Consider the following 57,671-nt stretch of genomic DNA (forward strand, 5'->3'; position numbering starts at 1 on the left):
GCACTTGCCGGTTGAAGTGATGCCCGCCTTTTCGATCGAGCGCGCGGTCGTGGCCGAGCGCCCACTGCTGTGTCGCTTGCTGCAGCTGTACTTCTTCGAGGCCACACGCTGGAGCGGCGAGGATATCCTCGACGACGGCCTTTACGATTGCGACGAGGATGGTCTGCAGGGCTATTTCGATGAGCAGGGCGGGGACGCGGCTTACATCCTGAGGGTCGATGGCAAACCGGCGGGCTTCGCCCTGGTCGAATGGATCCCGTACGAGGGCGGGCAGATCCGGGAGTTTGCCGATCTGTTCGTGCTGCCGAAATATCGCCGCCTTGGCCTGGCCGAGGCGACGACGCGCCGGGTCGTGCTCGAGACCGAAGGCCCGTGGCTGATCGCGGTATTTCGAAAGGATGAAGCCGCCCTGAGCCACTGGCAGAACGCCTTCGTGCGCCTGCCGTTCCGCTCGGTCCGGCACGGCCCGAAGGACGATGTATTTCATCAGTTCATCGCCAACGACACTTCTGCCGCATAATCCGGCAATCACTTCATACATTTCTATTTCCATGCACATCTGGGTCGACGCCGACGCCTGTCCCGCTGTCATCAAGGACATCCTGTTTCGGGTAGCCGAACGTTTGCAGCTCGATGTCACGCTGGTCGCGAACCAGCTGATCCGGGTGCCGGGCTCGCGCTTCATCCGCGCGCTGCAGGTGCCGGCCGGGCCCGACGTTGCCGATGCCGAGATCGTCGAACGCGTGAATCCGGGCGACATCGTCGTCACCGGCGACATCCCGCTGGCGGCGCTGGTGCTGGACAAGGGCGGCCTGCCGCTCAATCCGCGCGGCGAGTGGTACACCAAGGACACCATCGCCCAGCAACTGACGATGCGCGCCTTCATGGAAGAGTTGCGCGGCAGCGGCGTCGATACCGGCGGGCCGGCCGCGTTCAGCCAGGCCGACCGCCAGCAGTTTGCCAACGCACTGGACCGCGAGCTGGCGCGCCGTCGACGGCCGGCTTAGAGCGCCTGACAAAACGCTCTAGTTGCTCAGCGGGCAACAGCCGAGAACACTCGGCTGTGCCGACCGTCTGCTATCGGCCCAGGCTGTGTAAAAACGCAAGCCGATCAGCATGCCGGCGACACTCGGCCTCTCAGAACCCTCTATAAGGCGGTTTCTCGAGGTCAGGAATGGTAAAGGTACCCCTGAAAACACGCGGATCTCGCGTTTTACACAGCCTGGGCCAGGAGCGGACCTCCGCTGAGTCGTAATATTTTGGCACGAGATGAGCGATCGATACATCTTTTCACGCTTTATGACGAAGCGCGAGACCATAAGAATCACTTTACATTGCTCCCGCCCCCAACGTTTGCTGCACTGAACCGACTCATGGCAAGATTGCAGCATGACTACCAAACCTGATTACGAGTCTCTGTTCAGAGCATCGCCTTATCAGTCATTGGTGCTGGATACGACGCTTACTATCCTTGACGCTAATCATGCCTACCTTAAAGCAGTTGACAGACTCGCTGAAGATTTGCTGGGGAGGTCCCACTTCGATGCCTTTCCTAACAATCCCACTGACCCTTCATCGACGACGAACTCCAAACAGGTGAAATCGTCGATGGAGCGTGCTATCGCGAGCGGTGAGCCGGATATAACACCCGTGCTTCGTTACGCTATTCCGGTCGGTGGCAGCGACAACGCTGAATTTGTAGATAGGTACTGGAACGCCGTTCATACACCTGTATTTGGAGACAATGGCAAGGTCACTATTGTTATTCATAACCCAATTGACGTCACCTCCCTTTACGTCTTCGACCGGGATTCAAAAGGAAATCCCGATAGTGCATATTCTGACGAAGAGTCCAGAGCAAACGCGTTGAGTCGTGCGCAGCTACACGAGGCCATGACGAGGGTATTGAAGGACGAGCGCAGTCACCTGCGTAACCTGTTCAATCAGTCGCCAGGCTTCGTTGCAGTAACTATGGGACCAACTCATGTCTTTGAAATGGTCAACAATGCGTACGAAAAGTTGGTGGGTCGCGGCGACCTGCTCGGCAAGCCTGCGCTCGAGGCGATACCGGAACTTTTCGACCAAAGATTAAAGGCAGGCCTTGATAGCGCGTATGAGACTGGTAAACCCTGGGTCCGGCATGGCATCAAAGTAGATATTCGTTCGAAAGCCGACGGCAATATGATCGAACATTACATTGACCTGATTTATCAGCCGTTTTACAGTCCTGACAATAAGGTTGTCGGGGTATTTGCGCAGGGGCATGATGTTACAGAAGCTTATGAGGCGAGTATTGCTCTACAGGATGCCGACCGGCGCAAGGACGAGTTTCTCGCGATGCTGGCACATGAGCTCAGAAATCCGCTAGCGCCTATCGGCGCGGCTGCTGAACTTCTGCAGCGGGTCAAGCTTGACGAGGATCGGGTTAAAAAAACTAGCGCTGTCATCGGGCGCCAAGTGAAGCACATGACTGGGCTCATTGATGACATGCTTGACGTCTCACGCGTGACGCGTGGCCTAATCAAATTAGAGAACGGAGTAGTAGATATCCACCAAGTGGTCTCCGAGGCGGTTGAGCAGGTCAGTCCTCTGATCCGGTCGAGAAGACACGAGCTGACACTGCGCCTTGCGTCGCAGACGGCTTTGATTCAAGGTGACAAGAAGCGCCTTGTCCAGGTACTGGCCAACATCCTCAACAATGCCGCCAAGTACACTGCCGAGGGCGGCCATCTTGTGCTGTGTACTTCGGTCGAAGACCAGCAAGTCCTGGTTGAAGTGACCGATGATGGGATCGGCATGACGCCGCAGACCGTGACACATGCTTTCGATCTCTTTGCGCAGGCTGAGCGCTCATCTGACCGGTCTTCTGGCGGCCTGGGGCTAGGGTTGGCGTTGGTGAAGAGTCTGGTAGAGCTGCATGGGGGTGATATTTCCTGCAAGAGTAAAGGGCTTGGCCACGGCAGTACCTTCTCTATCCATATACCGCGGCTAGGCGAGCCGGAACAGACTGCATTATCCACTGGTAGCGAAGACGTAACTCCGCCAGTCCCAACTGCGTCGTTAAGAATTCTCGTGGTAGACGACAACATAGATGCGGCGGAGATGCTCAAACTACTGTTGGAGGCGACGGGCCATGAAGTGCTCGTCGAACATGGAGCGCTTCAAGCACTGGAGAAGGCCAAGCGCTATGCACCGCAAGTCTGCCTGATCGACATCGGCCTCCCGGAGATCGACGGCAATGAAGTCGCTCGGCGTTTGAGGAACCAATCAGAAAACGCCACCGCAGTGCTCGTTGCCGTCACCGGCTATGGACAGGAGAGTGATCGCGTTAGCGCCTTCGGTGCTGGGTTCGATCATCACTTGGTCAAGCCGGTTGATACTTCGGCGCTTACCTCAGTTCTCTCTGCAATCGGTAAGCACTAAACGGCCACTTTGGGTCGGTTGCGGTCCTTCGTGACAGTCTGCGATTTTTCGTCCCTTGCAACCTGCTATGCTGAGTTCAATGGCCGCCTTCGACAAGAAGCGGACTTTGGTGGCCGCATCTGGACTTCAACGTTTGCGACAGAAGAATGCTTACCAAAGGAAAACAGGGAATGAACGACCTACGCAATGGACTGTACGGCACGGTATTGGTGTTGGCGGCAGCAGCGCTGGGCGGCTGCGCCTCCTCGGCCGCCATTACGGGTGAGCCAGGGGTACACATGGGCGACAGCTATGAAAAGGTGCTCGCAGTGGTCAGCCGCGACAATACCGTGACCAAAAAGGTTGATGGCAAAGGCTTCCGGGCGGAGGGTTACTCGACAATGTTCAAGGATTGTCGCGCCAAGTACTTTGTGTTCCAAGGTGCCGATGGTTTGCAGGGCGTGAAATATGAGCCAGCGCCGTATCTGTCGGTTAACCAGAACTGCCGCCGGCCTTGACTTCCCCCTGCGATGAATTTCCGCTGTCGGCCAGAAGCGGACATCAGTGAATCATTCTCGCGCGATTTAACCAGGAAGATTCAAGTTGCAAGATGTCCCAAGAAATCAAGCAACTGGCTGGCATCCACGGGCTTGACAAGATGGAGTGCGAAACCAGCCTCGCGCGTCTGTCTACGATCCTGTTCTTGTCCATACCCCGTGATCGCGATCATTACAGATTCTGCAGTGCCGGCCTTGTGGCGAAGGCGCCGGGCAAGTTCGTTCCCATCAATTTCAGGAAGACCAATATCCAGAAGACAGACGTCGAACGCTTCCTTTTCCGCACGTGCAAGCGCGTCTATAGGGTGGTGAACGACTGAAGCTGTATGTCCTGATGCGTCAAGAAACATCGCTAGCGTTAGTGCCCCGTCAAGATTGTCGTCGACTACGAGGACGCGCAAGGAGTGCGCTTTGTCAGGCAGGCCGGGCCGATTGTCGCTTGCGGACTCCAGCTCGTCAGGCGAGTTCAGGCGGGGTAGGCACACGGTAAACGTGCTCCCTTTTCCCGAACCATCGCTTTCACACTTAACAGTGCCCTGGTGAAGTTCGACTAAACTCTTGACTAATGCCAGGCCCAGTCCAAGTCCGCCCGAGGTCCTGTCGGAGGTGACCTCCGCTTGGGAAAACAGGTCGAACACGCGACGCACCAGATCCGGTTCTATACCAATGCCGTTATCGATGATGGACACCAGAACATTGTTGTCGTCAGCCTTTGCGTGCACCTCGATCTCGCCACCTTCCGGAGTGTATTTCGCAGCGTTATTGAGCAGGTTCGTCACAACTTGCACAAGCCGCTTGCGATCGCCATTAACGGTTGTACCCGGTGCAAGGTCGACGCGAAGGTGATGGCGTTTCCCCTCTACGAGCGGAGTCACCTGTTCGACGGCTTCCCCTATAACCTGCCTGATGTCCACGGGCATGCTTTCCAGCTTGACCAAGCCGCGGCTGACCCGCGATACATCCATCAAATCGTCGACCAAACTCGTCATATGCCGAATTTGTCGGCTGATGATTTCACTCGACTGCAATACCCGGTTCCTATCGAAAGCAGCAATTCTCAAAAGTTCGGCCGCAGAGCTGATCGGTGCCAGCGGATTGCGCAGCTCATGCGCCAGCATAGCGAGGAACTCATCCTTTCGCCGCTCGCTATCCTTCAATTGTTCTTCTACCAGCTTGCGTTTCGTGATATCGCTGGCAGCGCCAATCCACTCGACAATCTCTCCGTCGGGGTCGAGCCTGGGAGCGGCCCTAGAGTAGGTCCAACCGTAGCTACCGTCCGCGCGTAGTACGCGATGTTCCAGTTCAAAAACGCTTTTATCATGGATAGCTTTTTCGATGGCAGCCCGACTTCGCTCGAGTTCGTCCGGGTGAACGTATTCTTCCATTCGCCACTCTGCCCAGCTTGTCGTCGTCTTCAAAAAGCCGCGCCCTTCGAGGCTATCCATGTATTTCCAGTCCGGACTCATGCGGTAGACAATGTCGGCCGTGGCCATGATGTAAGCACGCAGGCGTCCTTCGCTCTCGACGAGTGCCTTCTCCGCCAGAACGCGATCCGTGATGTCCGCCGTCGTGTGCTCAATGCAAACCAACCTGTTGTTGTCGTCGAAAATCGGCGTATTCCGAGCGCTCCAGTATCGTTCCTCAAACGCGAGCTCGCCACTCTCCTGCCGTATTTGGATCGGATAGCGCTGCATCGGCATTGATTGAGCTACCCCAGTTTCAAGGACTTTAGCTAAGGAACTCTTTAACGCTTGGCTCCCCGTGTCCGCAGAGTCGGGAAACGGATCTGGAAAAACGTCGAATAGACGTTTTCCAACAAAGTCATGACGGCGGCGTGAAGCGGACCGTATGAATGTGTCGTTCACTGCGAGAATCGTCGGGTCGAGTGAAGTGGTCAACAAGCAGGTTCCCACTGAACTCCTGTTGAAAGCGGACTCGTAAAGGGTTGAAGGAGACATAGTGGACGAAGGAAAGAGATGCCAGCGCGACGTGGGTTTGAAATTTCCCTAGCCCAATGACTAAGATGAATTTGTTGCGCTACTCTACCCTAAAGTTGACATTGAAAGTCGATCAGAGAGCTTCGAGCAATGTCTGCTACGGGTCGGTGCTGCCGTCCGTCCTCACAGGATGAGTACGCCAGAATGAGGTCCGATTCCAAAGGAGGACCTCATGAAACCGAACGCGCAGATGCTGCTACACCGTAGGGCTTGGAACAAGGGCAAACTGGTCGGCCAGAAGACACCGCTGAAGTTGAAGGAGATAGGGGCGATACGGATCCGCCTCCAGCTGACGGAAAAAGTCAGGGATCTTGCCCTGTTCAACTTGGCAATCGATAGTAAGCTCCGCGGCTGCGACCTGCTGAGTTTGAAAGTTAGCGACATCGCACAAGGGCGTAGCATCATGCACCGTGCGATCGTGATGCAACGTAAAACGCATCGCCCAGTACAGTTCGAAGTCACTGACGTAACAAGGCAGGCCGTGCTGGCATGGATTGATCATGCGAAGCTTGCAAGCAATGCGTTTCTCTTTCCGAGCAGGGTTGCGGCCTCGCCACATTTGTCAACGCGACAGTACGCGCGCATCGTCAGACGATGGGTGGCCTCGATCGGTCTTGATGTCGTAGCCTATGGCACACATACGATGCGCCGAACGAAAGCGACGCTGATCTATCGAAGGACCAAGAATCTTCGTGCGGTTCAGCTACTTTTGGGACATACCAAGTTGGAAAGTACAGTACGATATCTGGGCATCGAAGTCGATGATGCACTTGAGATAGCTGAGCAAACCGAGGCATAGGGAGTGCCGTCGTCGGCCTTGGTCGGCGGCCAACTGTCAGTGAAAACCTGCTTGGCAGCGGCCGGCCGATTTCGGCCACAAGCGGTCGTTGGCTCATCGAGCCTGCCAGAGCGACCGATAAACTAATTTTTGAGATGCAGCAGATGGTTCCGTATAGCTTGAATCAAGCGCAATTTCAAGAGATGTATCGGCGCACGCTTGACGGCCTATCCAAGCGTGTCATCGCTCATATCAGCAGTCTTTTATCCGTACCGTTATCACCAGACGTCGAAGCGCAGGTCGAAATCTTCCCCGGCGAGGACGGAGCGTCACCAGACGTTTGGATGTACTGGCGTGGTAAGAACAATAAGGTCGATCACGCGGACCCAAGTCTATTTGCAGGCAGATCAATGCATCTGGATCTCGGACTTGAACTCCTTGCTAAGCTGGACGAGCAATACTTTCTTGATCCAGACCAGTTTCCTGTACTTGACCTCACAGTCCCTATCTTGTCACGGTGGGTGGCCGAATGTTGGTGGAAGGCTGGAGGCTGGAGATACCCTGTGCCGGTCACATTAGCTGTCCACGACTTCGGGACTTGTAGCTCAGTATTGCTTTCCGAAGGCGGTACCTGAATCAGGTGTGCGACGTCCGGATTGGGTCGAATACAGTCGTTCGTGTCAACCTGTAGTGTTCGCGCCAGACAAGCTGCTATGCTGGGTTTTAGCAGCCCGGTTTGACCGACAACATATATTGAGAGGGCAGTCACGGAATGAACATTGCTACGCTGTACGTTCGCGGAGCCGATGAAAATCTTGATCGCCTCATCGAGCTGTTGGGTACTACTGCCACTTCAAGATGGGCGACCGGCGACCCTCGCAATCGGGGTAAAGTGCATGAAAGTGCTGGTATCCAATTCGATCTCGCCGACACGGATACACCGCATCGCCTCATCCACGACGTCCGTGACACCATTTTTAGTTGGCATGCAAAAGGGGTATCCCTCACTTGCCTTGGGCTAGACGGTGAGCTCTCAGTTGGCATCACGGTAGGAGACAGTGCGCAATTCACGGCGCATATTGAATTGTCTTCCGATGATATGGTGAAACTCGGCAGTATTGGCATTGCACTGTGCATTGCTGCTTATCCGACATCGGATGAAGCAGATGAACTAGTAGAATGATGCGGCTTCGATCGAGCAAGGGCTGCTTTGGGTCGGAAGGGGCCTGTCGTGACAGTCCGCGATTTTTTCCGCCCCAGCAACCTGCTATGCTGAACTGAAGGACCGCATTCGGCCACAAACCGGACCTTCGCTTAGCAACATCGTTCGGCTAGGGGGCGGTCCCTGGCACAGGGATTGCTCGTTCCAGGCCTATTTGGCTGTAACTGTTGTTGAGTACTGAGTGCAATGGAAAAACCTACTGACGACGATATCCAATTGATCCAGGCCATCATCCCTTGTGGCATGCTGAGATGGCGTGGGCAAAGGAACTGCTGAAACGAGCGTTCGGATTGAATGATGCGCAGGACATCCTGCGCCCGGAGTTCCGAGGCTGCCGGCAAATTCCTGGAACAACTTGGTCCTTCAGAACGCACGGAATTGGTGTCGACGTTTACCGGACTTCCGATGTAGCAGGAATCGACTTCGATTTCGATAAGCTTGATCCGGACCCGTGGCGACTTGCTATTTTCTTGGAAAAGCAGGTTAACGAAGGATCGCTTTCTTACGAAAAGTACGGCCAACTGATCGATGACGAAGATCGGTTAACAGTAGCGCTCGACGCCGTTTTCAAGAGTTAACCGGAGGGAGTCCTGGTCCGACGAACGGCTGCTTCGGGTCGACACCGGCCTGTCGCGGCCTCACAATGTACCGAAGCTTTTACCGATGTGGCGGCTAGCGTATCAAATTGTTAACGGGCCTTATCGATACTATCCAACACTTATTTGGCGGCTCTGTGGCCATAGCTGAGCACCCGTGTAATCTTCCATGTGCCGTCTGTATTTGTCCAAATCATGACAAACTCTGCGATGCCGTCGCACGTTTTCGTGTCGAACTGGCAGAACCGATGGGATCCTTGCGCGATCGCGCCGTAGTCCTTTATGGGAAAGACTCGTAGCGTACCTGGCATGATTTCGCGCGAAAATTTTCCACAGGCGTTTTTCTTAGTATTGGCGATCATGCTGTCTCGGCTCCAGGTCACACCGCCGTTGTCGTGATAGAACTCGACATCGGGAACAAAATAGCCTATGTGTTTCTGCAACTGAGCAGGGTCGTTACACTTGTTGAATGCGTCGAATACGTCCGCATCGAGGGTGGCAATGGTGTCAAACAAGGGTGTAACAAGCGTCTTGTTTTCCGCTGCAAAAACGCCACTACAAAGCAAAAGGAGGGGTGCCGCAATTATCTTACTGCACCCGGCGGCAAGTCGTTTTTTCATATGTTTTCCTGGTTGTGCTGAACTAATTCGAGTGAGCATGGCTAACGAACCTGCGCGTTTAGATATGCTAGAAAGCGTGGGTTTGCCCCCAGCTTTTCAAGCACCGGAAGTACGACTTTATGTCCGCTATCTCCGTTGGTCAGAATCACCACGCCGTCTTTTGTTGTTTTACTGAGGTAAGCAAAAGTAAATACTCCATCATCCTTGCCCGTGTGCATGAAGATAATATCCCCGGCGAAATCGAGGATTTCCCAGCCAAGGCCAAAACCAATGCGCTCGGGACAGGTCGCCGCTTTGTCTCCCGTACAGCGAAGATTGCGCAAGTCCACTTGTATGCGCCGCCGCTCACGTGCGACTTCTGAACTCAAACCTTTATCGTGTATAACCTCGATCATGAAGCTGGCATAGTCGGCCACAGTCGTATACACCAGATCCGCAGCGTTGGGTCGCTCGGCTATATGCGGTGTCATATATTTCCCCAAGACATCGCTTGGCAAGGCAATCCGCTCTCGTAGCCAGGGCTGGTCCATGAAGGTAGTATGCGACATGCCGCCGGGCTCGAAGAGCTGTGAGCGCGCCAGGACATCGAAACTTTTGCCCGTTTTTTTCTCGGAAAAACGCAATACATATTGGTATCCTTCACCCGAATAACCCCATTGTGTTCCCGGATCGAAAATGAATTTCATCCCTGTCTTGCTGTCGCGCCAGTTAGGAAAACCTGTCTGATGAGAAAGAGCAAAACGTGCCGTCAGGACCCGACTTCGGAGATCGGAACTCACGTCAGGATCAATCCAGTGGTGAAACATCGGCTCATCCAGACCGAGCATTTTTTTCGACGCCAGTCGCAATACTACTTCGGCAGTAAGTGGCTTGGTCAGTGAGGCAATGTTATAAGTCGAGCTTTCAGTGGCGGTAATGCCGGGCGACTGTTCGCCAGTCGTAGACATCTGTACGATGCGTCCACCTTTGATACTGGCAATCGCGACGCTGGGTATTTTCGCGTCAGCCATTACAGTGGCAATGTGCGATTCAAGCGATGTGTCTTGGGAAAATGCAGTTTGGGAGGTGAGCAGCATCGTCGCTAGCGCAAGCCCGGCGCTGTAGCAGGGAACGGAGCGAGAGGTTGATCGCATACAAAACCCTATTAAATATATTCGAGACCTGAGGATATGTGCTGCGAAGGACACGGGCTACTCTATTGCGACCGACGGTCGTTTTTACAGGACGAATGGTAGCGTGACAGCTTGAAAGGTCACTGGTACGGTGGGATTACCCAAAGACCTACCTGCCTTGGCGGATTGCAAGATAGCGAATCCTTTCTGACCTGTCGACCGACCGAAGCGAAACGTCGATTAGTGAGCTTCGTCGCTAGCAAGCCTTCTCGACTGTAGCAATGTCCGCTTTGGGTCGACAGCAGCCTGTCGAGATAGTCGGTGACTTTTCTAGCTCGGCAAGCTGCTAAGCTGACTCAAACGGCCGAGTTAGGTCGAAAGCAGTCCTGTATGGTGCGCTAAGGACCGAGACGACGCTGTTTCACTACGGCCAGGCCTGAACCGTCTTCGCATGGCGCGCGGCGCAGCCAGCATATTGGTGAAGCAGATCGATAGCCCAAGCCTGCCAAGCGTCGAAGCTGTCAGCTGCCGGCGCTTGCTCACGGCACGCAGTGGTGCCGGCGTGGCGGCAATTGATGGCCTGTTGACGGCGTCGGTGCTGCCCCGGCATAGTTTCCGTTTCGCATAGACCAGAGGCGCTAACTCTGTGATACTTGCCGCATGGATCAACGAACTGATCGTCTCATGGCCGTGCAGGTTAATCTGGCCGGTAGCATCGCCGCTGCGTTCGGCATGGCGGGTGGCGTGGTTTCGCTGCACGACTTCGGCCATGACTGGTTCGGCGGCGCATCTGACTAGGGACTTTGGACCAAAATATAATTCAAGGCAACCATGAAGAAGCTGACGTTCGGGCACGTTCTCCTTGGCTCCATGTGCCTCCTTTTGTCGTCCAATGTTGGTTCCGCGCAATTGAGTTCGCCGATGCCATTAGACAGAATTGGCCTAGCAGCGCCGCAACACTCCGATGGAATAGAAGCAGTGCGACATGCAGAGAAGCTCAGGGAATATGCGATGGCCCGGGGTGACGTTGAACTATTGAAAACCTTGTTCTCTGAATATTATTATCACGTCGAAAGCAATGGCCGGGTCCGATCGAAAACTCAACTCATGTTGTCAATGGAGCGAGGTGAGTTCAAATTCTTCAGCTACAAAGTCGACGAGCTGGAAGTCAAGCTTAGCGGTCTTGCTGCGGTAACAACCGGGCGCTTTACCGTCGTACGCGATGACGGGCCTAAGCAGAGACGCTACTCTGGCAGGTTCATACGCCTTTGGGAGAGTGATGGAAACCGATGGCGCAACACCATGCACCAGGCGACTGAAATAAAACCGATAGCGGTCAACACGACCGGGGTAGTGTCGACTCAATAAATTCATATGGCAAGTCTTTGAACTGCAATCGCAGGTGCCTGAGTGGTATCAGGGGAGTCCGCTTGGGGCCGACTGCTCGCCTGCAATGAACGGCCGAGATCGGCCATAAATGGACGTTGAGCCAGGTGGCCCAGTGCGCTTGTCAGAGCGTCACAGCGATTCAAAGCTGCGAGGCAGTTCCAGAGATTTACGTCGTATGAATCGCTCGAACTCTGCTATAACCTGCTCAACAGAGGGGGCAGAATCGGCATTGTCGCCATGCATTCTCGAAGTCGTGCTTAACCAATCTTGGTACGAGGACAGGGTAGCAAACTGGTGAACATGAGCTAGCAGATCTTGCCCGGAAATGCTCCCTCTTATATAACCACAAAGCATGGAGACATCGCCATCATCAATCGCGATTCCTTCAGAACTCAACACATCAAGCATCTTCGCTGCTCGCTGACCACACATGGTTCGAAACATTAATGCTCCTCAGGCAGGTCATGCGGCACATAGAAATACGACGCCAGATAGTGATTATTTGTGAGATTTTACAGTTCATCATAGATCTGGCAGAGAACAAGAACAAGGGACTAAAGTACTTGATGGAAACATCAACTTTTCACATCAAAAGCGTCGGCATTGGCACGGGACTGATCAAAGCGTGTGAATCCGAAATTTTTTTTAAGTCTCACTCCGTCGACTGGCTGGAGACAGCACAGTCAAGTCGGGCCGCAAAGTTGTATCGCCATCTTGGCTGGATGAACGAGACTGAGATTGGCGAGGGGGACATGAGGATGGAGAAACATCGGGAGTGACCGCTTTGGGTCGGTCGATGCTAGTGGTGACGATTCGTGAATTCCATCCCGGCAACCTGCTCAGCTGAAGCGACCGGCCGAATTCGGCCAAAAGCGGACGGTGACAAGAACTCCTCTGCGCCCGCAAGCTGCGTGCAACTATGCGCTTTGGTCAAGAATCTAACCGATAGGGTCTGATGCTCGAGCAGATATGAACGGGAAGTTGAGCGTACAGGTGACACGGCTCTCGAACGCACTCGAACAACAGAAATCTATCCTAGTCGCTTGATGAGATCAGGCAAGCGATATGGTTTTGCGATGACCTCAAAGTCGGTCAACGCCTCACCAAATTTTTCACGAAGAGATCCGCTCATGTAACCCGACGCGAGGACTACCTTCAGGTGCGGCATCAGTTCTTTCGCCGCAGTCGCGAGGGCCACACCATCCATGCCTGGCATGACTACATCGCTGAACAAGACCTTGATGTCCTGATTTTGCTTGAGCAAATTCAATGCCTCAGTCCCGGAATTTGCAGCGAGGGGGTCATAGCCGAGATTGGAGAAGAGGGTCACCGCCATATCCAGGACATCTGGCTGGTCATCTGCGACAAGTACCTTTTCCATTGGCTGCGCGTCCGGATGTGCGGTCACATCCGCAGTTGTTTGCGCCGCAAAGTACATTGAGATCCTCGTTCCTTCGCCGACCTCAGACTGGATATCGAGAAAGCCACCGGTCTGTTGCATGAGTCCATACACCTGGCTCAGTCCTAGTCCGGTACCTTTGCCGACAGGTTTGGTGGTGAAGAAGGGTTCCATCGCTCGCGCCTGTACCTCTGGAGACATGCCGCAACCATCGTCGGCAACAGTCACGACAACGTACTCTCCTGGCGGAATATCCTTAAGCCCAGCCTCGCTAATGACTACTCCTTGGGTCTCGAGCGTAATGAGCCCATGTTCGCCAAGCGCGTCACGCGCGTTAATCACCAGGTTCAATAGAGCAGATTCAAACTGAGAGATGTCGGTCAGCACTCTTCCGACAGGGGCCTTCTTGATCCTGAATTTTGCTGTGCTCGGAATTGCACGGCGCAGCACAGCTTCAAAAGTACCGATTACGCGATTGACGTCGTGACTCTGGACCTCGAGCGGCTGCTGGCGGGCAAAGGCAAGCAACTGGCTCGTTAGGGACGAGCCTCGCTGCGCCGCACGATCCATACTGTCGATGATCTTTCGCTGCTGCGTAGGATTGGGCGTCGTCCTCAGCAGGTCGATGCCGTTAATGATGACGCTTAAAAGGTTGTTGAAGTCGTGGGCGATACCACCAGTGAGTTTGCCTATCGCCTCAAGCTTTTGGGCCTGGTGGAGAGCCTCGCGGGTTCGGTCCAGAGCGAGCGAGGCCTCGCGCCGCTCGGTCACATCGCGTGTGATCTTGGCAAAACCAATCAGCGTGCCACCCGAATTAAATACTGGATCGATCACGACATGGGCCCAGAAGCTTGTGCCATCGCCTCGTATACGCCAACCTTCCCGCTCAAATCTCCCTTCGTCGCGTGCAATGCGAAGCGCTTGCTCCGGCAAGCCGCTGAGACGCTCTTCTTCAGTGTAGAAGCGAGAGAAATGACTACCAACTACATCTTCCAGAGACAAACGTTTGATGCGCTTAGCGCCTTCGTTCCAGTTTGTGATGAGGCCGGCTGGAGAAAGCATGTAAATTGCGTAATCGGTGACGCTCTGGACAAGCAGACGGAACTGCTCTTCGCTGGCGTGCAGCTCTTCTCGTATACGATATTGCTCACTCACGTCCCTCGTGATTTTTGTAAACCCAAGCAGCTCGCCTTCAGTACCAAATATCGGGTCGAGCACAATGTTGGCACGAAACAATGTTCCGTCCTTGCGTACTCGCCAGCCCTCATCTTCGAATCTGCCGGTAGTTAGCGCGGTGTGCAGGGCCCGCTGGGGTGCCCCGGCAACCTGGTCTTCTGAAGTGTAAAAGCGCGAAAAATGTTGACCGATAATCTCGTCAGCAGAATAGCCCTTGAATCGTTCGGCACCTGCATTCCAACTGGCCACTACGCCTTCAGGTGTGAGCATGTAGATGGCGTAGTCCGTCACCTGGGTGACGAACAATCCAAGGCGGTCGGTTTCAAAGTTTTCGTGATTCATTGGCTACCCTAATAGATGCGCTAGTGTAACCCCGTTTGCATACTTAGCAGGTTCAATTGCGGGTCGGTTCGGGCTGAGGTTCTCTATCTCATTGCAGGCAGTTAGAAGGTCGGCTTTGGGTCGATAGCGGATGTACACAGCCACGGTCCGGGCACTAACACGGTATCTGTATTTGTAGACCGACTGATGCCATAGACCAAGCGCTTCCTCCCGAAGACCTGTGGTCGCTTATATCAGCTCATCTTCCGGCCCATCGACGATCGCTGGAAGGTGGACGCCCACGTATCGATGATCGCGCGGCTCTGGCCGCGCTAACTCGGCTGCGGCTGCGGCTGCGGCAGTGGCATGACATGCTGGCGTCACCTTCACGAATGATGTTGGCCGGCGTATGGCAGTGCATTCACGATGCGGTTCTGCGACGGCTCAGAGAGGACGACTACATCATGTGGGATCGAGCTTGAGTTGATGCTGTAAGCGTACCGGCACCTGCTGGACGCGAGCATACCGGCCGAAACCCGATCGCGGCAAACTCGGCTGCAAACACCATTTGCTGGTAGATGAACGCAGGCTTCAACTAGCAGCCCTGATTTTGGGCTTTTTTACTTCTTGGGCAGGCCGCGGATTGCACGATCCTGCGGTGCGCCAGTATCCCGCTACATCGGTGGAGTTCGCTCATCAATTGAGGAGCGGACATGAAGTTCGACAAACCGGCAAGGATCAATCCGATCGACCGCCTGAAGGTAGTCGGCAAACCAACGCAGCGCATCGATGGCGCGCTCAAGGTCAGCGGCGCGGCGCCGTTTGCATACGAGCATCAGCAGACACCGGGCGCGGTCTACGGTTATATCGTCGGCGCCGGCATTGCCAAGGGCCGGATCGTCTCGATCGACCTGGAGCGGGCGCGTGCCGCGCCCGGCGTGCTCGGCATCGTGACGGCAGCCAATGCCGGCCAGCTCGGCAAGGGAGAGTTTTCCGTCGCGCGCGCGCTGGCCGGCCCGCAGGTCGAGCATTACCACCAGGCGGTGGCGATCGTGGTCGCCGAGACCTTCGAACAGGCGCGCGCGGCGGCGGGGCTGGTGGCGGTGCGCTACGAGAGCACGAAGGGCAGCTTCGACCTGGCTGCCGAGCGTGCGCGCGGTGCTGCCAAGCGACCGGCCAAGCCGAATCCAGACCTGGCGACAAGCATCGGCGACTTCGACACCGCCTTTGCCGCGGCGGAGGTAGCGCTGGACGCGACCTACACCACGCCCGACCAATCGCACGCGATGATCGAGCCGCATGCAACCATCGCAGCCTGGCAGGGCGACCGGCTGACGCTGTGGACCGCGATCCAGCTGGTGGCCTGGGGCGTGCGCGATATGGCCATGACGCTCGGAGTACCGAAGGAAAATGTGCGGATCGTGGCGCCGCACATCGGCGGCGGCTTCGGCGGCAAGGGCGGGATCATGAGCGATGCGGTGCTGGCCGCGCTGGCGGCGAAGCAGGTCGGGCGCCCGGTCAAGGTGGCGCTGCAGCGTTCGCTCATTGCCAACAACACGACGCACCGCGCCGCCACCATTCAGCGGATCCGCATCGGCGCCGGCCGGGACGGCCGGATGACGGCGATCGCCCATGACAGCTGGTCGGGCAACCTGGGCGACAAGCCCGAGGGCGCCACCGCGCCGACGCGGCTGCTGTATTGCGCCGCCCACCGCATGACAAAGCTTAGCGTGGCCCACCTGGACCTGCCCGAAGCCCACGATATGCGCGCGCCGGGCGAGGCGCCGGGCATGATGGCGCTGGAGATTGCGATGGACGAGATGGCCGAAAAGCTCGGCCTCGATCCGGTCGAATTCCGTATCCTGAACGATACCCAGGTCGATCCGGAGTCGCCCGACGTGCCGTTCTCGATACGCCGCCTGACCGAGTGCCTGCGCCTCGGGGCCGAGCGCTTCGGCTGGAGCGCGCGCAGCCCGACACCTGGCGCGCGCCGCGACGGCCGCTGGCTGGTCGGCATCGGCATGGCGGCGGGCATCCGCGGCGCGCCGGTGGTCAAGTCGGCGGCGCGCGTGCGGCTCGAGCGCAGCGGCGCCGTCACTGTCGAGACCGACATGACCGATATCGGCACCGGCAGCTACACCATCCTGGCCCAGACCGCGGCCGAAATGCTGGGTGTCGACCTGGACCAGGTGACGGTGCGCCTGGGCGACTCGGACTTCCCGGACGCCGCGGGATCGGCCGGCCAGTGGGGCGCGGCATCGTCGACCGCCGGCGTGTATGCGGCCTGCGTCAAGCTACGCGAAAAGATTGCGCAGCAACTCGGCTTGAACGGAACCAATGCCGAATTCACGGGCGGGCGGGTGCGTGCGGACGGTGCCAGCCGGCTGCTGCGCGACGCCGTCGCCAAGGGGCCGCTGAGCGGCGAGGATACGATGGAGTACGGCGACCTGGACCAGCGCTATGCCCAGCAAACCTTCGCCGCCCACTATGTCGAGGTCGGTGTGGACGCCGTGACCGGCGAGATCTGCGTGCGCCGCATGCTGGCCGTGTGCGCGGCCGGGCGCATCATCAATCCGCTGGCCGCGCGCAGCCAGATCATCGGCGGCATGACGATGGGGGCGGGCGCCGCGCTGATGGAGCATCTCGTGGTGGACAAACGCGCCGGCTTCTTCGTCAACCATGACCTGGCCGGCTACGAAGTGCCGGTGCATGCCGACATCCCGCACCAGGACGTGATCTTCCTCGATGAAGTCGATCCGACGGCCGGGCCGCTGAAAGCCAAGGGCGTTGGCGAACTCGGCATCTGCGGCGTGCCGGCCGCGATTGCGAATGCGGTCTACAACGCGACCGGGATCCGGGTGCGGGACTATCCGGTCACGCTCGACAAACTGCTGGATCGCCTGCCCGGCGTCGAGGCCTGAGCAGGGATATTTCCGCGTCGTTCGCCACCTGGCAAGACATATTGACCTGCGCACGATACTGTTGTGCTGGTGATAATAATGTTGTTCTTGTTATAATTAGTCAAGGGTGCACGCTCCATTAATGGCGTGGCAGGATGCGCGATGGTCGGGCCGCCACGCGTAACAGTTCACGCCCATGTCAACCGTACGCAAGCGTGAACGTTGAGAGCTTGCCATGCACGCCAACGTCCCACGCGATCACCGCACCGAACCACTATCGTCAGCATTCCCGAGGGTGGCCGCATGACGCGCACCCGCTACGGCCTGCGCTCGCCCGACAGCCCCGACGGCCGCAGCGGCGCCAGCCTGCTGATCGAGCGCATGTATTCCTGGCGCGGCTACCAGGGGGCAGGGCTCGAGGCCGACGACCCGCACCGCATCACCCTGACCGCGTCCGACCGGGGCGAGGTGGTGGGCACCCTGACCATCGGGATCGATGCCGGCCGCGGGCTGATGGCGGACCATATGTACAAGGAAGAACTGGATGCCTTCCGGCGCGAGGGCGGGCGCCTGGCCGAGGTCACCAAGCTGGCCTTCGACCATTCGGTCCAGTCCAAGCATGCACTGGCCAGCGTGTTTCACCTGGCCTTCATCTACGCCCGCGAGATGCACGGCTGCACCGACGCCGTCATCGAAGTCAATCCGCGCCATCGCCGCTTCTACGAACGCATGCTCGGTTTTCGCCAGGTAGGGGAGCTGAAGGTGAATGCGCGGGTGAACGCGCCGTCCTTCCTGCTGCACGTCAGCCTGGCCTATGTGGCGCAACAGGTCGAGGCGGTGGGCGGCGCGTTCAAGCGCGGCATCGACACCGGCGAACGTTCGTTCTATCCCTATTTCTTCTCGCCGGAAGAGGAGCGCGGTATTGCGGCCCGGCTGCTGCGCACCGAGGCCGTGGACGCCGATCGCTGAGCCAGGCTGTGGCAAGCGAGGACTAGGGCCGATGATTGATCGGTCGCAAGCGATGGCCCGACGCGGCTGCGGAAATCATTGTGGGCGCGATGAAAAACGCCGGCATGTGCCGGCGTCAGGCGTTCCCGCGGACACGGAAACGAAGAGGAAACCGTCACAGGCCGCCGTAGGCGACATGCGCGGCCCTGCGTGATTAGAACGAGTGACGCAGGCCGACGGTGAACACCGATGGATCGGCGCCCAGCGCGGTGGCTGGCGGGGTCACGTTGTTCGACGAAGCGTTGATGCCGAAGGCGCCGCGGCCGTTGTTGCGCAGCTGGGCGTAGGTCGTGTAGATATTGGTGCGCTTGGACAGCGAGTAGGTGTACGACACCGACACGGTGTTGCCCTTGGCATCGGTGTTGTCCAGCTTCTGCTGCTGGAAGTTCAGGAAGAACTTGTTCGCGCCGACGGCATACGATGCGCCGATGTTGGCGTTGGTGTACTCAGGGTTGACAGCGTTGCCGGCGCCTTCCAGCTCGGCCTTCATCCAGTTACCCTTGATTTCGAACGCGCCGAAGTTGTAGCCGGCGCCGAAAGCCATTTCCTTGTCGTCGCCTTCGGTCAGGCGCTCGATGGTGTGGTAGCCGGCGCCCAGGTACAGGCCGCCGTTCTTGTATTCCAGCGATGCGCCCAGCAGGTCGCCCGACGGGTCGACGGTGGTTTCACCGGTCGAGTAGGCGGCGTTGACGACGAAGCCCGACAGCGAGTTCGATTTGTAGTTGACCGAGTTTGCCAGGCGGCGGGTCAGGCGGCTGGTGCCGAAGGCCGACAGGTTCGAACCGTACAGGCCCTGGCCGTTGATGTCGGTGGCGGCGGCGACAGCGGCGATCGGCGAGTATTCGCGGCCGACGGTCAGGGTGCCGAAGTTGCCTTGCAGGCCGACCACGGCGCGGCGGCCGAACGTCTGCGAGTCGGTGGCGCCGGTGTCGAGCGACACGCCGGCTTCGATGTTGAACAGGGCTTTCAGGCCATTGCCGAGATCTTCGGTACCGCGGAAGCCCAGGCGGCTGCTCGACTGGTTGCCCGAGCTGACGGTGGTACGACGGTCTTGGCCAGGCGCATCGGTGTCTTCCAGGGCGATGGCAGCGTCCATGACGCCGTAGATCTGGACGTTGGTCTGGGCTTGGGCGAACAGTGGCAGGGACGACAGCACAGCGGCAGCCAGGAACTTATACTTCATGAAGATCTCCAGTTTAGTTTCGACAAGATGTTGAGTTAGCAAGTCAACTCAGATCGACAGCGATCTTATCGAGCCAATATGTCGAGTTCATGACATCCTGACTATGTTGTTTTTACGCAATAGCCCGAACAATATTCTTTACTTTCGGCACCCAGAGAAAATTTTAGACGACGTGTCCGCTCAGCGGCAGCACGATGTCGATGCGGGTGCCGGGCGCTTCGTCGCCGGCGATGGTGATGTCGCCATGCATGGCCCAGACCCGTTCGCGCATGCCGACCAGGCCCAGCGACTGGGCCTTTTCCATGTCCTCGGCGCGAATGCCGCGGCCGTCGTCCTGGATTGTTACCAGCAGCTCGCCATTGGTCCGGTCGAGATTGAGCAGGACGTTCCGGGCCCCCGCATGGCGCGCGATGTTGGTCAGCGCCTCTTGCACGATGCGAAACACGGCCGTGCTGGCGGCGTCGTCCAGGCGCAGCTCGGCCTCGTCGGCCAACAGGGTGCAGGCGATGCCATGGCGCTCGACGAACTCGTCGCGCAAGCCCTGCAGCGCGAAGTACAGGCCGCCTTCGTCGAGGGCGCGCGGGCGCAGGTTGGTGGCGATGCGGCGCAGCGAAGTGATGGCGGTGAGCAGATTGGCTTCCATGCCGGCGATCAGGCGCACGCTGTCGTCCGGCAGTTGATCGACCCGGGTCAGCAGGGTCAGGTCCATGCGCAGCGAGGCCAGCAACTGGCCGAGGTCGTCGTGCAGCTCACGCGCGATGTGGGTGCGCTCTTCTTCGCGGATGCTCTGCAGCGCCGAGGACAGCTGGCGCAACTGGTCGTGCGAGCGCGCCAGTTTTTGCTGCACCAGGTGGCGCTCGGAGACGTCGCGCAGGATCACCGTAAAGACAGGGTGGCCCTCGTGTTCGACGCTGGAGATCGATCCTTCGATCGGAAACAGCTGGCCGCCGGCGCGGATGCCGGTGACGGCGTAGTCGGTCGCGCGCCGTCCCGCGCGGCCGCCGCCGGCCGGGAAATAGTCGAATGGGGTGCGCGCGTCTGGCGAGGGCGGCTGGATGAAACGCGACAGGCGGCTGCCCTGCATGGCGCTCACGCTCGAATTGAACATCTGGGCCGCGGCCGGGTTGGCCAGCAGGATGGTGGCGTCTTCGTCGACCGACAGGATGGCGTCGCTGGCGCTGTGGACGATGCGGCGGCTGTCGAAGCCGCGCCCGTTGCGCTGCGGGCCGCGAGCGCGGCGCAAGGCGGCGGCCATATTGCCAGCGCAATAGCCGCTCAGGAAGCCTGCCACCAGCACGGCCGGACCAGTGCGGCGACTGCGTGCCCTGCGCTGAGATCTCATGCGGGATCGTTAGAGAGAGGAAGGCCGCGGACGCGGACCTGGTCCTCTACATTACGCGCATGGACGAGTGCGGGCGTTGAGACGAGACAAGGCGCCGGCGCTCGGAAGCGCCGGCGCTGCCTTTACATCTGTTTGAACAGGTGCAGGAAGCTGCGGCTGACCTCGAGCTTTTCCGGGCGGCCCTTGACCAGCACGAGGTGACGGCCGCGGATGTCACGCGTCACGCCTTCGATCGCATTCACATTGACCAGGGTCGCGCGGTGGATCTGCCAGAACAGCGAGGGATCGAGCTCATCGGCGAGGTCGCGCACCGGCTTGCGGATCAGGGCTTCGAAGCCGGCCGTCTGCACGGCCGTGTATTTCTCATCCGAACGGAAGAACAGGATCTCCTCGACCGGGATCATGCGCAGGTCCTGGCCGATGCTGGCCTGGATCCATTGCAGGTGTTTCTGCTTCGGCGCGGCGATCTTCTCGGCCAGCTGGCTCAGCATGGCCGACACGCTGTCGTTGACGCTGCCGGCGACCTGCGGCTTGTCCAGGCGCTCCTTGAGGCGGTCGACCGTGATCTTCAGGCGGTCTGGCTCGGTCGGCTTGAGCACGTAGTCGATCGCACCGCGTTCGAAGGCTTCCACCGCGTACTGGTCATAGGCGGTGACGAACACGATCTGGCTGCCGTCGCCGATCTCGCGCGCCGCTTCCATGCCCGTCTTGCCCGGCATGCGGATATCGAGGAAGGTGAGGTCGGGATGCAGCTCGGCGACCAGCTGCACGGCTTCTTCGCCATTCTTCGCTTCGCCGACGATCTGCAGTTCGGGCCAGGCTTCCTGCAGGCGCATGCGCAGCTGGTCGCGCATCAGTCTTTCGTCATCGGCAATAATCGCGGTAGGCATGGTGAGTCTCTTCTCAGGTTTATTATGCAATGATTATTCAATGAAACCGGGCGTCAGGCAAGCCGGGCCGCCAGCTAACAGCCTCAGGCCTGTTTCGACAGCTGATAAGGCACTTCGATCGTCGCGATCACGCCGGTCGGGCTGTTGGCGCCGATGTGCAGGCGGGCGCTGTCGCCGTGCAGCAGCTTGAGGCGGTCGCGGATCGTCTGCAAGCCCAGGCCGGTGCCGTCGCTCGGCACCACGCCGAAGCCCACGCCGTCGTCGGTCACGGTCACGCGCAGCTTGCTGTCGGCCACCTCGGCCACGATCCTGAGGGTGCCACCTTCGGGCTTGCATTCCAGGCCGTGCTTGATCGCGTTCTCGACCATCGACTGCAGCATCATCGGCGGGAAGGCCGCGCTGCGCAGCCCGTCCGGGATCTGCAAATCCACCGTCAGGCGTTCTTCCATCCGCATCTTGAGCAGGGCGAGATAGGCGCTGACCATGTCCACCTCGCGCCCGAGACCGGTGAGCACGGCGTTGTCGCGCATCTGCGGCAGCACCGCCCGCAGGTACTGGATCAGGCTGCGCTGCATGGCCGAGGCGCGCGGCGGGTCGACCCGGATCAGGTGCTCGACCGAAGCGAGCGTGTTGAACAGGAAATGCGGTTCGACCTGGGCCTGCATCATCTGCATCTTGGTTTCCGACAGCTGGCGCTGCATGGCTTCGCGCTCGGCGGCGGCGTTGGCGACCTGGGCCTCGGCATCGGCGCGCTTCTTGCCGCCGACCAGGGCCTTGGTGCCGAACAGGGCGAGCAGGAGCAGCAGCACGAAGTTCATGAACCAGGTCGAGGCCTGCTTGTGGTAGCGCGACACCTTCTGCTCGGCGGCGTCCTCGACCGCCGCTTCGATCGCGTTCGACAGTTCTTCGCCGATCTGGGGCGGCAGCTCGATGTGGACCGAGTCGTCGCCCGGGTGGATATTGATGCCGCTGCCGCCGACGGCGGGCGGTTTCGGTGGCAGCGGCGGATGCGGCGCCTCAGGCGCATCCGGATCGGCTGGCGGAACCGGCTCGGCAGGTTCCGCCGGCTCGGCCGCGCCGCTGCGCGCACGGGTGCGTGGATTGAAGCGGATGCCGCTCTCGTCGATCAGGATGCTGGCATCGCTGCGCCGCCCGGCATCGCGCTCGGCGCGGGCGATCTCTTCCTGGGCCGGGCCGTTGAACAGTTCTTCTTGCAGGATGCCGGCGGCGGTCAGGGTCAGGCAGGCGAATAGCAGGAACTTCCACCACGATAGCTGGGTCACCCAGGTCGCGACTGCGTCGAAGGCCCGGTAGAGCCGGGACAGGATGCCGGTCAAATACTGTTGTGTCGAACTGCGTGCTTGCATGGTCGTCAATCTTGTGTGTCCGCCATCACCAAGGGGGAGTCGGCGATGGAGCGTTGGAATGATGCAACTTTAACGCGCCGGACGCGTCAGGACCAGCCCCCTGCGACAGCCTGCAGGATTCGGGGAATGGACGGTGCTCATGCGCTGGAAATGATCGAACTCAACAGCTACTAATTAGAAACATTGCAAGGTATGATGCTCTTCTCCGATGGCCGTGCCATGCCGGGACCAATCACAACCGATGACGAAAGGGTGTGCCGATGTCCGCTATTCCCCACAAATTCCGCCTCGTGACCCGTAGCGATTTCGACGGTCTCGTGTGCGCCGTGCTGCTCAGGCACCTCGAACTGATCGACGACATCCTGTTTGTCCATCCCAAGGACATGCAGGACGGCAAGATCGTGATCACCGCCCGCGACATCACGACCAATCTGCCTTATGTCGCCGGCGCCCACCTGGTGTTCGACCACCACCTGTCGGAAACCATCCGCAACACCGGTCGCCGCGAAAACCACATCATCCACCCCGAAGCGCCTTCTGCGGCGCGCGTGGTGTATGACCACTACGGCGGGGCGCGCACCTTCCCGGCCGCCTGGAACACCATGATGGCGGCGGTCGATAAGGGCGATTCGGCGCGTTTTACACGCGACGAGGTGCTCGACCCACAAGGCTGGGACCTGCTGAACTTCCTGATGGATGCGCGCACCGGCCTCGGACGCTTTCACGATTTCCGCATTTCCAACTACCAGCTCATGATGGACCTGATCGGCTACTCCGCCACCCTGGACATCGCGCACCTGATGGCGCTGCCGGACGTCGTCGAGCGCAGCACGCTGTACCGCGAGCACAGCGAGCGCTGCAAGGAACAGATCCGGCGCTGCTCCAGGGTCGAAGGCAACCTGGTGGTGCTCGACCTGCGGGACGAGCCCGTGATCTATGCCGGCAACCGCTTCATCATCTATGCCCTGTTCCCCGAGACGAATATCTCGATCCACGTGCTGTGGGGCGTGAAGCAGCAAAACACCGTGTTCGCCACCGGCAAGTCGATCCTCAACCGTAGCTCGAAGACGAATATCGGCGCGCTGATGCTGGAATACGGCGGGGGCGGGCACGAAAATGCCGGTACCTGCCAGGTGGACAACGAGCTGGCCGAGGACGTGCTTGGGGCGCTAATCAGGCGGATTACCAGCGAAGGGTAAAAGGAACTGGCAGCGAGCACGTCATTCCCGCCTTCGCGCACTGGTGTCCGGAATATTTATACGCAAAGTATGCATCGTCATCCCCGCGAAGGCGGGGATCCATGCTGAATCAAAGAATGTTCATGCTTTAGCGTAGTCTTGTCGCTTGTCGAAGGCGATTTTTGAGCCGCTGGTCGGTCGAACTTAGGTTCCCGCCTGCGCGGGAACGACGTGGTTTCTCCTATGAGGCGGCCTTTTTCAAGCGCCCGAAATTATTCCGGACACCAGTGCGCCTTCGCGGGAATGCGGCCTACGCAGTATGCTGCCGCTGCGCCAGCAAATGCTGCGCCGCGTCGGCCGACAGCGGTTCGGAGAACCATTGGCCCTGCATCTGGTCGCAGCCGTGGCTGCGCAGGAACTCCACCTGGGCCTCGGTCTCGACCGCTTCGCCGACCACCGTGATGTCGAGGTTGCGGCCGATGTCGATCAGGGCCTTGGCCAGCGAGCCGCCGCGGCCGTGGTCGGCGATATTGTGGACCGCCGCCTTCGACAGCTTGACCTGGCGCACCGACAGCTGCTGCAGGAAGTTCAGGTCGGAGATGCCGCGCCCGAACTGGTCGATCGACAGCATGGCGCCGACGTCGCGTAACTGGGCCGCCAGGTCGCGTCCCAGTCCTGGATTCCTGATCAGGTCGGCCTCTGGGATCTCGATCTCGATGGTGCCGGGCGGCAGGCCGTAGCGCGACATGCGTTCGGCGATGCCGGCGATGAAGGTGGGCCGGCTGTATTCGCGGTGCGAGACGTTGACCGCCACCGGCAGCGCCGTATAGCCGGCATGGCGCAGATCGCGCGCGAAGGCGCAGGCCTGGTCGAGCACCCGGTTGCCGATCTCGACGATCTGTCCACTTTCCTCGGCCTCGCCCAGGAAGGCCGCTGGCAGCATCACCCCGTTGACCGGGTGACGCCAGCGCAGCAGCGCCTCGAAGCCACGCACCTTGCCGCTGCGCGCGTCCATGCGCGGCTGGAACAGCAGGAACAGTTCGTCGCCGTCGAGCGCGCTCTTCATACTGCCGGCCAGGGTCGCGCGCGCCTCGCTGGCCAAACGCATCTCGCTGGAATAGAAATGCACGCCGCCGCCATTGTTCTTGGCCCGGTACATGGCCATGTCGGCCGCGCGCACCAGGTCGGGCGCGGTGCGGCCGTCGTGCGGGAAGGCCGCCACGCCCAGGCTGGCGCCGACCGGGATTTCGCTGCCGCCGAAGGCAACCGGCATGGTCAGCGCGCGGCGCACGCGTTCGACCATGCGCAGCGTGAAGCGCAGGCTGGGCTGGTCGACCAGCACCATCACGAACTCGTCGCCCGACATGCGCGCCACGGTGTCGCTGTCGCGCACGCTCGCCTGCAGGCGCCGCGCCACCACCTTCAGCACCGCATCGCCGGCGTCGTGGCCGAAGGTGTCGTTGATGGCCTTGAAGTTGTCGAGGTCGATCAGCACGGCCGCCACCAGCGTCTGGTGGCGCTGGGCCAGGTGCACCGCGTGGTCGAGCCGGTCCCACATCAGGGTGCGGTTGGCCAGGCCCGTCAGGCTGTCGTGGTTGACCTCGTGCTCGAGGCGGTCGGCGCGCTGCTTGCTGGCAGTGACGTCGACCAGGATGCCGACGAAGTGCGTCACCAGGCCATTGTCATCGTGCACCGGCGTGATGTGCAGGTCGTTCCAGAATACTTCGCCGTTCTTGCGCAGGTTGCGCATCACCACGTGCACCGAGCGCTGCGCGTGCAGCGCCTGGCGCATGCGGCTGCGCTCGTCCGTGTCCATCCCGGGCGCTGCCATGAAGCGCGAGTCGCGGCCGATGACCTCGTCGGCCCCGTAGCCGGTGATGCGTTCGAAGGCCGGGTTGACGTATTCGATCGGATGGTCGGCGCCGCCGTTATGGGCGATGATCACGCCGTTGCTGGCGGCGTTCAGGGCCCGCTTGTACAGGTTCAACTGGCGCTCGTGCGCGCGGCGCTTGGAGATGTCGATCCCCATGCCGAACAGGTACTGGCCGCCGGTGCAGTCGATGCGGGCGCCCCGCAGCAGGACAGGGGTCTCGCGGCCGCTGCGCGCGATGTAGTCGACTTCCATCTCGAGTTCGGTATTGTCCTCGAACATGCGATGGACCCTGTCGGCGAATTCGACCCGGTCGCGCGCGTCGAGCATCTCGAAAGCATTGGCTGACGCGAGTTCCTCGGGCATCATTTCACAAACGCGCTCGAGGTTATCGTTCCACATCAGGATGCGGCCCTCGGGGTTCAGGATGTAGAAGGTGCCGGGCAACAGGTCGACCACGTCCCTGAGCGCGGTGGCGCCGAGGCGTTCACTTTCGGACGGCGCGCCGGCGACCGGGATGACGGTGACGCTGTAGCCGCGCGCAGCGCCGCTCGCATCGAGTTGGGCGGCCAGCGCGACGATGGCCGTGCGTGGCGACGGGGCAGGAAAGTCGACCCGGGCCGTGCCATCCTCGCGCAGGACCGGCCATGGGGGTGAACCCAGCAACTGGGCGGCGTCCCGGCCGAGGGCGTCCGCGGCGGGTAGACCGAACAGTGTGGCGCATTGGGGATTCCAAGTAATGATCGTACCTGCCTCATCGGCCAGGAAGCTGGCCTGCTCGGAGGGGTCGAACGCTGACATGTCGGTCCGCCTTTCTTGCAACGCAGCGCGTGCCGCAGCAGCTCGCGCTTGCGTGAAGCCAGCTTACACCTGTTCCAAATTCGCTTGGCAAGCGTTATGTGACGTGCGCAACAGGTACGCCATCCAGACGCTGTGGATGCGTGTAGGCCACGTGGCGGCCTGCGCGCACGAAACCGGCCAGGGTCAGCCCGGCGCGGTCCGCCAGCCGAACCGCCATCGCTGTCGGGGCGGAGATGGCGGCCAGCAAGCCAATGCCGGCGCGCGCCGCCTTCTGCACCATCTCGAAGCTGGCGCGGCTGGTGACGAGCGCGAAGCCGTCTCCGGCGTCGATGCCGGCGCGCGCCAGCGCCCCGATCAGTTTATCCAGCGCGTTGTGGCGGCCGACGTCTTCGCGCACCAGCAGCAGGCGGCCGTCGCGGTCGGCCCAGCCGGCCGCATGCATGGCGCCGGTGGCCTGGTGCAGGCGCTGCTGGCCGGCCATGGCGGCCATGGCGCGCTGCAGCGCCTGCGGTGTGAATGGGCTGCCGGTCTCGTGAGCGCCGCCGTCGCGCGGGTCGTGCAGTTCGGTTTCGCGCCCGAACCAGGCCAGGCTGTCGATGCCGCACAGGCCGCAGCCGGTCTGGCCCAGTCGCGCGCGCCGCGTCGCCTTCAGGCGCGCCATGGCGCCGGGCGCGATGTCGATGGCGAGCGCGATGCCGTGCGGGCCGGCTTCGACCTCGACTTCGCGCACGTCTTGCGCCGCGCGCACGATGCGTTCGGACAGCGAGAAGCCGATGGCGAAGTCTTCCAGGTCTTGCGGAGACGCCAGCATCACGGCATGGCTGATGCCGTTATAGACCAGGGCCACCGGCACTTCCTCGGCCAGCAGCTCGCTGCCGTGGTCGATCGCGCCGTCGCGCCAGATCGCCGCCGGCACGCTGCTGGCGAGGGCGAACGCGGCATCGCCGGTCCCCGTAAAGGGTGCGCGTGCGTTCATGGCGCGGCCACGGCGGCGCTGCGTTCGAGCAGCACGTCGATCGACTTGGCCGCCGGCACCTTGCTTTCCTTGGCGTGGTGCCATAGCGGAATCAGGGGATTGCACTCCGGGTAGTAACCGGCGATGCAGCCTGGCGGCACGTCGTAGGGCACGATCTGCAGGCCATCGACGCGGCGCTCGACGCCGTCGTCGGCTTTGGTGCGCAGCGCCACCACGTCACCCTTGTCCAGGCCGTATCTCGCCATGTCGGCCTGGCCCATGAACAGCACCATGCGGCTGCCGTGCACGCCGCGGAAGCGGTCGTCATGACTATAGATCGTGGTGTTGAACTGGCCGTCGCTGCGGATCGTGAACAGGCGCAGCACCTCGGGGCCGCCGTCCATGTCCGGGTTGCCGGGCAGCTCGTCCGGCGCCGTGAATTCGGCCTTGCCGCTTTCGGTCTTCCAGATCCGTTCGGCGGCGCCGAGGGGCTTGCGAAAGCCGCCCGGCGTCCACATGCGTGCATTGAAGTCCTGGAAGATCTCGGGGAAGGTGACGCCCATGGCGTCGCGGATCGTGGCGTAGTCCGCCACCCAGGCATCCCAGTCGATGCGCGGGTTCGGATCGAGCGTGGCCTTGGCGATGCCGGCCACGATGGCGGGCTCGGACAGCAGGGTAGGGGCGGCCGGCTCGGCCATGCCGCGCGAACCGTGCATGCACGAGGTGCTGTCCTCGACCGTCACCGCCTGCTCTCCCGTGCGCTGGCGGTCGATCTCGATCCGTCCCAGGCAGGGCAGCAGGTAGGCGGCCTTGCCGTGGATGACATGATTGCGGTTGAGCTTGGTTGCGATCTGCACCGTCAGCGGCAGTTCGCGCCAGGCCGCTTCCATCAGGCGCGTCTCCGGCACCGCGCGCAAGAAATTGCCGCCCAGGCCAATGAAGGCTTGCAGCTCGTGCTTCAGGATCGCTTCGCAGGCATCGACCGTGGTCAATCCTTCGTCGCGCGGCGGCTCGAAGCCGTACTGTTCCTTGAGTTGATCGAGCGGGGCGAGTTCGGGCTTTTCGGTGATGCCGACCGTGCGCTGGCCCTGCACGTTCGAGTGCCCGCGCACCGGGCAGATGCCCGCCCCGGGCTTGCCGATATTACCGCGCAAGAGCAGCAGGTTGACCAGCATGGTCACGTTCTGCACGCCGTTGCGGTGCTGGGTCAGGCCCATGCCATAGACGCCCATCGCGGCGCCGGCCTTGCAATAGACTTCGGCCGCCTGTTCGAGCGCGGCGCGCGGCAAGCCCGATTCGCGCTCGATCGCCTCCCAGCCGCAGGCGCGCACGGCGCGCTCGAATTCCTCGAATCCGTGGGTGTGCTCCTGGACGAAGGCAACGTCGATCACGCGCTGTGCACCGCTGTCCCTGGCGACGTCGTCCAGCGCAAAGACCACCTTGCACATGCCCATGATGGCGGCCGTGTCGCCGCCCGGCCTGATCTGGTGGTACTGGGTGCTGATCACGGTCTCGTGCCCGGTCAGCATCTCGAGCGGCGATTGCGGATTGGTAAAGCTCACCAGCCCGCGCTCGCGCAGCGGATTGAAGGTGACGATCGGCACATCGCGCTCGCGCGCTTCCTGCAGCTGGTGCAGCATGCGCGGACTGTTCACGCCCACGTTCTGGCCGAAGAACAGGATGCAGTCGGTGTGCTTGAAGTCGTTCAGTCCCACGGTGCCGACGCCGACGCCAATGGTCTTTTGCAGGCCGACCGAAGTGCTTTCGTGGCACATATTCGAGCTGTCCGGCAGGTTGTTATTGCCGTACATGCGCGCCAGCAGCTGGTACATATATGAAGTCTCCAGCGAGGCGCGGCCGGAGGCATAGAACACCACCTGCTTGCGCTCGCAGGCGCGCAGCTGGGCGCCAATCTCGGCGAACGCCGCGTCCCAGTCGACCGGGCGGTACTTGTCGCTGGCGGCGTCGTAGCGCAGCGGCACCGTCAGGCGGCCATGGTCTTCCAGCGCGTGGTCGCTCCAGCCCTCCAGTTCGGTGAGCGTGTGGCGGTCGAAGAAGTCGGGGCCGATCGCTCGGCTTGTGGTTTCCCAGGCGGTGGCCTTGGCGCCGCTGGAACAGAACTCGAAAGGATGTGGGTCGGCCGGCTTGGCCCAGGCGCAGCTGACGCAGGCAAAGCCGTCGGTCTTGTTCTGCTTGAGCAGCAGGCGCGTGTCCTTGAGCACCACATGCTGGCCGCTCAGGGCTTTCTTGACGTCATCGACCGATCCCCAGCCGCCAGCGGGCATGGTGGCGGATTCGATACGGACGGGTTTTTCTTGCTGGCTCATCGGACTCTCCCTGCAGGTGGAGGGTCTACCGTAGCCGCCACCCCGACCGACCTCGGTGCGACCGCGCACATTGGCCGGGAATCATGAACAAATGGCGGGTCATTCGGAGGGCGACATGCTCGAATGGGACACTACCGGGAGTGGCATATTCATCAAATACCTATCGGTTCTATCAAGATAATTGATTTCATAAATGACATACTCATCTATAAGATAGCTATCTCGATTTGCAATTAAATAGGTTTTGACTATGAGTCTTGCTTTACCTTCTGCCGGGCGCCTCGCCTTATGCGCCCTGACCCTGTCTGCCGGCGCCATGGCGCTGGCCCAGGGCGCCTATGCCCAGACCCTTACCAAGGACAATGGCGCCCCGGTCGGCGACAACCAGAACAGCCAGACCGCCGGTCCCGGCGGCCCGACCTTGCTGCAGGACGTGCACCTGATCCAGAAGCTGCAGCGCTTCGACCGCGAGCGCATCCCGGAACGCGTGGTGCACGCGACCGGCACCGGCGCCCACGGCAGCTTCGTCGTCACCGATGACCTGTCGGACCTGACCCGCGCAAAGATGTTCAGGCGCGATACGGTGACCCCGGTGTTCGTGCGTTTCTCGACCGTGATCCCGAGCCGCTCGGGCGCGGAAACCACGCGCGACCCGCGCGGCTTCGCCACCAAGTTCTATACCCAGGAAGGCAACTGGGACCTGGTCGGCAACAACCTTCCGATCTTCTTCATCCGCGACGCGATCAAGTTCCCGGACATGATCCACGCGCTGAAGCCGGATCCGGTCACCAATGTGCAGGAGCCGGAGCGCGTGTTCGACTTCTTCTCGCACGTGCCGGAAGCGACCGCCATGCTGACTCGCGTCTATTCGAACTACGGCACGCCGGCCAACTACCGTCAGATGGATGGCAGCAGCGTGCATGCGCTCAAGCTGGTCAATGCTAAGGGTGAGTATGTGTACGCCAAGTTCGCCTGGAAATCACGCCAGGGCGAGCGCAACCTGCGTCCGCAAGAGATCCCGCTGATTCAGGGCAAGAGCACGGCCCACGCCACCGTCGACCTGTACGAGTCGATCAAGGCCGGCCAGTTTCCGCGCTGGGACCTGACGGTGCAGGTGCTCAAGCCGCAGGAGCTGGCCAAGTTCGACTTCGACCCGCTGGACGCGACCAAGATCTGGCCCGGCATCCCGGAGCGCAAGGTCGGCACCATGACCCTGGACCGCGTGCCGGACAACTTCTTCGAGGCGACCGAACAGGTCGCGATGGCGCCGGGCAACCTGGTGCCGGGCATCGAGGCGTCGGAAGACCGCATGCTGCAGGGCCGTCTGTTCTCGTACATCGACACCCAGCACCACCGCCTGGGCGCCAACTTCCAGTCGCTGCCGATCAACAAGCCGCTGGTGCCGGTGCGTAACCACCAGCAAGACGGTCAGGGCAATATCGATGGCCGCAAGGGCAGCGTGAACTACCAGCCGAGCCGCCTGGCGCCGCTGGTCGAAGATCCGAACGCCCGCTCGAGCAATCTGCCGCTGGCCGGTAGTACCCAGCAACAGCGCATCGCCAAGACGCTGAACTTCCGCCAGGCCGGCGAGTTCTACCGCTCGCTGAGTGCCCAGGAGCGTGACGATCTGATCGTCAACCTGTCGGGCGACCTGAAGCGGGTACAGAACGTGGACAGCCGCGACACCATGCTGTCGCATTTCTGGAAGGCCGATGCCGACTACGGCAAGCGCCTGGTGAAGGCGGTGGGTGGCGATGCGTCGAAGATCGCGGCGCTGGCTGCGGCGCTGAAGGAATAATCCCGCTGAAGGAGTGATCCGCTAGCAGGCGATGTCTCCCGCTAGCGTAAAAAAGTCGTCCCCGCGCAGGCGCACTGGTGTCCGGAATAATTTCGGGCGCTTGAAAAAGGCCGCCTCATAGGAGAAACCACGTCGTTCCCGCGCAGGCGGGAACCTAAGTTCGACCGACCAGCGGCTCAAAAATCGCCTTCGACAAGCGACAAGACTACGCTAAAGCATGAACATTCTTTGATTCAGCATGGATCCCCGCCTTCGCGGGGATGACGATGCATACTTTGCGTATAAATATTCCGGACACCAGTGCGCGCAGGCGGGGACCCAAGTTAATCAGCACAGCCACTTATACAAATTCAAGTGGTGATGCTTGCAGACTTGGGTCCCCGCCTTCGCGGGGACGACGTTCTTGTGCCAGGGGCACTGATTATCGATCTGGCGGCGCTTACGCCGCTGCCACTTCCTGCTTCACCGGCAGCGCGATCTCGTTGTTCACGCTGAACTGGTAATCCTTGAACACGTGTTCCGCGCTCAGGATCTGGTAATTGCCGTCCGCCAGCAGGTGGGTGGTGTCCTTGAGGCGGTAGGTGTAGTGGCCGCAGGTCCAGCAATTGAAGTTGCGCATGTGCGTGCACAGGCAGGTCTTGTCCATCACGACCACTTTCTTCTGGTCGGGATGGGCCTGCACCTCGCGGTTGTACGAATTGATGTACGCGCAGTTGCCGGTGGCGTCGAGCAGGTAGCCGTAGGATTCGCAGCCGGGACGGATGCCCGAGCCGATCGCCGGGGTATTCTTGAGCATGCGCATCGGATAGCCGGTCGGCGACACGCCGTTGACTTCGATGTCTTCTTCGCTGGCGCGGAAGTACTCCTGCTTGACGCTGTCCGGCAGGCCGCACTCGCTGGTGACGGTGAAGCGGGTCGCCACCTGCACGCCGGCGGCGCCTTTTTCCATGAAGCCGGCCGCATCCGAACCCGTAAACACGCCGCCGGCCGCGATCACCGGGATGCCCAGTTGTTCGGCCTGCATGAAGGCGTGGATCTCGTCCATGATGGTGTGCAGGTCATGCTGCTTCCAGTCGTCGAGGCCGAAGCCCAAATGGCCGCCGGCCAGCGGGCCTTCGACGATGACGAAGTCCGGCTTGCGGTTCAGGCGCGACACCTTCTTGAGGAACAATTGCAGCGCGCGCACCGAGGACACGATGATGCCCAGGTGGGCGTCGCGGAAGCGCGGGTGGTCCTTGATCAGCTCGAACGAACCCAGGTGCAGGCCGGCCGACAGGGTGATGCCGTCGATGCCGGCGTCCAGCGCCGCGCCCAGGCGCACGCGCAGGGTTTCCTTCGGCGCGTTCATGGTCAGCTTTTCCATGCAATTGACGTAGATAAGGCCATCGCCTTTCTTCGCTTCCATGGTCGAACCGACGTGGCGACGGGTCGCCTCGGCCAGGTGATCCAGGTCGAACTGGACCACCGCCTTGTTCATATTGTTGATGTTGAACTTGTAGGTCTTCGTCTTGTCTTTAACGAAGGTGGTGTCGAACTTGCGGTCGGACACGTCCTGGGACATGGCGTCGGAGATATGACCGATCCCGCCGAGGCGGGCCGCTTCGAGGGCCAGCTCGGACGTCGAAATGTCCACGCCCATTCCGCCAATCATGATGGGCACATATTCCTTGTTGCCCATACGTAGGCGGAAATCATCAACACGTTTCATTGCTATCCTTAGACTACCTAATCTGCCCGGGGGGTGCGGCGACGCGCAGCGTCGTAAACGCGTACGTTTTCGCACGGCGCCATTCTACTCCAAGCGGGGCAAGGCGCCGCAGATCACGTCCGCGTGCGCCTCGCTTTTCAAGCCGGTCATGCCGGCCACATGCGACTCAGCGTGGCGATCAGTCGCGGAAATTATTGAAGGCCAGCGGCAGCTCTTGCACATCCTTGCGCAACATCGCCATCGCCGTTTGCAGATCATCGCGCTTAGCACCAGTAACGCGCACCGACTCGCCCTGGATGCTGGCCTGCACCTTCATTTTGCTTTCCTTGATCAGTTTGGTGATCTTTTTCGCGTCTTCGGTCTCGATACCGTTGCGCACCTTGATCACCTGCTTGACCTTGTCGCCGCCGATCTTCTCGATCTTGCCTTCGTCGAGGAAGCGTACGTCGACCTTGCGCTTCGACATCTTGTTGATGAGCACGTCCTTGACCTGGCTGAGCTGGAAATCGGAATCCGCCAGCAGCGTCAGTTCGCGCTCTTTTTGTTCGACATTGGCCGAGCTGCCCTTGAAGTCGAAGCGGGTCGTGATTTCCTTGTTCGATTGCTCGACCGCGTTCTTGACTTCGACCATGTCTGCTTCGCAGACCACATCAAACGATGGCATGGAGTGTCCTTATTTTATAAAGCATTAGAGCCTGTCCCGGTAGGTGGGAGTCGCTCCTGGCGCGCCTGGCAGGCGTGTGCTGCGTTGCTCGTCGTTGCATGGCGCGCCATGCGGCCTCCTCGCGCCTTGCCCACGCCCGCCATGCATCGCCATGAGCTTCCCCCCCACCTACCGGGACAGGCTCTTAGATTAATCCCTCTATTTTAGCGGACAACGGCCCGAATCGCGACCGTTTTGCCAGGCAGGAAAGTCGGGAATGCGTGAACCACTATAATGAAACGACATTTTTTATCCCAACCGTCATGCATCCAGACCTGCCCATCGTCCACGACCAGCCGCTCGCCGGGCTGAATACCTTCCGCATCCCCGCCACCGCCCGTCAATACCTGCGCGTAACTAGCGCCGGGCAATTGACGGCGCTGCGCGCCGATCCCGCTCTCGCCAATCTGCCACGCCTGGTGCTGGGCGGCGGCAGCAACCTGCTGTTCACCCAGGACTTCGACGGCCTGGTGCTGCACATGGCCGGCCAGGGACGGGAGATCCTGGGCGAGAAGGGCGGCAAGATCCTGGTGCGCGCCCAGGCCGGCGAGAACTGGCACGCCTTCGTCGGGTTCACCCTGGCGCAGGGGCTGGGCGGGCTGGAAAACCTGTCCCTGATCCCCGGCACGGTCGGCGCCGCACCCATCCAGAATGTGGGGGCGTATGGCGTCGAAACCAAGGATGTGTTCCACAGCCTGACTGCCTTCGACATGGCCAGCGGCCAGATCCTCACCCTGGACGCGGCCGCCTGCCGCTTCGGCTACCGCGACAGCATCTTCAAGCATGCCGAGGGGCGCGATCTGATCGTGCTGGACGTCACCTTCGCGCTGCCGGCAGCCTGGCAGCCGAACCTGCGCTATGCCGAACTGGCCAATGCGGTGCAGGAAGCGGGGCTGGCGGCGCCGACGCCGCGCGATATCGGCGCCATCGTCGAAGCGATCCGCCGCCGCAAGCTGCCCGATCCACTGGAGATCGGCAATGCCGGCAGCTTCTTCAAGAACCCGGTGGTCTCGGGCGAGGAATGCCGGCGCCTGCTCGAGATGTATCCGAACCTGGTCCACCATGCCCAGGCGGACGGCAGCGAGAAGCTGGCGGCCGGCTGGCTGATCGACCAGTGCGGCTGGAAGGGAAAGAACATCGGCCCGGCCGGTGTCTACCACAAGCAGGCGCTGGTGCTGGTGAACCTTGGCGGCGCGCTAGGGACCGATGTGGTGCGCCTGGCCCAGGCCATCCAGTCCGACGTGGCGGCCCGCTATGGCGTGGCGCTCGAACCCGAACCCGTTTTCATCTAAGGACGTACTTAAGAGGACTACAGTATGAAGAAGGCAATCGTCACCGGCCACACCCGCGGCCTCGGGGCCGCGGTCGCGGCCGAACTGCAGGCGCGCGGCATCGCCGTGCTGGGCCTGGCGCGCGGCCGCTCGCCAATGGCCGGCATCGAACAGATCGCGCTCGACATGGCCGATCCGGCCGCCCTGCAAGCCTGGCTCGCGGGCGATGCGCTGCGCGATTTTCTGCAGGACGCGGGCGACGCGCTCCTGGTGAACAATGCCGGCGTCGTCACGCCGGTCGGGCCGCTGGCCGCGCAGGATCCCGCCGAGGTGCTGCGCGCCGTCGCGCTCAACGTCGGGGCGCCGTTGGCGCTGGCCGCCGCCTTCGTGCGGGCCGCGCCAAAGGCCCAGCGCCGCATCCTGCACGTTTCGAGCGGCGCGGCGCGCAATGCCTATCCCGGCTGGGCCGTGTATTGCGCGACCAAGGCGGCGCTCGACCAGCATGCGCGCGCGGTACTGCTCGACGGCGACACGGGTGTGCGCGCCTGCAGCCTGGCGCCAGGCGTGATCGACACCGATATGCAGGCCGCGATCCGCGCCACGCCGGATGCCGATTTCCCGATGCGCGAGCGGTTCATCGCGCTGAAGGAGGGCGGCGCGCTGGATTCGCCCGAGGCATGCGCCAGGAAGCTGGTCGATTATCTGCTGGCGCCGGGCTTCGGCAGCGAGCCGGTGGATGACTTGCGTAACTAGTTGACAGCATTGCGACACTTGTCGCATCATTGTGGCTATCGTCGCAATCTGGAGTGTTGTCCATGGCCGTGCCCTCGATCACTGAACTGAGCCTGCTGAAAGCCCTGTGGCGTCGGCAGCCATTGAGCGCCCGCGAACTCCATGACGTCGTCGTCGAGGAACTGGGCTGGTCGTATTCGTCGACCCGCAAGACGCTCGAACGCATGCTCGAGAAAAACATGGTGCGCCAGGAGCTGCGCCATGGCGTGCAGGTGTACGAGGCGGTGAGCGACAAGGTCGACACCCTGGCTGCTTTCGCCCATGACTTCGGGCGGCGTGTGATGGAAATCGATACGCCGCTGCCGGTCAATATGTTCACCGGCAGCAAGCTGGTCGACGATGCGGAGCTGGCCCGCCTGGAGCAGCTCCTGAACGACTGGCCGCTGGACTCGGACGGCGCCCCATGACTGCGCTCGACCAGCTGGCCATCCGCTTCCTGTTCGCCAGCGCGGGCTGCCTGGCGGCCGGGCTGGCGGTCTGGGGCGCGACCTGGCTGGCGCGGCGCGCGCTGCCGGCGCTGGGCATGCAGCGCTCGACCTGGCTGCTGGGACAGGCCGCGATCGCGGCCACCTTCCTGCTGCTGCTGATGCCTCCTGCGCGGCAGGCGAATATGCAACCGGTGTTCGAAGTCGACGTGAGCGCGGCGGCGGCGAACCTGCCCGTTGTCGACAGGGCCTCCGAGACCGTCGCCGGCATGCTGGCGGCCGCCGTGGATGGGCGTTCCCCGCTGGCCTGGCTGGCCTGGGCCTGGGTGCTGGCCTACGCGCTTGGCCTGGCGTGGATGCTGGCCCGGCTCTGGCGCGGCCAGCGGACGCTGAACCGGCTGATGCGGGGCGGCGCGCGCCAGCCAGGTGCAAGCGGGCCGGGCATCGTCGAAGTCGACGCCCCGATCCCGCCCATGCTGGTCGGCCCGTTCAAACCGCGCCTGCTGCTACCGCTATCCTTGCGCGACATCGATCCGCTGCAGCGCGAGCTGATCGTGGCCCACGAACTGACGCACTGGCGTCGCGGCGACCTGTGGTGGCTGACGGTGGGCGCCATGCTGCAGGCGCTGTGCTGGTTCAATCCCGCCATGCGCCTGCTGCGCGAAAAACTCACTTGGGCGCAGGAACTCGGCTGCGACCGCGACGTGCTGCGCGGCCGGCCGCCGCTCGAACGCCGTGCCTATGCCGCGGCCCTGGTCGCGCAGCTGCGCATGCAGCACCATGCGCATCGTGACATGAGTGGGGCGCTGGCGTTTGGCGGCGTCGTCCCGGATACCCTGGCGGCCCGGGTCGAACTGATCCGCGCTCCCGGCGCGGCACGGCACGCCGCATGGGCGCGCGGCGCGGGATTCGCGATGCTGGCGCTGGCCTTCGGCGGCAACCTGGCGCTGCAGCCCGCGCTGGCCTGGAGCAGCCATCCGAAGACCCTCGATTGCACCCTCATGCTCGACGCCGCGAGCGGCGCGCGCCTGCTCGAGCAGGGCGATTGCGGCGTGCGCGCCACGCCGGCCTCCACGTTCAATATCGTCGTCAGCCTGATGGGCTATGACAGGGGCATCCTGGTCGACGCCCACACGCCGGCGCTGCCGTTCAAGCCAGGCTATATCGACTGGCTGCCGGCCTGGCGCACGACCACCGACCCCACGGGCTGGATCCGCAATTCGACCGTGTGGTATGCGCAGCAGGTGACTTCGCGCCTCGGTGTCGACGGCCTGCAATCGTATTTGCAGCGTTTCGACTACGGCAACCGGGATCTGTCGGGCGGCGTGACCGATGCCTGGATCGGTTCCTCGCTGCAGATTTCGCCGCAGGAGCAGGCGGCCTTCCTGCGCAAGGTCGTCAACCGCGAGCTGGGCTTGACTGCGCAGGCCTACGACACGACCTCGACCCTGCTGCGCCTGCCCACGCTGCCAAACGGCTGGGATGTGTATGCCAAGACCGGGACCGCCGTGCTGGAGCAGCCGGCCGGCATGGCGGAGCCGCCGCGTTCCTACGGCTGGTTCGTCGGCTGGGCCATCAAGGACGGCCGCACGATCGTGTTCACACGCCTGACCCTGGACCGGCAGCACCCGGAGCGCGCGGCCGGCCCGCTATTGAAAGAAGCCTTCCTGCGCGAACTGCCGTCAAGGCTGGACGCGCTCTAAACCTTATTTGAGGAACCCTTCATGAAGATCACAAGCCTGGCACTGGCCGCGGCTGGCCTCGTCGCGTGCATGCCTTTCGCATCCGCCGACGACTGGAGCACGCCGCAAGAGCCGTTCGCCTTGTCGAGCGACAGCTATTACGTCGGCACGCGCGGTCTCAGCGCGGTGCTGATCGCCTCGAAGCAGGGACACATCCTGATCGATGGCGCCATCCCCGAGGCGGCCAACCAGATCGCGGCCAACGTCCGCAAGCTCGGGTTCAAGGTCGAGGACATCCGCATCATCCTCAATTCGCACGAGCACTTCGACCACGCGGGCGGGATCGCCGAGCTGCAGCGGCTGTCCGGCGCCGAGGTCAAGGCGACTGCCGCCGCGGCGCCGGTCCTGCGCTCCGGCAAGGCCAGCCGTGGCGATCCGCAATATGCCGGCCTGCTCGAACTCGACATGGCCCCGGTGGCCAAGGTCGGCATCGTGCGCGACGGCGAAACGGTCAAGGTTGGCCCGCTGGCCGTTAGCCTGCACGCGACGCCTGGCCACACCCAGGGCGGCTCGACCTGGACCTGGGTGTCGAACGACGGGGCCAAGCGCGTGAACATGGTGTATGCCGACAGCCTGAACGCCATCGCCGCCGGCGCCTTCCGCTACAGCGGTGACCCGGCCTATCCGACCGCGCGCGGCGACGTGGAGCGCTCGATCGCGAAGGTCGCGGCGCTGCCTTGCGACGTGCTGGTGTCGGCCCATCCAGAAGGGAGCGACTTGTGGAAGCGCCACGCGCAGCGCGCCAGGCTGGGTAATGCGGCCTTCGTCGACAAGACCGCCTGCCGTACCTATGCCGACAAGGGCCGGGCGCAACTGGCAAGGACGCTCGCGGCGGAAGCGAAGACGCCGCCGATCGTCTGGCACGACAATGCGAAGATCGCCGAGATATTCGAGAAGGCGGGCGTGACCGGCACCTTCGTCGTGCACGACGTCGCCACCGGTGAATACACGGGCCACGACCGCCAGCGCGCCAGCATCCGCTACGTCCCGGCATCGACCTACAAGATCCCCAATTCGCTGATCGGCCTGGCCACCGGCGCCGTCTCCAGCGTCGACGAAGTGCTGCCGTATGGCGGCGGGCCGACCTACCTGCCGCAGTGGGCCAGGGACATGCCGCTGCGCGAGGCGATCAGGATATCGAATGTCCCGGTATACAAGGAACTCGCGCGCCGCATCGGCATGCCGCGCATGCGCGAAGGCCTGCGCCAGCTCGATTACGGCAATATGGAGACGGGATCGGTCATCGACGCCTTCTGGCTCGAGGGGCCGTTGAAGATCAGTGCGGTCGAGCAGACCCGCTTTCTGGGGCGTCTTGCGCAAGGCAAGCTGCCGTTCCCGAAAGCCGCGATGGCGGCGGTGCGCGAGATCGTGCGCCAGGAGGATAACCCGAATCTTCACGCGAAGACCGGCTGGTATATGCCCGACGATCGCAAGAACCAGATCGGCTGGTGGGTGGGCTGGGTCGAGAAGGACGGCAAGGTGTATGCGTTCGCGCTGAATGCCGACATCACTGACGATACGGTTGGCGCAAAGCGGGTGCCGCTGGGGAAGGCCGCGTTGCAGGCGCTGGGACTCTTGTGAACGAGGGTGCTAGCCGCAGATCTCGTGAAAGAGATCGCGCCAGGATGGGTTGAGTGACTGGATCAGGTTGATCTTCCAGTCGCGGTTCCAGCGTTTGAGTTGTTTTTCGCGGGTGATGGCGCAGATGATGTCGGTGTGGATCTCGTACCAGACGAGGTTCTTGATTTCATATTGTTTCGTGAAGCCCGCGACTGCGGCTTCGCGATGTTGCCAGACGCGCTTGATCAGGTCGGAGGTGACGCCGATGTATAGCGTGCCGTAGGGGCGGCTGGCTAGCATGTAGACATAAGACGGTTTGTCCATGCGGCCAGTTTGCGCGGGCGGTCATGGGTGGCGTTTGTGGCTGCTCAAGGGACTGGGGTTCCCGCCTTCGCGGGAACGACGGTTTTGAGGGGGTGGCAGAAGGATGTTCCGGCCCGCAGCTTAAGCACGTCGTTCCCGCGCAGGCGGGAACCCAAGCCCGCAGCACACCACCACCACAATTCCCGCCCACAAAAAAAGCCGCCCAAAGGCGGCTTCCCATCGCAGCCGAAACCAGCTATCAAGCCGGTTCCAACCGCCTTACTGCCCGCGCTTCGCGCGCGCCTTGGCCGCAATACGCATGCGCAGCGCGTTCAGCTTGATGAAGCCGCCCGCATCCGCCTGATTATAGGCGCCGCCGTCTTCGTCGAAGGTCGCGATGTTCATGTCGAACAGCGAATCGGTCTTCGAATCGCGCGACACGACGATCACATTGCCCTTGTACAGCTTGATGCGCACCCAGCCGTTGACGGTGGCCTGGGTGTGGTCGATCAGGGTCTGCAGCGCGACGCGTTCCGGCGCCCACCAGTAGCCGTTATAGATCAGCGAAGCGTAACGTGGCATCAGGTCGTCCTTCAGGTGCGCCACTTCGCGGTCCAGCGTGATCGATTCGATCGCGCGGTGCGCGCGCAGCATGATGGTGCCGCCCGGGGTTTCGTAGCAGCCGCGTGACTTCATGCCCACATAACGGTTTTCCACCAGGTCCAGGCGGCCGATGCCGTGCTTGCCGCCCAGGCGGTTCAGCTCGGTCAGGACGGCGGCTGGCGACAGGCGCTTGCCGTTCAGGCCGACGATGTCGCCTTTTTCGAATTCGACATCGAGGTATTCCGCCTCATCCGGCGCCTGCTCGGGCGACACGGTCCAGCGCCACATCGATTCCTCGGCTTCGGCGCTCGGGTTTTCCAGGTGCCGGCCCTCGAACGAGATGTGCAGCAGGTTGGCGTCCATCGAGTACGGCGCGCCGCCGTTCTTGTGCTTCATGTCGACCGCGATGCCGGCGTCTTCCGCGTACTTCAGCAGTTTTTCGCGCGACAGCAGGTCCCATTCGCGCCATGGGGCGATGATCTTGACGTCGGGTTTGAGCGCATAGGCGCCCAGCTCGAAGCGCACCTGGTCGTTGCCCTTGCCGGTCGCGCCGTGCGAAACGGCGTCGGCGCCGGTCTCGTTGGCGATCTCGATCAGGCGCTTGGCGATCAGCGGACGCGCGATCGAGGTGCCCAGCAGGTATTCGCCTTCATACACGGTGTTGGCGCGGAACATCGGGAACACGAAGTCGCGCACGAACTCTTCGCGCACATCGTCGATGTAGATGTTTTCTGGCTTGATGCCGAATTTCAGCGCCTTGGCGCGCGCCGGTTCGAGTTCTTCACCTTGGCCGAGGTCGGCGGTAAAGGTGACGATTTCGCAGTTGTAATTGTCTTGCAGCCATTTCAGGATGACGGAGGTGTCGAGACCGCCGGAATAGGCAAGGACTACTTTCTTGATGTCGCTCATGGGAGTTCCAGTGATGGAGGGATGGTAGAGGAGTAATGGTCAGCTGGCGCGCAAATCCATCCTGTCATTACAACAGGACGGATGGCCAACGATCAAGCTTCGGGGGTAAAAAAATTAATCTTCAATGCGACCGAGCAGCAGGTATTCGATCAGGGCTTTTTGCACGTGCAGGCGGTTCTCGGCTTCGTCCCAGACCACCGATTGCGGGCCGTCGATGACGCCGGCCGAGACTTCCTCGCCGCGGTGCGCGGGCAGGCAGTGCATGAACAGGGCGTCGCTGGCCGCGCGCGCCATCTTGGCTTCGTCGACGATGAAGCCGTCGAAGGCTTTCAGGCGCTCAGCGTTTTCCTTCTCGTAGCCCATGCTGGTCCAGACGTCGGTATTGACCAGGTGGGCACCTAGACAGGCGTCCGACGGGTTGTCGAACAGCGTATAGCGCGTGGTGTTGACCAGGCCCGGATCCATCTCGTAGCCCTTCGGCGTCGAGACGTTCAGGTGGAAGCCGAATACCTCGGCCGCCTGCAGCCACGAGTACAGCATATTGTTGGCGTCGCCGATCCAGGCCACCGTCTTGCCGGCGATCGAACCGCGATGCTCATGGAAGGTGAACACGTCGGCCAGCACCTGGCAGGGATGGTGTTCGTTGGTGAGGCCGTTGATGACCGGGACGCGCGAATTGGCGGCGAAGCGGTCGATGATGTCCTGGCCGAAGGTGCGGACCATGATGATGTCGCACATGCGGCTCATCACCTGACCGGCGTCTTCGACCGGCTCGCCGCGGCCCAGCTGGCTGTCGCGGGTGTTCAGGTAGATGGCGGCGCCGCCCAGCTGGTGCATGCCGGCCTCGAACGAGAGGCGGGTACGGGTCGAGCTCTTTTCGAACACCATCACCAGGGTGCGGTCGACCAGCGGATGATAGACCTCATAGGCCTTGAACTTGCGCTTGATGATCGCCGCGCGCTTGATGACGTATTCGAACTCGTCGCGCGTGAAGTCGGAGAATTGCAGGAAGTGCTTGATCGGAGTGGTGCCTGGCATAATCTGGTCTACTCGTTTGTTGTCCCTTGAATTATAAGGGCTTTTTCTTTCCGCTAGGGAAAGTGACGGTTTCTATTTCCTAATATAACGTCTGGGCCGACTCGTGCAGCAACTGCCCATATAGCTCGTGGCGCATGCGCGCGATCTTGCCCGCGGCCACCGCGTCCAGCACCGCGCACTGCGGCTCGGCCAGGTGGCGGCAGTTGTAGTACTTGCAGCCGCCCAGGTAGGGTTTGAACTCGACGAAGGCGCGTTCAAGCATGCCTTCCGTCAGGTGGTACAGGCCGAACTCCTGGAAGCCGGGCGAATCGATGATCGCCGAGGTCTTGCCATCGACTTCGGGCAACCAATACAGCCTGGTGAACGTCGTGGTGTGCTTGCCGGTGTCGAGGGCGGCCGAGATTTCGCGCACCGCGATGTCGGCGTCCGGCACCAAGAGGTTGATCATCGACGACTTGCCCATGCCGGACTGGCCGATGAAGATCGACGAGTGGCCTTCGAGCAGGGGGGCCAGGGTCGCCACGGTCTGTTCGGGGTTGCCGGTGGCCGATACCTCGTGCACCGGATAGCCCAGCGCGGCATACGGCGCAACGCGCTCGCGTGCGCGCGGCAGCAGGTCTTCGACGTCGGTCTTGTTCAGGATGAGGTGGGCCTCGATGCCGGCCGCCTCGCAGGCGACCAGCGCGCGCGACACCAGGTCGTCGGTAAAACCGGGCTCGGTGGCGACGACGATGAACAGGCGCGAGATGTTCGCCGCCAGCAGCTTCGATTTGTACTGGTCGGAGCGGTAGAGCAGGGTGGTGCGGTCCGCGATCTTTTCGATCACGGCCTGATCGTTCGAGGTGCGCTTGAGGTGCACCACGTCGCCTACGGCCACATTGGTCTTCTTGCCGCGCGTGACGCATTGCAGCTTTTCGCCGCCGGCGTCGGCCAGGTAGTGGCGGCCGTGGGCCGCGATGATGGTGCCGGTCAATTCATTGTTCTTGTCGCTCATGCGCTGGTCATTCCAAGGTAAAGCGCATTCACTTTCGCGGCGCAGATAAAATCGTTTTCAGTCAGGGCGCCGCCGGCCGAGTGGGTGCTCCACGTCACGCGGCAGGTGGCGTATCCGATCGTCATGTCGGGGTGGTGATCCTGCGTTTCTGCGACCTGCGCCACCGCGTTGACGAAGGCGATGGTGGCGCGGTAGTCCGGCAGCTTGAATTCGCGCGACAGGATGCCGTCGATCGCGGTCCAGCCGGGTACGTCGGCCAGCAAGGCGTCGATCACCCATGGATCGAGCGCCCTGGCGTTGTGGATGCAGTCGCGATGCTCCAGCTTCATGCGCCCGCCATCGTCAGGTGTTTCACGCGCACCGAGGCCGGCGGATGCGAATCGTAGAAGGCCGAGTGCAGCGGGTCCGGGGTGAGCGTGGAGGCGTTGTCCTCGTACATCTTGACCAGGGCCGATACCAGGTGACGGCTATCGGTATGCTGGGCGGCGAAGGCGTCGGCCTCGAATTCGTGCTTGCGCGAGGTGATCGACGACAGCGGCGCCAGCGGGAAGGTGAACACCGGCAGCACCAGCATGAACAGGATCAGGGCCATGCCGTCGTTCGAGGCGTTCATGAACGGCAGTACGCCCAACCCCGTATAGAACCAGGCCTGGCCTTTCAGGTAGCCGAGCAGGGCCAGGAAGGCCAGCGACATGGCAAACATCACACTGACGCGTTTGACGATGTGGCGCAGCTTGAAGTGGCCCAGTTCGTGCGCCAGCACGGCCTCGATCTCTTGCGGCTCGAGGCGCGACAGCAGGGTGTCGAAGAACACGATGCGCTTGGCGCGGCCGAAGCCCGAGAAATAGGCGTTGCCGTGGGCGCTGCGCTTGCTGCCGTCCATCACGAACAGGCCGCGCGACGCGAAGCCGACGCGCGCCATCAGGCCCTCGATGCGCTGCTTGAGGCTGGCGTCTTCGAGCGGGCTGAATTTATTGAACATCGGCGCGATCACGCTCGGGTAGATCGCAATCATGAGTAACTGGAAGCCGCTCCATACCAGCCAGGTATAGAACCACCACAGCTCGCCCGACTTGTCCATCAGCGTGAGTACGACCCACAGCAGCGGCAGGCCGATGACGGCGCCGACGACCGTGCTCTTGATAAGGTCGCTGAACCACAGTCCCGGGGTCATCTTGTTGAAACCGAAGCGCTGCTCCAGCACGAACTGGCGGTACCAGTCCAGCGGCAGGTCGAGCAGGCTGGAAATCACGCCGAAGGCCACCACCAGCGCCATCTGGTGCCACAGGCCGGGGCCGGTCAGCGGCAGCAGGGCCAGCGACAGCAGTTGAAGGCCGCCCAGCAGGGTGAAGCCGATCAGGACGGCGCCGCCACACAGCATGCCCACCAGGCCGAGGCGGGTCTTGGCAACGGTATAGTCGGCCGCTTTCTGGTGCGCCGCCAGCGGCACCTTTGGCGCAAACTCGGCCGGCACGCTGGCGCGATGGCGCGCGATGTGCCGGATGTGGCGCGCGGCCAGCCAGGTGCGCAGCACCATGGTGAGCACGAAGAAAACGACGAACAAAACCGAAAACCCGAATGATGACATTCTGTGCCTGTGAGAAAATGCAGGATTAAGTGTAAAACACGACTAGGCAAAGAGAGAATTATGTCACAAGCTACACCAACCACCGAGTCCGTCGCAGCCCAGCGTCCAAACGAGTTCAACCTGGTCTGGGTCGACATGGAAATGACCGGCCTGGACCCGGACAACGACCGCATCATCGAAGTGGCGGTGGTCGTTACCGATCCCGAGCTGAACATCATCGCCGAAGGCCCGGTGTTCGCCATCCACCAGTCGGACGCGACGCTGGACAAGATGGACAACTGGAACAAGGGCACCCATGGCAAGTCGGGCCTGATCGACCGCGTGAAGGCGTCGACCGTGACCGAAGCCCAGGCCGAGCAGGAACTGATCGCCTTCCTCAAGCAGTACGTACCGTCGAACAAATCGCCGATGTGCGGCAACTCGATCTGCCAGGACCGCCGCTTCATGGCGCGCGGCATGCCCAAGCTGGAGGCGTTCTTCCACTACCGTAACCTGGACGTGTCGACCCTGAAGGAACTGTGCCGCCGCTGGAAGCCCGAGGTTGCCACCGGCTTCAAGAAGCACCAGAAGCACACGGCCCTGGCCGACATCACCGAATCGATCGAAGAACTGCGCTATTACCGCGAGCACTTCATCCAGAAATGATTCGGTAAAAGCAGTACAAAAAACGCTCAGTATTGACAAGAAGGTATGCGAGAATGGCCGGTATGGTTCCGTTCACGCATACCGCCTTCCTTGGTGACAGCCAAACGGCCGCGCGCTTGCGTGACCACGACTGGACTGCTTCACCGCTCGGCCCGCCGGAGGGCTGGCCGCCAGCCCTGCGGATGGCGGTCGACATGATGCTGCACTCATCGTTCCCCACGTTTATCGCCTGGGGACCGCAGCTTGCTTTCCTGCACAACGACGCCTATATTCCGATCCTCGGCGAGCGCCATCCAGCCGTGCCAGCCGTGCCGTTTGCGCAGCTCTGGGCCGAAGTCATGCCCGACCTGTCTCACTTGATCGAGCGCACGCTGGCGGGCAACTCGGTCTTTCTCCAGGATATGGAGCTCAATCTCCTGCGTAACGGCTACCCCGAGCGCGCCTGGTTCACGTTTTCGTATGCGCCGCTGCATGACGCCCGTGGCGATGTCGCTGGGCTGACTTGCACCGTCATGGAAACCACCGGCCATGTGCTGGCCGCGCGCCGGGCGGCGTTTCAGCTGAAAGTGTCGGATGCGCTTGCACCGCTGGAAGACCCGGGCGAAGTCATCGCGACCGCAAGCGCGTTGCTGGGCGTGGAGCTCGGCGCCGGCCGCGTGCTGTATGCCGAGATCGATCCGCTTAGCGGACGCCTCGAGGTACCGCGATTGTGGACGTCTGCGGGTGCGGTGCGGCCGGCGTCGGGATTGCCGCTTTCCGACTTCAGTCCCGCCATCGTCGCCGAGCTGGGCGGCGGAGCGGTGGTACGGATCCACGATGCCGCCAACGATGCACGCACCGCAGACTTGCGCGCCAGCCGCATCGACGAGCGTATCGGCGCCGTGCTGGTGGTGCCGATCGTCAAATCGGGCCGCCTGACTGCCTGTCTTGGCGTCGATACGCCGACGCCGCGCTCGTGGAGCGAGTACGACGTCCAGCTCGCGCGCGATGTGGCCGAGCGCACCTGGGCCGCAGCAGAGACCGCGCGCGCCCAGGCGCTGCTGCGCGAAGAGCGCGACCGTAGTCGCGACATCTTCGACAATATCTCCGAAGGCTTCGCGCTGTTCGACCGCAACTGGATCATGCAGCGCATGAACGCCGAGGGCCTGCGCATCTGCGCCGTCACGCGCGAGGAAGTCATCGGCCGCAACCATTGGGAAGTGTTCACCGCCATGGCCGACAGCGAGGCCGGCCGCATGTACCACCGCGTGATGGACACGCGCCGCGCCGGCGCCGCCGAGCAGTGCCACACCTTCCCCGACGGGCGCCGCATCTGGACCGATATCCGCGCCTATCCGACCCAGGACGGCGGCATCGCCAGCTTCTTCCGCGACATCACTGACCGCAAGCTGGCCGAAGAAAAACTGATGGACGCCGACCGCCGCAAGGACGAATTCCTGGCGATGCTGGCGCACGAGTTGCGCAACCCGCTGGCGCCGATCAGCGCCGCCGCCGAGCTGCTCCGGATGGGCAATATGGACGAGCGCCGGGTGCACCAGAGCAGCACCATCATCGGACGCCAGGTGCGCCACATGACGCGCCTGGTGGACGACCTGCTCGACGTGTCGCGCGTCACGCGCGGCCTGATCACGCTGGGCCAGGCGCGGGTGCCGGCGCGCGCCGTGGTTGAAGAAGCGGTGGAGCAGGTGCGCCCGACGATCGACGCGCGCTCGCAGCAGCTGGGCGTGCGCCTGCCGCCCGAGCACGCTGCGGTGCGCGGCGACAAGGCGCGCCTGGTGCAGGTGGTGGCCAATGTGCTGGGCAACGCCGCCAAGTACACGCCGCCGGGGCGTGGCATCGACCTGCGCGCCGAGGTGCTGGGCTCGCGCCTGGTGCTCAGTGTGCGCGACGAGGGGATCGGCATGGACCGCGAGCTCACGGGACGCGTGTTCGACTTGTTTACCCAGGCCGAGCGTTCGTCGGACCGCTCGCAGGGCGGGCTTGGGTTGGGGCTGGCCCTGGTCAAGCACCTGGTCGAGCTACACGGCGGCACGGTGGGTTGTTCCAGCCCGGGCCTGGGCAAGGGCAGCACCTTCGTGATCAGCCTGCCGCTGCTGCAGGAAGAAGAAACGCCGGCGCCTGCGCCGGGGGCCGCTTGCCCGGCCGGCGCCGCGCCCTTGCGCGTGCTGGTGGTGGATGACAATCACGACGCCGCCGAGACGCTGGGGCTGCTGCTGTCGTCCCAGGGCCACGAGGTGGCGATCGAGCATGCGTCGCTGCCGGCGCTCGAGCGCGCGCGTGGCATGCGGCCCGACGTGTGTCTGCTGGATATCGGCCTGCCGGAGATGGATGGGCGCGAACTGGCGCGCCGGTTGAAGGCCGATCCGGTGACGCGCGACGCAACCCTGATCGCCGTCACCGGCTATGGCCAGCAGCAGGACCGCGACGCCGCGCTGGCGGCCGGCTTCGCGCATCATCTGGTCAAGCCGGTCAATGTCGATGTGCTGCTGCGCGTGCTGGACGGCGTGCGCACAAAAGAACATGCCAATCAGTCAGAGACGTTTGCCGACGTCGTTCCCGCGCAGGCGGGAACCTAAGCACCTGGAGCCGCCACAATAACAATCGAAGGAGACTAGATGAAAACAAAACGTACTGTCATCGCAAAATCACTGGCACTTGTATTACTCTCCACCCTGGGCGTTGCTTCCTACGCCGCCAACCCGATCGTCCCCGGCTGGTACGCCGACCCCGAAATCCGCATCTACGGCAACAAGTACTGGATCTATCCCACCTATTCGGACCACTACGGCACCCCGCGCAAGTCGCGCGCCTTCACCCCGGAGCAGGAGCGCATGCGCGCCAAGTCCGACCTGATTTGGGAACCCTACCTGAAGCAGACCTTCCTCGATGCGTTCTCGTCAACCGACCTGGTCAACTGGACAAAGCACACCCACGTGCTCGACGTCGAGAACGTCTCGTGGGCGGCGTATGCGGTGTGGGCGCCTTCCGCCATCGAACACAACGGCAAGTACTACCTGTTCTTCGGCGCCAACGACATCAAGGCTAATGGCCAGTTAGGTGGTATCGGCGTGGCGGTCAGCGACCGTCCCGAAGGCCCGTTCAAGGATGCGCTCGGCCGCCCGCTGATCGACAAGATCCACAACGGCGCCCAGCCGATCGACCAGATGGTATTCAAGGACGACGACGGCCAGGTGTATATGTATTACGGCGGCTGGAAGCACGCCAACGTCGTCAAGCTGGCGCCGGACCTACTGAGCGTCGTGCCGTTCCCAGACGGGACCACCTACAAGGAGATCACGCCCGACCCGGCCTATGTGGAGGGCTCGTTCATGGCCAAGCGCAATGGCGTGTACTACTTCATGTGGTCGGAAGGGGGGTGGACGCGGCCGGATTATCGTGTCGCCTACGCCATGAGCAAGTCGCCGTTTGGACCGTTCAAGCGTATCGGCACGATTCTGCAGCAGGATACGACCATTGCCAATGGGGCGGGGCACCACTCGGTGGCTAATATTCCGGGTACGGATGATTGGTACATCGTCTATCACCGCCGGCCGTTGGGCGACAAGGACGGTCACCACCGCGAGACGGCGATCGAGCACTTGTACTTTAATGCGGATGGCACGATCAAGCCGGTGGTCATGACTACTGAGGGAGTGGCGCCGCGACAGATTCATCACGGCGGATGAAGGTGTCGAGCGATTAGCAAGACCGTTAGACGGTTTTGCGGGACGTGACAAACTAGCCGAGCAATGGCGCCAGTCCAGCCAGAACATATTGGTGTAAGGCGTCTTGTATGACGGCTTTCGACCCGAAGCGGACATTCGAGCTGATACGCTTACCTATCAATAGTAAGAATAGACCAGTGCTCCTCTAGGATACATTTTTGCTTAGGTCGAGATAGTGGATGTTTAGTCCTGGCTTCGCATCAGACGAGATCCAATGATTCGCTCGATTGCGACAGCCATTTCCAGCAAAAACCGATCGCTACCTGGCATCCCGAATACCGTGATCCCGAAAGGATGGTGCTCCTGATCTTGTCCAACTGGAATTGCGACCACTGGCGCTCCAGCTTTACCCGTGCACTTTGCAGCCGCACACATTGGTGTCAACAATACGTCAGTGGATTTTTCCGCCATTGCGGTAGCGATGCCGCTATCTAAGCTCAGTGCGAGGTCGCGACGACGATCTGCGATATAGTCGTTTGATTGCATGTCCGATGATGCATTGGCCGCTTCCAGGAGGGACTGACCATATGGAATTGCTTCGCTGCAGGCTTTGTTCCATTCGATGATAGCAGCTAGCGACGACATGCCGCATGGCTGCAAGGTTTCGAGGAAACTGTTCAGGCTTTCCCTGAACTCGGTTCGGAAGACGCAAGAGCGAACCTCGTGCAACTGTTCTGCGCTCGGTAGATCGCACGGATCGATAATAACTGCGCCAGCTTGCGCCAGAGTACGCAACGCACCCTCGAATGCCGCACGGCGAACGTCGCTCATCACATTGTCCGCAATGAACCGGCGTGGTACACCGATGCGCAATCCTTGCAGGGTTGGGAAGCCTGCTGCTGCGTCCGGAATTCGGGCCAGCGTCGCCACGTCCTTAACGTCCGCACCTGCAACCGCCTCGTAGACCAGGATTGCGTCGTCCACGGTCCTCGTCAGTGGTCCGGGAGAGTCCTGGCTTGGAACGAGCGGTATGATGCCGTGTCGGCTGACGGCGCCAACCGTTGGTTTGAATCCGACGATACTGGTGTGGGTAGCCGGCCCCTGGATGGAATTCTGAGTTTCAGTACCGATCGCAAATGCGCACAAGTCAGCAGCAACCGCTGCGGCAGAACCGACGCTCGATCCCATGCCGCGTCCATAGCGCAGCCCAAGTGGATGGCGCACCACGCCGCCGGCGCCGCTGAACTCGGAAGGCATCGTGTCCGAGACGAAGTCGGCGAACTCCGTAAGGTTGGTCTTCCCTAGAAGCACCGCACCTGCATCGCGCAGCCTTTTGACCAGAGTTGCCTCGTATGGCGGCACGAACTCCGCCAATGCCCGGCTCCCGGCCGAGGCAGGACTGCCGTCTACAGTAAATATATTATCTTTCAGGAGATAAGGCACCCCGTGCAACGGCCCCCGATGACGACCTTCGGCAAGCTCGGCATCGGCGCGGCGTGCCTCATCCAGCGCCAGCGGCGATATGCTGCGAACGCAATTCAGGCCAGCCCCACTGCGGCCAAAGCGCTGTATGCGGTCGAGGTACCATTCTGTGACTTCGACAGATGACACTTTTCGGGCAGCGATCGCAGCCCCAATCGCTCTTGCGGTACCCGATGTGAGGAGAGCGGAGGTAGTGTGCATGCGTCTATCCATATAGCAAAACTAAGATGCTACAAATTATTACAGGTTGGTATGATGATGCCTTGAATAAATGAACCTATTTCTCAGGTAGCAACTTCCAATACCGATGCGTCTCCCGCATCCTCCCGCTTGCCATCATTTCAACCATCGTATCGACGACTGCGCCATCCTATGCGCTCAATGTAGACACGCCGATGGCGGCTTACCGGCATGATGTATTCGACACCCGCGTCGGCGCGCCGCGCAATGCCCTGGCGATGGCACAAACAGCTGACGGTTGGTTATGGTTCGGCACACCGACAGGGCTATATCGCTTTGACGGTGTCCGGTTCGAGCGTTTCCATCCCCTGCTGGGCGAGCATTTGCAGGGACAATACATCACGGCATTGCTGGCGCATCCCAATGGCGATCTCTGGATTTCGTATCTGTACGGCGGGGTCAGCGTTCTAACTGACGGTCGCCTGCATCATTTACCATATCGAAACGGCTTGCCGGTCAGACAAGTGACGAGTTTCGCGGTAGACGGCAATCACGTATGGCTGGCCCCATCCTCAGGCCTGCTCCGTTATCGAGGCGATCGCTGGCAGCACTTTGATGCCAGCATGAGATTTGCAGGCGACATTGCAACTTCGGTTTACCGTGATCCTTACGGCCGGGTTTGGGCTGCGGATAGTGCGAATGTCTATCTGCTTGATCGAACCAATGATCGCTTCCATCGTATGTTTGGTGTCACCGGAGACACAGTATTTGCTGCTTCGCCGGATGGCCGAGTATGGGCTGCCGACGGTACGACCGTACGCTTGATGCCGATGCCAACCGACGGCTGGCATCGAGCAGAGCCCACCCCGGTACGCCAGAACACGCACCAGACCTTATTCGACCGAAACGGAAACTATTGGTCTGGCAACTGCCCTGACGGCATCTGCGTGCTGCGACCTTCAAATCAGCGACTGTCTCTGGGGAACTTTCCCGACTTGACGAGCGCAGGCAGACGCAACGATGGCCGTATCGGCAACCCATCGGTGACGGTCACCAGCATGCTGGAGGACCGAGAAGGTAATCTATGGACCGCAACGACGGCAGGGGTCGAGCGTTTGCGCGATACCCGTCTGCTGCCGCTTGTATTGCCCCCTGCATCTGGATGGCCTTCGATGGCGCTTGATATGACGGGAACTGTGTGGATTGCTTCGACCATTCTGGCGGAGAACGGACGCCTTTGGAAAGTCGAGCGAGCAGACCCGGTCGAGGAGCAGTCAGGACAGGCCAGCGCCCTAGTCGCGGAAGGACGAGGAGGAACCGTCTTGGTCGGAGGATCGCGTTGGATCGAACGCCGGTTTGGTCCCCGGGTAATCGCACGTTACCCGATGCCTTTCAGCGCTGAAGGCACGACGGCGCGTGACAAGGTGCTCTTGCTGGCAGAAGACCGCGATGGTATCTGGCTATACCAAGGAGGTCGCGGCCTTATGCGGCTGCGCGACGGAACCTGGACACAAGTGCCGGCCGAGACAGGGCTGGGGCGTGCAATTTACGCCTTTGTAGACGCTGACGGGCGCACCTGGTTCGGCACGCGCGATAGTCGCGTCGTGATGTTCGATGGCCAGCAACGTACCGAATACGGGGCCAACGATGGTATCGACCTTGGCGCTGTTACATTCGTGCACGCCGGCGGCGATCGCATTGTCAGCGGTGACAACGGCACCGCTGTATGGAGCGGCCAGCGATTCCGCCCCCTGCATGCCCCAAGCTGTCGACCTCGCAAACGTCTCCGGCTTCGGCACCAGTGAAGATGGCGATCGATGGCTTAACACGACGCGCGGGCTACTTTACGTGAAACTGGGAGATTGGCAACGGAGTATGGCCGATCCGGCCTTGCCATTGCACGGCGCCCTGCTGGACGAACTCGATGGCTTTCCCGGCATGGGACACGGCGTCTCGCCGGTGCCCACCTTGCGGCTGGGTGGCGATGGCCGGCTGTGGGTTAGTGGAGCCGATGGCGTCGCGGTACTCGACCGCGAGCGCATGGCGGTCAACAGAGTCGCTCCGACTGCGTTCACGTTCGCCCTGAGCGCGGATACCCGACACCACACTGAAGGCATGCCGTCAATACTACCTGCAGGTATCGAACGCCTTCGGTTCGACTTCACTGCCCCCAGCATGACGATGCCTGAACGAGTGCGATTCCGCTACCGCCTTGTCGGCTTCGATCACGGATGGCTCGATAGCGGAACGATGCGTTCGGCCTCATACACGAATTTGGGACCGGGCAAATACCATCTGGCAGGCCTGGGTTATCGATCTGCTGCACCAGCTTGCTGGCTGCGCGACGCGTCATGCTAAGACGGTTCAGGTATGGTCGAAATAGATTCGCCGCATGCGCGCAGTCGATTAGCACTTGCTCGTCGACTGCCGACTCGCCCTCGCCAAGTGCGGAATGCGCACGCCTACGGTCAGGCCGAGGACGGTCGCAAAATCGATGGCGAGGTCCATCCGAACTGATGCCAGCCGATCAGTTCGTTTAGACGTTCGGGATCATACCTGCTGAGCTGGTCTAAGCACCAGCAGCGAGTGTTGCCGGTAGGCGCAGGGTTGGCGGCGCGTTGAGACATCCGCCATTTCCCAACCCGATCCGCGTAACTATCGTTCCGTGCCGCCTGCTGCAACCACCGGGTAAAACGGACTCTCTGGCGGTCCCAGGTAGCTCGGTTGCAAGCCACCAGTATTGATCACGAGACGTTGCAGCACTATCGCCGGGTCTAGCGCCCAGAACTTGACAGTATGGCGTCCCGGACGCTTCACTACATGCTTAGTGCTGAACTTCGCCACCCCATCCGAAACAAGTTTGCGCCAGTATTGTTCGGACTCGTCCGCATGTATATTGACTTCCTGCGGCGCGGCATCGTCGATTGATACAGCAAACCGGAATCCTTCACCCGGCTGGAACTTCAGCGTAGGGCTCAGTACAACCTGGAGTTCGATCTCGCCTGCTGTAAACAGATTGACGTCGTACTCGAGCTTCATGCCATCGGCGAGCGACATGGCGGCCCCAGTCGAGGGTATCGTCGTCATGCCCGATAGCGTGTGGCCGTGATCTGGAATCCTCAGCCATTGCCGACCTGCCGGAGCTTCGGCCCGGCTATAGCGTTCGGCTTCCATCGCCACCACGCCCTGCGTTTCCACATAACCCTTCATCGACGCAAGCGCGCTGTCGGCAAGCTTGTGCACCGGGACCTTGATTGTGACCTTCGCCTTGGCCGGCCCACGGACGGTCAGTTGCGCATGAGTCGTCCCGACCGGAACGGCTTCCCAGTCGACATCAACGCGGATGCGCCGCTCCGTCTCGACGCGCCCGGTCTTGGCGTCGAGCCGGATCCACGGGTGGCTCGTTTCGATCGAATAGCTGAAAGGCTCGCTGCTACGGTTGAACAACTCGAAGTGACCCATCTGTTTTTGAAACACGTCCAGGGCAGGTAGAATCAGCTCGCGGATCGGGAACACCGGCCAGGCAGTTGGATTGCCCTGCACGGCAATTCCCATCTGATCCGAAGGGTGGATGCCATTGGGCGCCGCAAGTTCGCCATCCGGCGGCAGTCGCAGTTCTGACACGGCCGGCATGACGTCGCGATAGGGCTGATCCCAGTTATGGTAGCCGAAACGAGTTTGCGACATCATGTGACTCCACTTGCCCTGCTTGATGTCGTGCTGATACTGGCGCGCCAGATCGGCGTCGCGCTTGAACAGCTTGCGCACCCTGACCGCCATATCGTTCGTCGTGACTCGCCCCTGGCGCGCATACAGGCGGTTGCGGCCAGCCGACACATACATGTCGAGGGCATTCGCGGAGGCGAGTACTGGATATTCGACAAGCTGGAAATAGGCGTCATGCATCGAGGCCGGGAGCTTGCGTTTCAGGCTCTGTGCTTCTCCGGCAAGCGCATTGAACTGATCAACGACGCGCTCCGCCTCGTCATAGCTTGTAAGGCTGTAGGTGTCCGGCTCGACCTGCTCAGGCTTGCGGCGAGCGTTATAGCGCGTATAGCGATCGACGATCGATGCAATCTGCTTGGCATGGGCGGGACCAAACTCGCGCGCTGCCCAGTTGCGCAGGTAGTCGGGCAGGCGCTCGGCCGGCCATGCGGATGGATTCCACGCGTAATTCATGAAGAACTCGACTGGGACTTCCATCGGCTTGAGGTCGCCGACGTTGACAACCCACAGCCGGTTGGCGCCGAACTGGTTCGCCAGATTCATCTGCTCCCAGATCTTGCTGATCTGGATAACGTTCAGCCATTTATAAGATCGGGGGACACCGACATAATCGAAGTGATAGTAGACGCCCGCGCCACCGCTGCGTTTGCGTTCCTCTTCCGTCGGCAAACGACGGATATTGCCGAAATTGTCATCGCACCATAGCAGCAGCATGTCGTCGGGCACGCGCATGCCTTTCTCGTAGTATTCCTGTACCTCTTTGTACAGCGCCCACAGCTGCGGTACTTTTTCCGGTTCCTGACCCAGTTCCTTGCGAATCAATGTGCGCTGGTCCTTGACGATCTGCTCCAGGAGCGCGACGTTCGCCCCTTCGGACATCGGCTCGTCGCCGTCGCCGCGCATCGCCATCGTGATCACCTTCTCGTAGTCGCGGGTGTTGCGCATTCCCTGCGCCCAGAACTCGCGCAAGCCCGCTCCATTGCGTTCATAGTCCCACGGCCCCTTGCCGTAGCGATGCCATTCCTGCTGCGCACGCATCATCGGCTCGTGGTGCGACGTTCCCATCACGATGCCCATCATATCGGCCAGCTTGCCATTCTCCTTGTCGTCGTCATGGAACGACGAATACCACATCGCCGGCCACAGAAAATTGGCACGCATTCGCAGCATCAGCTCGAACAGCTTTTCGTGGAATTCCCGGCTGAAGCCACCAAAGTGCTTCTTGGCCCAATTGGTCAGCGCCGGCGCCTCGTCATTCAAGAAGATGCCCCGATATTGGACGGTCGGTTTTTCCATCACGCGCGTAGTCAGCGCAACGTTGATCACCTTGTTTTCCACGATCGGCACGTCGGCCCACCAATACCAGGGCGAGACGCCGATCTGCTCGGAGACGGTATAGGTGCCGAAAATGGTCCCACGCTTGTCACTTCCAACTACAACGAGTGCACGTTTGATGCTGGGAGTTGGATTGGCAACTGCCTGGATTACGAAGCCCTCCCATTGTCCCGCCAATCCCTGCGCATTGACTTTTCCCTCAGCCACGAGCTGGTCGATCAGTGCATGCCGGCCCAAGGTGCCGATAATGATAGCGTCATCCGAGTGAACAGCAGCGCCGACCTTCCATTGCGGCTCCCTTCCACTCACACTAAGAATGTCCCGTTGCAGGTCCCGGGCGGCGCGGACCACCCCAGGATATTCATCCGATCCCACAATAATCGGAGCAGCGCCGCGATCACTACTGAGTGCCACCCCGGAATCACCAGCGAAATCCACGAACTTCGGCGTGCCTAGCGCAGATGCATGCGCAGGGCTGATCACACAGAGAATGACAATCGACATTCGTGCGCTAGCAACCATCTGTCGCTGTCGAGATCGGCACATGTATCCGGACACTGCAGTGCTAAACCGAGCGGCAGTCCTCTTGAACAATCCCATCTATCTCCTCCTGTGTTCTTAGCGTCAAATGTTATATAACATTGAAATCGACATTTTTTGTTAGCGAAATCATTTGAGTCTAGTGGTATTGTCGAGCTGAGTCAAACTGGTGCATTGCGTCTCAGTCTTCGGCAGTCGAAGCTCGACAGCAGACACGAAAATTTTACAAGAGGGGGGGGAGTCGCCGAGAATGCTAAGCGCAGCAATCAAAGGC

47 protein-coding genes and 1 pseudogene (1 of these 48 running past the window's edge) are annotated in these 57,671 nt (G+C 61.3%); 26 read left to right on the plus strand and 22 right to left on the minus strand.

All coding sequences use genetic code 11. The annotated features are described in order from the left end of the window. The 5 genes from AC3A6F_RS04710 to AC3A6F_RS04730 all read left to right on the plus strand — a co-directional run. A protein-coding gene (locus AC3A6F_RS04710) for a class I SAM-dependent methyltransferase (protein WP_487678811.1) crosses the window boundary here: on the plus strand, positions 1-20 show its 3' portion. The gene continues 661 nt to the left of window position 1, outside the view; only the last 20 of its 681 coding nucleotides appear in the window; its start codon lies off the left edge, out of view; the stop codon is at positions 18-20. Then, a complete protein-coding gene (locus AC3A6F_RS04715; RefSeq protein WP_487678812.1) occupies positions 5-520 on the plus strand; it encodes a GNAT family N-acetyltransferase in 516 nt (171 codons plus the stop codon). Before AC3A6F_RS04710 ends, AC3A6F_RS04715 begins: the two co-directional genes overlap by 16 nt. A 31-nt stretch (positions 521-551) precedes the next feature. Beyond that, positions 552-1,007: a YaiI/YqxD family protein gene (locus tag AC3A6F_RS04720; RefSeq protein ID WP_487678813.1), complete on the plus strand. Its 456-nt coding sequence runs from the start codon at positions 552-554 to the stop codon at positions 1,005-1,007. 382 nt (positions 1,008-1,389) lie between these two features. Beyond that, a complete protein-coding gene (locus AC3A6F_RS04725; protein WP_487678814.1) occupies positions 1,390-3,423 on the plus strand; it encodes a PAS domain-containing hybrid sensor histidine kinase/response regulator in 2,034 nt (677 codons plus the stop codon). 170 nt (positions 3,424-3,593) lie between these two features. After that, on the plus strand, positions 3,594-3,920 hold the full coding sequence (locus AC3A6F_RS04730) for a hypothetical protein (protein ID WP_487678815.1): 327 nt from the start codon (positions 3,594-3,596) through the stop codon (positions 3,918-3,920). A gap of 80 nt (positions 3,921-4,000) precedes the next feature. Here the strand turns inward: AC3A6F_RS04730 and AC3A6F_RS04735 are convergent, their stop codons facing one another. Next, complete coding sequence (locus AC3A6F_RS04735; RefSeq protein ID WP_487678816.1) at positions 4,001-5,917, minus strand: PAS domain-containing hybrid sensor histidine kinase/response regulator; 1,917 nt, start codon at positions 5,915-5,917, stop codon at positions 4,001-4,003. A 211-nt stretch (positions 5,918-6,128) separates the two neighbouring features. Here AC3A6F_RS04735 and AC3A6F_RS04740 point away from each other — a divergent pair, with 211 nt between their 5' ends. The 4 genes from AC3A6F_RS04740 to AC3A6F_RS04755 all read left to right on the plus strand — a co-directional run bounded on the left by AC3A6F_RS04740 (position 6,129) and on the right by AC3A6F_RS04755 (position 8,534). After that, entirely contained in the window at positions 6,129-6,755 is a 627-nt protein-coding gene (locus AC3A6F_RS04740) for a tyrosine-type recombinase/integrase (protein WP_487678817.1), read from the plus strand. A gap of 134 nt (positions 6,756-6,889) precedes the next feature. After that, positions 6,890-7,369, plus strand: a complete 480-nt coding sequence (locus AC3A6F_RS04745; protein WP_487678818.1) for a hypothetical protein — start codon at positions 6,890-6,892, stop codon at positions 7,367-7,369. Between the two features lie 137 nt (positions 7,370-7,506). Then, entirely contained in the window at positions 7,507-7,917 is a 411-nt protein-coding gene (locus tag AC3A6F_RS04750; RefSeq protein ID WP_487678819.1) for a hypothetical protein, read from the plus strand. A 290-nt stretch (positions 7,918-8,207) separates the two neighbouring features. Then, positions 8,208-8,534, plus strand: coding sequence for a DUF6896 domain-containing protein (locus tag AC3A6F_RS04755; RefSeq protein WP_487678820.1), 327 nt, complete (start codon positions 8,208-8,210; stop codon positions 8,532-8,534). A 140-nt stretch (positions 8,535-8,674) separates the two neighbouring features. Here the strand turns inward: AC3A6F_RS04755 and AC3A6F_RS04760 are convergent, their stop codons facing one another. Further along, positions 8,675-9,172 carry a nuclear transport factor 2 family protein gene (locus tag AC3A6F_RS04760; protein ID WP_487678821.1) on the minus strand — a complete coding sequence of 166 codons (498 nt, stop codon included), beginning with the start codon at positions 9,170-9,172 and terminating at the stop codon, positions 8,675-8,677. Between the two features lie 41 nt (positions 9,173-9,213). Then, positions 9,214-10,248, minus strand: coding sequence for a serine hydrolase domain-containing protein (locus AC3A6F_RS04765; RefSeq protein WP_487678822.1), 1,035 nt, complete (start codon positions 10,246-10,248; stop codon positions 9,214-9,216). A gap of 696 nt (positions 10,249-10,944) precedes the next feature. On the opposite strand from AC3A6F_RS04765, the gene AC3A6F_RS04770 reads away from it, so the two are divergent. Next, positions 10,945-11,082 (plus strand): hypothetical protein, encoded by a 138-nt coding sequence (locus AC3A6F_RS04770; protein ID WP_487678823.1) that lies wholly within the window; start codon positions 10,945-10,947, stop codon positions 11,080-11,082. 33 nt (positions 11,083-11,115) lie between these two features. After that, positions 11,116-11,652: a nuclear transport factor 2 family protein gene (locus tag AC3A6F_RS04775; RefSeq protein WP_487678824.1), complete on the plus strand. Its 537-nt coding sequence runs from the start codon at positions 11,116-11,118 to the stop codon at positions 11,650-11,652. 150 nt (positions 11,653-11,802) lie between these two features. Here the strand turns inward: AC3A6F_RS04775 and AC3A6F_RS04780 are convergent, their stop codons facing one another. Continuing rightward, positions 11,803-12,117 (minus strand): hypothetical protein, encoded by a 315-nt coding sequence (locus AC3A6F_RS04780; RefSeq protein WP_487678825.1) that lies wholly within the window; start codon positions 12,115-12,117, stop codon positions 11,803-11,805. A gap of 586 nt (positions 12,118-12,703) precedes the next feature. Continuing rightward, positions 12,704-14,590, minus strand: a complete 1,887-nt coding sequence (locus tag AC3A6F_RS04785; protein ID WP_487678826.1) for a hybrid sensor histidine kinase/response regulator — start codon at positions 14,588-14,590, stop codon at positions 12,704-12,706. Between the two features lie 692 nt (positions 14,591-15,282). Here AC3A6F_RS04785 and paoC point away from each other — a divergent pair. Both paoC and AC3A6F_RS04795 read left to right on the plus strand, forming a co-directional pair. Next, positions 15,283-17,490, plus strand: a complete 2,208-nt coding sequence (gene paoC / locus AC3A6F_RS04790; RefSeq protein WP_487678827.1) for an aldehyde oxidoreductase molybdenum-binding subunit PaoC — start codon at positions 15,283-15,285, stop codon at positions 17,488-17,490. 282 nt (positions 17,491-17,772) lie between these two features. Continuing rightward, entirely contained in the window at positions 17,773-18,438 is a 666-nt protein-coding gene (locus AC3A6F_RS04795) for a GNAT family N-acetyltransferase (protein WP_487678828.1), read from the plus strand. Positions 18,439-18,631: 193 nt separating this feature from the next. Here AC3A6F_RS04795 and AC3A6F_RS04800 read toward each other — a convergent pair whose 3' ends face one another. The 4 genes from AC3A6F_RS04800 to AC3A6F_RS04815 all read right to left on the minus strand — a co-directional run bounded on the left by AC3A6F_RS04800 (position 18,632) and on the right by AC3A6F_RS04815 (position 23,259). Beyond that, positions 18,632-19,660, minus strand: coding sequence for a porin (locus AC3A6F_RS04800; protein ID WP_320474831.1), 1,029 nt, complete (start codon positions 19,658-19,660; stop codon positions 18,632-18,634). 163 nt (positions 19,661-19,823) lie between these two features. Beyond that, complete coding sequence (locus AC3A6F_RS04805; RefSeq protein WP_487678829.1) at positions 19,824-21,002, minus strand: PAS domain-containing sensor histidine kinase; 1,179 nt, start codon at positions 21,000-21,002, stop codon at positions 19,824-19,826. Positions 21,003-21,124: 122 nt separating this feature from the next. Further along, entirely contained in the window at positions 21,125-21,892 is a 768-nt protein-coding gene (locus tag AC3A6F_RS04810) for a LytR/AlgR family response regulator transcription factor (protein WP_487678830.1), read from the minus strand. A gap of 83 nt (positions 21,893-21,975) precedes the next feature. After that, the gene (locus tag AC3A6F_RS04815; RefSeq protein ID WP_487678831.1) at positions 21,976-23,259 is read right to left on the minus strand and encodes a sensor histidine kinase; all 1,284 of its coding nucleotides are present in this window, start codon (positions 23,257-23,259) and stop codon (positions 21,976-21,978) included. A gap of 260 nt (positions 23,260-23,519) precedes the next feature. Between AC3A6F_RS04815 and AC3A6F_RS04820 the strand changes: the two genes are divergently transcribed. Next, complete coding sequence (locus tag AC3A6F_RS04820) at positions 23,520-24,458, plus strand: DHH family phosphoesterase (RefSeq protein WP_487678832.1); 939 nt, start codon at positions 23,520-23,522, stop codon at positions 24,456-24,458. A 289-nt stretch (positions 24,459-24,747) separates the two neighbouring features. Here the strand turns inward: AC3A6F_RS04820 and AC3A6F_RS04825 are convergent, their stop codons facing one another. The 3 genes from AC3A6F_RS04825 to AC3A6F_RS04835 form a co-directional block, all read right to left on the minus strand. Then, positions 24,748-27,108: a sensor domain-containing protein gene (locus AC3A6F_RS04825; RefSeq protein ID WP_487678833.1), complete on the minus strand. Its 2,361-nt coding sequence runs from the start codon at positions 27,106-27,108 to the stop codon at positions 24,748-24,750. A gap of 94 nt (positions 27,109-27,202) precedes the next feature. Next, a complete protein-coding gene (fdhD, locus tag AC3A6F_RS04830; RefSeq protein WP_487678834.1) occupies positions 27,203-28,084 on the minus strand; it encodes a formate dehydrogenase accessory sulfurtransferase FdhD in 882 nt (293 codons plus the stop codon). Beyond that, positions 28,081-30,390, minus strand: a complete 2,310-nt coding sequence (locus tag AC3A6F_RS04835) for an FdhF/YdeP family oxidoreductase (RefSeq protein WP_487678835.1) — start codon at positions 30,388-30,390, stop codon at positions 28,081-28,083. Before AC3A6F_RS04835 ends, fdhD begins: the two co-directional genes overlap by 4 nt. 250 nt (positions 30,391-30,640) lie before the next feature. Here AC3A6F_RS04835 and AC3A6F_RS04840 point away from each other — a divergent pair, with 250 nt between their 5' ends. Then, positions 30,641-32,188 carry a catalase gene (locus AC3A6F_RS04840; protein ID WP_487678836.1) on the plus strand — a complete coding sequence of 516 codons (1,548 nt, stop codon included), beginning with the start codon at positions 30,641-30,643 and terminating at the stop codon, positions 32,186-32,188. A gap of 439 nt (positions 32,189-32,627) precedes the next feature. Here the strand turns inward: AC3A6F_RS04840 and AC3A6F_RS04845 are convergent, their stop codons facing one another. Together AC3A6F_RS04845 and AC3A6F_RS04850 are read right to left on the minus strand one after the other, a co-directional pair. Further along, on the minus strand, positions 32,628-33,896 hold the full coding sequence (locus AC3A6F_RS04845) for a nitronate monooxygenase (protein ID WP_487678837.1): 1,269 nt from the start codon (positions 33,894-33,896) through the stop codon (positions 32,628-32,630). Between the two features lie 178 nt (positions 33,897-34,074). After that, complete coding sequence (locus AC3A6F_RS04850) at positions 34,075-34,560, minus strand: YajQ family cyclic di-GMP-binding protein (RefSeq protein WP_487678838.1); 486 nt, start codon at positions 34,558-34,560, stop codon at positions 34,075-34,077. Between the two features lie 302 nt (positions 34,561-34,862). On the opposite strand from AC3A6F_RS04850, the gene murB reads away from it, so the two are divergent. The 6 genes and pseudogenes from murB to blaOXA all read left to right on the plus strand — a co-directional run bounded on the left by murB (position 34,863) and on the right by blaOXA (position 40,410). Continuing rightward, positions 34,863-35,891: a UDP-N-acetylmuramate dehydrogenase gene (gene murB / locus AC3A6F_RS04855; protein WP_487678839.1), complete on the plus strand. Its 1,029-nt coding sequence runs from the start codon at positions 34,863-34,865 to the stop codon at positions 35,889-35,891. Positions 35,892-35,915: 24 nt separating this feature from the next. Then, on the plus strand, positions 35,916-36,623 hold the full coding sequence (locus AC3A6F_RS04860; RefSeq protein ID WP_487678840.1) for an SDR family oxidoreductase: 708 nt from the start codon (positions 35,916-35,918) through the stop codon (positions 36,621-36,623). 62 nt (positions 36,624-36,685) lie between these two features. Further along, positions 36,686-37,069 carry a BlaI/MecI/CopY family transcriptional regulator gene (locus tag AC3A6F_RS04865; RefSeq protein ID WP_487678841.1) on the plus strand — a complete coding sequence of 128 codons (384 nt, stop codon included), beginning with the start codon at positions 36,686-36,688 and terminating at the stop codon, positions 37,067-37,069. Further along, a complete protein-coding gene (locus AC3A6F_RS04870) occupies positions 37,066-38,790 on the plus strand; it encodes a penicillin-binding transpeptidase domain-containing protein (RefSeq protein WP_487678842.1) in 1,725 nt (574 codons plus the stop codon). Before AC3A6F_RS04865 ends, AC3A6F_RS04870 begins: the two co-directional genes overlap by 4 nt. A 69-nt stretch (positions 38,791-38,859) precedes the next feature. After that, positions 38,860-39,654 (plus strand): annotated as a pseudogene (gene bla / locus AC3A6F_RS04875) (subclass B3 metallo-beta-lactamase); the annotation flags it as partial. Next, positions 39,643-40,410: a class D beta-lactamase gene (gene blaOXA / locus AC3A6F_RS04880; protein ID WP_487678988.1), complete on the plus strand. Its 768-nt coding sequence runs from the start codon at positions 39,643-39,645 to the stop codon at positions 40,408-40,410. The pseudogene bla and the gene blaOXA, both read left to right, overlap by 12 nt. Before the next feature lie 9 nt (positions 40,411-40,419). Here blaOXA and AC3A6F_RS04885 read toward each other — a convergent pair whose 3' ends face one another. The 6 genes from AC3A6F_RS04885 to AC3A6F_RS04910 all read right to left on the minus strand — a co-directional run bounded on the left by AC3A6F_RS04885 (position 40,420) and on the right by AC3A6F_RS04910 (position 45,824). After that, the gene (locus AC3A6F_RS04885; protein ID WP_487678843.1) at positions 40,420-40,713 is read right to left on the minus strand and encodes a GIY-YIG nuclease family protein; all 294 of its coding nucleotides are present in this window, start codon (positions 40,711-40,713) and stop codon (positions 40,420-40,422) included. A gap of 258 nt (positions 40,714-40,971) precedes the next feature. Next, entirely contained in the window at positions 40,972-42,204 is a 1,233-nt protein-coding gene (locus tag AC3A6F_RS04890) for an argininosuccinate synthase (protein ID WP_487678845.1), read from the minus strand. Positions 42,205-42,318: 114 nt separating this feature from the next. Further along, entirely contained in the window at positions 42,319-43,242 is a 924-nt protein-coding gene (argF, locus tag AC3A6F_RS04895) for an ornithine carbamoyltransferase (RefSeq protein ID WP_487678846.1), read from the minus strand. A 79-nt stretch (positions 43,243-43,321) separates the two neighbouring features. After that, positions 43,322-44,236 (minus strand): ribosome small subunit-dependent GTPase A, encoded by a 915-nt coding sequence (rsgA, locus tag AC3A6F_RS04900; protein ID WP_487678847.1) that lies wholly within the window; start codon positions 44,234-44,236, stop codon positions 43,322-43,324. Continuing rightward, positions 44,233-44,565, minus strand: a complete 333-nt coding sequence (locus tag AC3A6F_RS04905; RefSeq protein ID WP_487678848.1) for a 4a-hydroxytetrahydrobiopterin dehydratase — start codon at positions 44,563-44,565, stop codon at positions 44,233-44,235. The genes rsgA and AC3A6F_RS04905 overlap by 4 nt, the downstream gene beginning before the upstream one ends. After that, positions 44,562-45,824 (minus strand): M48 family metallopeptidase, encoded by a 1,263-nt coding sequence (locus AC3A6F_RS04910; RefSeq protein ID WP_487678849.1) that lies wholly within the window; start codon positions 45,822-45,824, stop codon positions 44,562-44,564. Before AC3A6F_RS04910 ends, AC3A6F_RS04905 begins: the two co-directional genes overlap by 4 nt. 60 nt (positions 45,825-45,884) lie before the next feature. Here AC3A6F_RS04910 and orn point away from each other — a divergent pair, with 60 nt between their 5' ends. The 3 genes from orn to AC3A6F_RS04925 are packed head-to-tail and all read left to right on the plus strand — an operon-like array spanning position 45,885 to position 50,155. After that, a complete protein-coding gene (gene orn, locus AC3A6F_RS04915; protein ID WP_487678850.1) occupies positions 45,885-46,469 on the plus strand; it encodes an oligoribonuclease in 585 nt (194 codons plus the stop codon). Positions 46,470-46,522: 53 nt separating this feature from the next. Beyond that, positions 46,523-49,045, plus strand: a complete 2,523-nt coding sequence (locus AC3A6F_RS04920) for a hybrid sensor histidine kinase/response regulator (RefSeq protein WP_487678851.1) — start codon at positions 46,523-46,525, stop codon at positions 49,043-49,045. A gap of 39 nt (positions 49,046-49,084) precedes the next feature. After that, positions 49,085-50,155 (plus strand): glycoside hydrolase family 43 protein, encoded by a 1,071-nt coding sequence (locus AC3A6F_RS04925; protein ID WP_487678852.1) that lies wholly within the window; start codon positions 49,085-49,087, stop codon positions 50,153-50,155. Between the two features lie 222 nt (positions 50,156-50,377). Here AC3A6F_RS04925 and AC3A6F_RS04930 read toward each other — a convergent pair whose 3' ends face one another. Beyond that, positions 50,378-51,817: an amidase family protein gene (locus tag AC3A6F_RS04930; RefSeq protein ID WP_487678853.1), complete on the minus strand. Its 1,440-nt coding sequence runs from the start codon at positions 51,815-51,817 to the stop codon at positions 50,378-50,380. 194 nt (positions 51,818-52,011) lie between these two features. Here AC3A6F_RS04930 and AC3A6F_RS04935 point away from each other — a divergent pair, with 194 nt between their 5' ends. Both AC3A6F_RS04935 and AC3A6F_RS04940 read left to right on the plus strand, forming a co-directional pair. Continuing rightward, positions 52,012-53,601 (plus strand): ligand-binding sensor domain-containing protein, encoded by a 1,590-nt coding sequence (locus tag AC3A6F_RS04935; RefSeq protein ID WP_487678854.1) that lies wholly within the window; start codon positions 52,012-52,014, stop codon positions 53,599-53,601. A 70-nt stretch (positions 53,602-53,671) separates the two neighbouring features. After that, the gene (locus tag AC3A6F_RS04940) at positions 53,672-54,154 is read left to right on the plus strand and encodes a triple tyrosine motif-containing protein (protein WP_487678855.1); all 483 of its coding nucleotides are present in this window, start codon (positions 53,672-53,674) and stop codon (positions 54,152-54,154) included. Between the two features lie 297 nt (positions 54,155-54,451). Here the strand turns inward: AC3A6F_RS04940 and AC3A6F_RS04945 are convergent, their stop codons facing one another. Next, entirely contained in the window at positions 54,452-57,361 is a 2,910-nt protein-coding gene (locus AC3A6F_RS04945; protein ID WP_487678856.1) for a glycosyl hydrolase 115 family protein, read from the minus strand. Positions 57,362-57,671: the final 310 nt, after the last annotated feature.

Source organism: Massilia sp. Soil_C_3, from assembly GCF_057657035.1.

What these genes read in the sequence shown, in the direction of transcription:
- AC3A6F_RS04720 (WP_487678813.1), top strand. Translation starts at nt 552, where the DNA reads ATGCACATCTGGGTCGACGCCGACGCCTGTCCCGCTGTCATCAAGGAC.
- AC3A6F_RS04835 (WP_487678835.1), bottom strand. Translation starts at nt 30,390, where the DNA reads ATGAGCCAGCAAGAAAAACCCGTCCGTATCGAATCCGCCACCATGCCC.
- AC3A6F_RS04945 (WP_487678856.1), bottom strand. Translation starts at nt 57,361, where the DNA reads ATGTCGATTGTCATTCTCTGTGTGATCAGCCCTGCGCATGCATCTGCG.
- AC3A6F_RS04760 (WP_487678821.1), bottom strand. Translation starts at nt 9,172, where the DNA reads ATGAAAAAACGACTTGCCGCCGGGTGCAGTAAGATAATTGCGGCACCC.
- AC3A6F_RS04740 (WP_487678817.1), top strand. Translation starts at nt 6,129, where the DNA reads ATGAAACCGAACGCGCAGATGCTGCTACACCGTAGGGCTTGGAACAAG.
- fdhD (WP_487678834.1), bottom strand. Translation starts at nt 28,084, where the DNA reads ATGAACGCACGCGCACCCTTTACGGGGACCGGCGATGCCGCGTTCGCC.
- AC3A6F_RS04735 (WP_487678816.1), bottom strand. Translation starts at nt 5,917, where the DNA reads ATGTCTCCTTCAACCCTTTACGAGTCCGCTTTCAACAGGAGTTCAGTG.
- AC3A6F_RS04930 (WP_487678853.1), bottom strand. Translation starts at nt 51,817, where the DNA reads ATGCACACTACCTCCGCTCTCCTCACATCGGGTACCGCAAGAGCGATT.
- AC3A6F_RS04890 (WP_487678845.1), bottom strand. Translation starts at nt 42,204, where the DNA reads ATGAGCGACATCAAGAAAGTAGTCCTTGCCTATTCCGGCGGTCTCGAC.
- AC3A6F_RS04755 (WP_487678820.1), top strand. Translation starts at nt 8,208, where the DNA reads ATGGCGTGGGCAAAGGAACTGCTGAAACGAGCGTTCGGATTGAATGAT.
- AC3A6F_RS04940 (WP_487678855.1), top strand. Translation starts at nt 53,672, where the DNA reads ATGGCCGATCCGGCCTTGCCATTGCACGGCGCCCTGCTGGACGAACTC.
- murB (WP_487678839.1), top strand. Translation starts at nt 34,863, where the DNA reads ATGCATCCAGACCTGCCCATCGTCCACGACCAGCCGCTCGCCGGGCTG.
- AC3A6F_RS04865 (WP_487678841.1), top strand. Translation starts at nt 36,686, where the DNA reads ATGGCCGTGCCCTCGATCACTGAACTGAGCCTGCTGAAAGCCCTGTGG.
- AC3A6F_RS04775 (WP_487678824.1), top strand. Translation starts at nt 11,116, where the DNA reads ATGAAGAAGCTGACGTTCGGGCACGTTCTCCTTGGCTCCATGTGCCTC.
- AC3A6F_RS04845 (WP_487678837.1), bottom strand. Translation starts at nt 33,896, where the DNA reads ATGAAACGTGTTGATGATTTCCGCCTACGTATGGGCAACAAGGAATAT.
- AC3A6F_RS04725 (WP_487678814.1), top strand. Translation starts at nt 1,390, where the DNA reads ATGACTACCAAACCTGATTACGAGTCTCTGTTCAGAGCATCGCCTTAT.
- paoC (WP_487678827.1), top strand. Translation starts at nt 15,283, where the DNA reads ATGAAGTTCGACAAACCGGCAAGGATCAATCCGATCGACCGCCTGAAG.
- argF (WP_487678846.1), bottom strand. Translation starts at nt 43,242, where the DNA reads ATGCCAGGCACCACTCCGATCAAGCACTTCCTGCAATTCTCCGACTTC.
- AC3A6F_RS04810 (WP_487678830.1), bottom strand. Translation starts at nt 21,892, where the DNA reads ATGCCTACCGCGATTATTGCCGATGACGAAAGACTGATGCGCGACCAG.
- AC3A6F_RS04840 (WP_487678836.1), top strand. Translation starts at nt 30,641, where the DNA reads ATGAGTCTTGCTTTACCTTCTGCCGGGCGCCTCGCCTTATGCGCCCTG.
- AC3A6F_RS04920 (WP_487678851.1), top strand. Translation starts at nt 46,523, where the DNA reads ATGGCCGGTATGGTTCCGTTCACGCATACCGCCTTCCTTGGTGACAGC.
- AC3A6F_RS04780 (WP_487678825.1), bottom strand. Translation starts at nt 12,117, where the DNA reads ATGTTTCGAACCATGTGTGGTCAGCGAGCAGCGAAGATGCTTGATGTG.
- AC3A6F_RS04800 (WP_320474831.1), bottom strand. Translation starts at nt 19,660, where the DNA reads ATGAAGTATAAGTTCCTGGCTGCCGCTGTGCTGTCGTCCCTGCCACTG.
- AC3A6F_RS04815 (WP_487678831.1), bottom strand. Translation starts at nt 23,259, where the DNA reads ATGCAAGCACGCAGTTCGACACAACAGTATTTGACCGGCATCCTGTCC.
- rsgA (WP_487678847.1), bottom strand. Translation starts at nt 44,236, where the DNA reads ATGAGCGACAAGAACAATGAATTGACCGGCACCATCATCGCGGCCCAC.
- AC3A6F_RS04825 (WP_487678833.1), bottom strand. Translation starts at nt 27,108, where the DNA reads ATGTCAGCGTTCGACCCCTCCGAGCAGGCCAGCTTCCTGGCCGATGAG.
- AC3A6F_RS04870 (WP_487678842.1), top strand. Translation starts at nt 37,066, where the DNA reads ATGACTGCGCTCGACCAGCTGGCCATCCGCTTCCTGTTCGCCAGCGCG.
- AC3A6F_RS04785 (WP_487678826.1), bottom strand. Translation starts at nt 14,590, where the DNA reads ATGAATCACGAAAACTTTGAAACCGACCGCCTTGGATTGTTCGTCACC.
- orn (WP_487678850.1), top strand. Translation starts at nt 45,885, where the DNA reads ATGTCACAAGCTACACCAACCACCGAGTCCGTCGCAGCCCAGCGTCCA.
- AC3A6F_RS04905 (WP_487678848.1), bottom strand. Translation starts at nt 44,565, where the DNA reads ATGAAGCTGGAGCATCGCGACTGCATCCACAACGCCAGGGCGCTCGAT.
- AC3A6F_RS04750 (WP_487678819.1), top strand. Translation starts at nt 7,507, where the DNA reads ATGAACATTGCTACGCTGTACGTTCGCGGAGCCGATGAAAATCTTGAT.
- AC3A6F_RS04765 (WP_487678822.1), bottom strand. Translation starts at nt 10,248, where the DNA reads ATGCTGCTCACCTCCCAAACTGCATTTTCCCAAGACACATCGCTTGAA.
- AC3A6F_RS04885 (WP_487678843.1), bottom strand. Translation starts at nt 40,713, where the DNA reads ATGGACAAACCGTCTTATGTCTACATGCTAGCCAGCCGCCCCTACGGC.
- AC3A6F_RS04795 (WP_487678828.1), top strand. Translation starts at nt 17,773, where the DNA reads ATGACGCGCACCCGCTACGGCCTGCGCTCGCCCGACAGCCCCGACGGC.
- AC3A6F_RS04910 (WP_487678849.1), bottom strand. Translation starts at nt 45,824, where the DNA reads ATGTCATCATTCGGGTTTTCGGTTTTGTTCGTCGTTTTCTTCGTGCTC.
- AC3A6F_RS04745 (WP_487678818.1), top strand. Translation starts at nt 6,890, where the DNA reads ATGCAGCAGATGGTTCCGTATAGCTTGAATCAAGCGCAATTTCAAGAG.
- AC3A6F_RS04850 (WP_487678838.1), bottom strand. Translation starts at nt 34,560, where the DNA reads ATGCCATCGTTTGATGTGGTCTGCGAAGCAGACATGGTCGAAGTCAAG.
- AC3A6F_RS04805 (WP_487678829.1), bottom strand. Translation starts at nt 21,002, where the DNA reads ATGAGATCTCAGCGCAGGGCACGCAGTCGCCGCACTGGTCCGGCCGTG.
- AC3A6F_RS04935 (WP_487678854.1), top strand. Translation starts at nt 52,012, where the DNA reads ATGGCGGCTTACCGGCATGATGTATTCGACACCCGCGTCGGCGCGCCG.
- AC3A6F_RS04925 (WP_487678852.1), top strand. Translation starts at nt 49,085, where the DNA reads ATGAAAACAAAACGTACTGTCATCGCAAAATCACTGGCACTTGTATTA.
- AC3A6F_RS04820 (WP_487678832.1), top strand. Translation starts at nt 23,520, where the DNA reads ATGTCCGCTATTCCCCACAAATTCCGCCTCGTGACCCGTAGCGATTTC.
- AC3A6F_RS04770 (WP_487678823.1), top strand. Translation starts at nt 10,945, where the DNA reads ATGGATCAACGAACTGATCGTCTCATGGCCGTGCAGGTTAATCTGGCC.
- AC3A6F_RS04860 (WP_487678840.1), top strand. Translation starts at nt 35,916, where the DNA reads ATGAAGAAGGCAATCGTCACCGGCCACACCCGCGGCCTCGGGGCCGCG.
- AC3A6F_RS04730 (WP_487678815.1), top strand. Translation starts at nt 3,594, where the DNA reads ATGAACGACCTACGCAATGGACTGTACGGCACGGTATTGGTGTTGGCG.